Origin of the sequence: Lactiplantibacillus dongliensis, from assembly GCF_005405105.1 — a bacterium.
Classification (GTDB): Bacteria; Bacillota; Bacilli; order Lactobacillales; family Lactobacillaceae; genus Lactiplantibacillus; species Lactiplantibacillus dongliensis.
Genome location: NZ_BJDK01000028.1, coordinates 1 through 49629 on the forward strand (window position 1 = coordinate 1; position 49629 = coordinate 49629).

The 49629-nt window shown below is 44.7% G+C and carries 42 protein-coding genes and 1 tRNA gene; 9 read left to right on the forward strand and 34 right to left on the reverse strand.

What is annotated here, in order from left to right; genetic code table 11:
- Positions 1–70: 70 nt before the first annotated feature.
- On the reverse strand, positions 71–415 hold the full coding sequence (locus tag FFM80_RS14640; protein ID WP_171001084.1) for a glucosaminidase domain-containing protein: 345 nt from the start codon (positions 413–415) through the stop codon (positions 71–73).
- Between the two features lie 298 nt (positions 416–713).
- Here FFM80_RS14640 and FFM80_RS10485 point away from each other — a divergent pair, with 298 nt between their 5' ends.
- Positions 714–1733 carry an aldose epimerase family protein gene (locus FFM80_RS10485; protein WP_137640749.1) on the forward strand — a complete coding sequence of 340 codons (1020 nt, stop codon included), beginning with the start codon at positions 714–716 and terminating at the stop codon, positions 1731–1733.
- Positions 1734–1806: 73 nt separating this feature from the next.
- Here the strand turns inward: FFM80_RS10485 and FFM80_RS10490 are convergent, their stop codons facing one another.
- The 6 genes from FFM80_RS10490 to cdaA all read right to left on the reverse strand — a co-directional run bounded on the left by FFM80_RS10490 (position 1807) and on the right by cdaA (position 9114).
- The gene (locus FFM80_RS10490; RefSeq protein WP_137640750.1) at positions 1807–2172 is read right to left on the reverse strand and encodes a bacteriocin immunity family protein; all 366 of its coding nucleotides are present in this window, start codon (positions 2170–2172) and stop codon (positions 1807–1809) included.
- A gap of 26 nt (positions 2173–2198) precedes the next feature.
- Positions 2199–3011 (reverse strand): Cof-type HAD-IIB family hydrolase, encoded by an 813-nt coding sequence (locus tag FFM80_RS10495; RefSeq protein WP_137640751.1) that lies wholly within the window; start codon positions 3009–3011, stop codon positions 2199–2201.
- A gap of 363 nt (positions 3012–3374) precedes the next feature.
- On the reverse strand, positions 3375–5192 hold the full coding sequence (gene glmS / locus FFM80_RS10500) for a glutamine--fructose-6-phosphate transaminase (isomerizing) (RefSeq protein WP_137640752.1): 1818 nt from the start codon (positions 5190–5192) through the stop codon (positions 3375–3377).
- A gap of 723 nt (positions 5193–5915) precedes the next feature.
- Positions 5916–7274, reverse strand: coding sequence for a phosphoglucosamine mutase (gene glmM, locus FFM80_RS10505; protein WP_137640753.1), 1359 nt, complete (start codon positions 7272–7274; stop codon positions 5916–5918).
- A 26-nt stretch (positions 7275–7300) separates the two neighbouring features.
- Positions 7301–8275, reverse strand: coding sequence for a CdaR family protein (locus tag FFM80_RS10510; RefSeq protein WP_137640754.1), 975 nt, complete (start codon positions 8273–8275; stop codon positions 7301–7303).
- Positions 8272–9114: a diadenylate cyclase CdaA gene (gene cdaA, locus FFM80_RS10515; RefSeq protein ID WP_137634672.1), complete on the reverse strand. Its 843-nt coding sequence runs from the start codon at positions 9112–9114 to the stop codon at positions 8272–8274. Before cdaA ends, FFM80_RS10510 begins: the two co-directional genes overlap by 4 nt.
- A gap of 411 nt (positions 9115–9525) precedes the next feature.
- Between cdaA and FFM80_RS10520 the strand changes: the two genes are divergently transcribed.
- On the forward strand, positions 9526–10185 hold the full coding sequence (locus FFM80_RS10520; RefSeq protein WP_137640755.1) for a DUF1361 domain-containing protein: 660 nt from the start codon (positions 9526–9528) through the stop codon (positions 10183–10185).
- Between the two features lie 321 nt (positions 10186–10506).
- Here the strand turns inward: FFM80_RS10520 and FFM80_RS10525 are convergent, their stop codons facing one another.
- The 5 genes from FFM80_RS10525 to FFM80_RS10545 all read right to left on the reverse strand — a co-directional run bounded on the left by FFM80_RS10525 (position 10507) and on the right by FFM80_RS10545 (position 16646).
- Complete coding sequence (locus FFM80_RS10525; RefSeq protein WP_137640756.1) at positions 10507–11481, reverse strand: S-layer protein; 975 nt, start codon at positions 11479–11481, stop codon at positions 10507–10509.
- Between the two features lie 259 nt (positions 11482–11740).
- Positions 11741–12247, reverse strand: coding sequence for a MarR family winged helix-turn-helix transcriptional regulator (locus FFM80_RS10530; RefSeq protein WP_137640757.1), 507 nt, complete (start codon positions 12245–12247; stop codon positions 11741–11743).
- A gap of 141 nt (positions 12248–12388) precedes the next feature.
- Positions 12389–14521, reverse strand: a complete 2133-nt coding sequence (locus tag FFM80_RS10535) for a cation:proton antiporter (protein ID WP_137640758.1) — start codon at positions 14519–14521, stop codon at positions 12389–12391.
- A 33-nt stretch (positions 14522–14554) separates the two neighbouring features.
- Positions 14555–15454, reverse strand: coding sequence for a UDP-N-acetylmuramate dehydrogenase (gene murB / locus FFM80_RS10540; RefSeq protein WP_137640759.1), 900 nt, complete (start codon positions 15452–15454; stop codon positions 14555–14557).
- A gap of 289 nt (positions 15455–15743) precedes the next feature.
- Entirely contained in the window at positions 15744–16646 is a 903-nt protein-coding gene (locus tag FFM80_RS10545) for a Gfo/Idh/MocA family protein (RefSeq protein WP_137640760.1), read from the reverse strand.
- Positions 16647–17140: 494 nt separating this feature from the next.
- Between FFM80_RS10545 and FFM80_RS10550 the strand changes: the two genes are divergently transcribed.
- Together FFM80_RS10550 and FFM80_RS10555 are read left to right on the forward strand one after the other, a co-directional pair.
- Positions 17141–17896, forward strand: a complete 756-nt coding sequence (locus tag FFM80_RS10550) for an exodeoxyribonuclease III (protein WP_137640761.1) — start codon at positions 17141–17143, stop codon at positions 17894–17896.
- A gap of 85 nt (positions 17897–17981) precedes the next feature.
- The gene (locus FFM80_RS10555) at positions 17982–18518 is read left to right on the forward strand and encodes a 3'-5' exonuclease (RefSeq protein WP_137634680.1); all 537 of its coding nucleotides are present in this window, start codon (positions 17982–17984) and stop codon (positions 18516–18518) included.
- A 387-nt stretch (positions 18519–18905) separates the two neighbouring features.
- Here FFM80_RS10555 and FFM80_RS10560 read toward each other — a convergent pair whose 3' ends face one another.
- From FFM80_RS10560 to FFM80_RS10575, 4 genes are all read right to left on the reverse strand, one after another.
- Entirely contained in the window at positions 18906–19421 is a 516-nt protein-coding gene (locus tag FFM80_RS10560; RefSeq protein WP_137634681.1) for a GNAT family N-acetyltransferase, read from the reverse strand.
- 5 nt (positions 19422–19426) lie between these two features.
- Positions 19427–19888, reverse strand: a complete 462-nt coding sequence (gene tsaE, locus FFM80_RS10565; RefSeq protein WP_137640762.1) for a tRNA (adenosine(37)-N6)-threonylcarbamoyltransferase complex ATPase subunit type 1 TsaE — start codon at positions 19886–19888, stop codon at positions 19427–19429.
- Positions 19889–19992: 104 nt separating this feature from the next.
- Positions 19993–20973 carry a phosphate acetyltransferase gene (pta, locus tag FFM80_RS10570; RefSeq protein ID WP_137640763.1) on the reverse strand — a complete coding sequence of 327 codons (981 nt, stop codon included), beginning with the start codon at positions 20971–20973 and terminating at the stop codon, positions 19993–19995.
- A gap of 26 nt (positions 20974–20999) precedes the next feature.
- Positions 21000–21692: a uracil-DNA glycosylase gene (locus FFM80_RS10575; RefSeq protein WP_137640764.1), complete on the reverse strand. Its 693-nt coding sequence runs from the start codon at positions 21690–21692 to the stop codon at positions 21000–21002.
- A 115-nt stretch (positions 21693–21807) separates the two neighbouring features.
- Here FFM80_RS10575 and FFM80_RS10580 point away from each other — a divergent pair, with 115 nt between their 5' ends.
- On the forward strand, positions 21808–22677 hold the full coding sequence (locus FFM80_RS10580; RefSeq protein WP_137640765.1) for a Cof-type HAD-IIB family hydrolase: 870 nt from the start codon (positions 21808–21810) through the stop codon (positions 22675–22677).
- Between the two features lie 24 nt (positions 22678–22701).
- Positions 22702–23268, forward strand: coding sequence for an LURP-one-related/scramblase family protein (locus tag FFM80_RS10585; RefSeq protein ID WP_137640766.1), 567 nt, complete (start codon positions 22702–22704; stop codon positions 23266–23268).
- 111 nt (positions 23269–23379) lie between these two features.
- On the opposite strand, the gene FFM80_RS10590 is transcribed toward FFM80_RS10585, so the two are convergent.
- The 16 genes from FFM80_RS10590 to rpoN form a co-directional block, all read right to left on the reverse strand.
- Positions 23380–23934 (reverse strand): helix-turn-helix domain-containing protein, encoded by a 555-nt coding sequence (locus FFM80_RS10590; protein WP_137640767.1) that lies wholly within the window; start codon positions 23932–23934, stop codon positions 23380–23382.
- Between the two features lie 189 nt (positions 23935–24123).
- Complete coding sequence (locus FFM80_RS10595; protein ID WP_137640768.1) at positions 24124–24858, reverse strand: amino acid ABC transporter ATP-binding protein; 735 nt, start codon at positions 24856–24858, stop codon at positions 24124–24126.
- 2 nt (positions 24859–24860) lie between these two features.
- Positions 24861–26297 carry an amino acid ABC transporter substrate-binding protein/permease gene (locus FFM80_RS10600; protein ID WP_137640769.1) on the reverse strand — a complete coding sequence of 479 codons (1437 nt, stop codon included), beginning with the start codon at positions 26295–26297 and terminating at the stop codon, positions 24861–24863.
- 522 nt (positions 26298–26819) lie between these two features.
- On the reverse strand, positions 26820–27290 hold the full coding sequence (gene smpB, locus FFM80_RS10605) for an SsrA-binding protein SmpB (protein WP_137634690.1): 471 nt from the start codon (positions 27288–27290) through the stop codon (positions 26820–26822).
- Positions 27291–27319: 29 nt separating this feature from the next.
- Positions 27320–29764 carry a ribonuclease R gene (gene rnr, locus FFM80_RS10610; protein ID WP_137640770.1) on the reverse strand — a complete coding sequence of 815 codons (2445 nt, stop codon included), beginning with the start codon at positions 29762–29764 and terminating at the stop codon, positions 27320–27322.
- A gap of 22 nt (positions 29765–29786) precedes the next feature.
- Positions 29787–30542 (reverse strand): alpha/beta hydrolase, encoded by a 756-nt coding sequence (locus FFM80_RS10615; protein WP_137640771.1) that lies wholly within the window; start codon positions 30540–30542, stop codon positions 29787–29789.
- Positions 30543–30596: 54 nt separating this feature from the next.
- Positions 30597–30833, reverse strand: coding sequence for a preprotein translocase subunit SecG (secG, locus tag FFM80_RS10620; protein ID WP_137634693.1), 237 nt, complete (start codon positions 30831–30833; stop codon positions 30597–30599).
- A 79-nt stretch (positions 30834–30912) separates the two neighbouring features.
- On the reverse strand, positions 30913–32478 hold the full coding sequence (locus tag FFM80_RS10625) for a ClC family H(+)/Cl(-) exchange transporter (RefSeq protein ID WP_171001085.1): 1566 nt from the start codon (positions 32476–32478) through the stop codon (positions 30913–30915).
- 15 nt (positions 32479–32493) lie between these two features.
- The gene (locus FFM80_RS10630; protein ID WP_137640772.1) at positions 32494–33387 is read right to left on the reverse strand and encodes a hypothetical protein; all 894 of its coding nucleotides are present in this window, start codon (positions 33385–33387) and stop codon (positions 32494–32496) included.
- A gap of 233 nt (positions 33388–33620) precedes the next feature.
- Complete coding sequence (spxB, locus tag FFM80_RS10635) at positions 33621–35363, reverse strand: pyruvate oxidase (RefSeq protein WP_137640773.1); 1743 nt, start codon at positions 35361–35363, stop codon at positions 33621–33623.
- A 696-nt stretch (positions 35364–36059) separates the two neighbouring features.
- The gene (gene eno / locus FFM80_RS10640) at positions 36060–37388 is read right to left on the reverse strand and encodes a phosphopyruvate hydratase (protein ID WP_137634697.1); all 1329 of its coding nucleotides are present in this window, start codon (positions 37386–37388) and stop codon (positions 36060–36062) included.
- A gap of 77 nt (positions 37389–37465) precedes the next feature.
- Positions 37466–38224, reverse strand: coding sequence for a triose-phosphate isomerase (tpiA, locus tag FFM80_RS10645; protein WP_137640774.1), 759 nt, complete (start codon positions 38222–38224; stop codon positions 37466–37468).
- 26 nt (positions 38225–38250) lie between these two features.
- Entirely contained in the window at positions 38251–39453 is a 1203-nt protein-coding gene (locus tag FFM80_RS10650) for a phosphoglycerate kinase (protein ID WP_137640775.1), read from the reverse strand.
- Positions 39454–39566: 113 nt separating this feature from the next.
- A complete protein-coding gene (gap, locus tag FFM80_RS10655; protein WP_137634700.1) occupies positions 39567–40589 on the reverse strand; it encodes a type I glyceraldehyde-3-phosphate dehydrogenase in 1023 nt (340 codons plus the stop codon).
- A 67-nt stretch (positions 40590–40656) separates the two neighbouring features.
- Positions 40657–41685, reverse strand: coding sequence for a sugar-binding transcriptional regulator (locus tag FFM80_RS10660; RefSeq protein WP_137634701.1), 1029 nt, complete (start codon positions 41683–41685; stop codon positions 40657–40659).
- Between the two features lie 220 nt (positions 41686–41905).
- Positions 41906–43240 carry an RNA polymerase factor sigma-54 gene (rpoN, locus tag FFM80_RS10665; protein ID WP_137640776.1) on the reverse strand — a complete coding sequence of 445 codons (1335 nt, stop codon included), beginning with the start codon at positions 43238–43240 and terminating at the stop codon, positions 41906–41908.
- 81 nt (positions 43241–43321) lie between these two features.
- Here rpoN and FFM80_RS10670 point away from each other — a divergent pair.
- Positions 43322–43393, forward strand: a tRNA-Arg gene (locus tag FFM80_RS10670).
- A 323-nt stretch (positions 43394–43716) separates the two neighbouring features.
- Positions 43717–44307: an ATP-dependent Clp endopeptidase proteolytic subunit ClpP gene (gene clpP, locus FFM80_RS10675; RefSeq protein ID WP_137634703.1), complete on the forward strand. Its 591-nt coding sequence runs from the start codon at positions 43717–43719 to the stop codon at positions 44305–44307.
- Between the two features lie 587 nt (positions 44308–44894).
- Here clpP and FFM80_RS10680 read toward each other — a convergent pair.
- Both FFM80_RS10680 and yjeM read right to left on the reverse strand, forming a co-directional pair.
- Entirely contained in the window at positions 44895–46547 is a 1653-nt protein-coding gene (locus FFM80_RS10680) for a peptide ABC transporter substrate-binding protein (protein ID WP_137640777.1), read from the reverse strand.
- Positions 46548–46853: 306 nt separating this feature from the next.
- The gene (gene yjeM, locus FFM80_RS10685; RefSeq protein WP_137640778.1) at positions 46854–48332 is read right to left on the reverse strand and encodes a glutamate/gamma-aminobutyrate family transporter YjeM; all 1479 of its coding nucleotides are present in this window, start codon (positions 48330–48332) and stop codon (positions 46854–46856) included.
- Positions 48333–48976: 644 nt separating this feature from the next.
- On the opposite strand from yjeM, the gene FFM80_RS10690 reads away from it, so the two are divergent.
- On the forward strand, positions 48977–49612 hold the full coding sequence (locus FFM80_RS10690; protein ID WP_137640779.1) for a hypothetical protein: 636 nt from the start codon (positions 48977–48979) through the stop codon (positions 49610–49612).
- Positions 49613–49629: the final 17 nt, after the last annotated feature.

Genomic DNA, 49629 nt, shown 5'->3' on the forward strand with positions numbered 1-49629 from the left:
TCATGTCTATTTTTATACAGTAAAGTCCCGGCAAGCCGGGGCTTTACTGTACATTATTAACTTTCAACCTTTAGTTAGTGTAATATAACGTCCCATTCGACGAATATTCCGCCGTACGCATCGAAACAGACTTCCCTTTATAGCTCCCTTTGATGCCATAATAATTCTTAGCGGTCTTGGATAAGGTACTCTTACCCCAGCCACTTTCAACAATCGCTTGTGCGACCATCACGGACCCATATAGTTTGTACTTTTGCGAAACTTTCAACGCGTTGGGGCCTAACTTGTTAATAAAACTAGTCTGCGTCGAAGCAGCGACCCGCGGCGTTCCCATCCAGCCAACTAGGGTCACCAAAATGATTAATCCCAAAAGGAACTGTTTAACGATTTTATTTTTTGAGACTTGCTTAATCATAAATTGCCAACTCCAATATGTATTTTTGAACTCAATTCGTATTATGCCGGAACTGGCCGGGAGTTTCAAGTGTTTAAACCTTGGTAAATCAACGTTTGTAACCTGACACCCGTGTTAACTAGCGCCTGATACCCTAAGTTTGCAATTAGGTTACAGTTCTGTGACAATTGCCATTTAGCAGGTATGTTAAAAAATACACAATCTATCCATGTAATCGTTCGCATTCTGGTGAGATTTGAAATATACTGGAAGTGGACGGCTGACCGTTCAAGGCATATTTTTGGAGTGGTGAATTGTTATGAAAATTATCGAGCATCAAGCAAATGGGATTAATTATTATACCCTGGTCAATAATTATCATATGAGTGTGACGATTATGGATTGGGGCGCAACTGTCACCGCAATCCGCACCCATGATAAAGACGGCCAATACGCCAATGTGGTTTTAGGCTTTGATAAGGGTGAGGATTACATCAACTACCGGTCCTTTTTCGGCGCCAGCATCGTCCGGGTGGCGGGCATCATTAAAAATGCCAAATGGCGTAACTATGAATTAACACAAAATTTTGGTGAGCATCATTTGAATGGCGGCAATATGCCGCAGATTGCATTTGAGCCCTGGTTCCTAGAACGTAAGCTCCAGACCAAAGACCAAGTGGGCCTCGTCATGCAATATATTACGTTAGATGGTGAAAATGGCTACCCGGGAACGATGACCATCACCGCCGATTTTATTTTGGATAACCATGGTAAGTTCACCATTAGTTATACCGGTAAGAGTGATAAAACCACCCTCTTCAATCCGGCTAACCACAGTTACTTCAACCTGAGTGGTAATGCGGAACGCCTGATTGATCATCAAATTTTAAAAATTAACGCCGATGAATATTCAAGTCTGAATAAACACAATCTACCCACTGGCAAGCTGCCATGGGTCACTGACTCACCTTTTGATTTCCGTGACCGGACCGAGATTGGCCCACAAATCGCTAAGATCAAAGGCGGGCTGCGGCACGGCTTCGTGCTAAACCACACCCCTCACCCACAAGTTGAACTATTAGATCGTGTCAGCGGCCGAAAAATGACCATGCGGACAAACGCTAAAGCCATCGTGGTCTCTAGTGCCACTAATTATCGCGATGACCGCTACAAACTCAACGGTGGCCAGCCGATGCGCTCACAACTTGGTATCTCGCTACAAGCCCAAACGTTACCTGACGCCATTCATCACAAGGAATTTGGCAATATTATCATTAAACCGAATGTCCCCGTCACTTATCAAACAGCTTATCAATTCTCGAATATTTATGACGTTTAAGCGTACCAAACTCAAAAGTGACCCTATTGAACGTTCCAAGCTGGAATGTTCAGTAGAGTCACTTTTTAATTGCTTAACAGCCACCGCCGATGCCACCAATACCACCGAACATTACTGGTAAAAAGCTTAGTCCAACCGCGATATTGCGTTTGCGCATTTCATCAGCGTCAATCTTGCCGGCCTTCACATCGGCCTGCAATTCACGATAGATGGCCATCACCGGTTCCGGTACCCGATGATTATGAATGTAATACTTTGAAATATCATGTGTTAAATTAGTAATCACATCTAAATACGGTTTATCATTATTCAAATCCGTCGCATTAGTCAATAACAGCTTTTGCATCGCCGTGTCATTGTCAGCTAATGCCGCCGTGTAAGCAGCACTCAACTGATCAGTCAACGTCGCAACTAACGCGTCATTCGTTGCTTGATCCATTGCTGTATCCCCCAATCGTGTTACGACTACCTCAAAACTTGACTTTGGATTGTGTTTAAGACGCCGTCATGTTCATTATCCCACGCCGTCACATGCGCCGCAACTGCTCGGACACTAGCGTCAGCATTAGCCATCGCATAACTATGCGTGGCAAAGCGCAACAACGGTACATCATTATCACCGTCACCAAACGCCATCACTTCGGTTGGTGCCACTTGCCAACGCTGCATTAACCACTGCACGGCGGGAAGCTTACCAACACCGGTATTCACAATATCAACTACCCCATAGCCACTATCATGCGCTTTTAATCGGCCAGCCAATAACGTATTCAAATCAGTCACCAGTTGTGCTGCTTGGTCGGGTAGCGTTGAGACACTGATCTTTTTGATCTGGTCATCAACCTGGGCTAGATCTGGTACTTGTTGCAAGTTATCATAAAACTTTGCTGCCGCCTCAAGTAACGCTTGGGGGGCACCAACTTCTGTATACGATCCCTTAGCACCAACCAAGATCAAATAAGCCCCATCAAAGACCGGTTGATGGCGATCCACCGTTACAAATTGCTCAAGTTGAGCTGCCGACAAACTGCCATCGAACAATTGTTGATCCTGGCTAAAAATTGAAGCCCCATTTTCAGCAACCATCACCAAGTTATCGGCAGTAACGTCCGCAAATAGTTGCTTCAAATGCTCATACTGATTGCCTGATGACAAGACCAGCTTAATATCACGTGCGGCCAAAGCCGTCAGTGTTTGTTGTAATAAGTCGCGATTATAACGCTGGTCAGCGTGTAAAAGCGTGCCATTCAAGTCCGTTGCGATTAATTTAATTGCCATTTTGGGGAAACTCCTTTAATTTCTAATATGCTGTTTGTGCTTATTGGATGCGTCTTTCCAATCTGGTTGGTCTGGATCGACGCCGAAACGTGCTGTTTGTGTCTAGACTAAATATATGGTAACTCCTGATTTGAACACATTCATAACTAATCACTCAACCAGAATAGATGCGCAAAACAGGTTCTCTTCAACGTTAGCTCGTCTAACTAACGCTGGTCCAACCAGAGTGGCAACTTCAACCAACTTAAAAATAATGCCATAACTATTATTATGCACCAAAAAAGGAACCACCGCTATTAACGATGATTCCTTCTGACGACCTGACGCCGTGCCCACACTTGCGTAATCAGGTCTTATTTCAATTTATTCGACCGTCACACTCTTAGCTAAGTTCCGTGGTTTATCAACATCCAAGCCCTTATTCAAGCTGGTGTAATAAGCTAATAATTGACCAGGCACAACGCTCAAAAGTGCCGTCATCCGTTCATCAACCGTTGGCAAGACAATCGTATCGTCTGGCTTAGCGAGTGCATCCGTCACGATGGTAATCGTCTTAGCGCCCCGCGCTTCAACTTCTTGCAAGTTAGAACGGGTTAACCCAGCCGTATTTTGTTGGGTGATAATCCCAATAACTGGTGTATCTTTTTCAATTAAAGCAATCGTCCCATGCTTCAATTCCCCCGAAGCGAACCCTTCAGCCTGAACATATGAGATTTCCTTAAGCTTCAACGCTGTTTCCAATGAAACCGCGTAATCTAAGCCCCGGCCAATGTAGAAAGCATTTGGCGTCTTCAATAAGTCCGCTTTAGCCAACTTATCGAAAGTCGCTTTTTCATCGACTAATGCCTGCATCCCATTAGCAACCAATGCTAATTGTTGTTTAACATCAAAGCCCTTAGCGGCTGGTTGATCATCAGCTTCGCCTAACGCTTTCGCTAAAATGGCTTGCAATGCAATCTGAGCCGTATAAGCTTTCGTTGACGCCACCGCAATTTCGGGACCCGCATGTAATAACAACGTGTAAGTCGCTTCACGAGACAACGTTGAATTTGGAACGTTGGTAATCGTTAAGCTTGGGAATTTTTGTTCATTGACATTCAACAAAACTTCTCGACTATCAGCCGTTTCGCCGGATTGCGTTAAGAAGATGAAGAATGGCTTCTTAGATAACAACGGTTGGTTATAAGCAAATTCAGAAGAAACATGGACTTCAGTTGGCACATTAGCTAAGGATTCAAATAACCGGGCACCAACTAAACCAGCATGGTAACTCGTCCCCGCAGCCACGATGTATAACCGATCAGCTGCCTTCAATGCGTCTAATAATTCGGCATTAATCACCGGCTGACCGTCATCGTTCAAGTAAACTTGTGATAACTTCCGCATTACGTTGGGTTGTTCATCGATTTCCTTCAACATGTAGAAGGGATACGTCCCTTTGTCAGCTTGGGCAGCATCAATATCTACATGGAACGTGTCGCGTTCGACCGCATTACCTTGTTGATCAGTGATTTTGATTTCGTCAGGCTTAACGACTACGATTTCGCCATCATGCAATTCCAAGTAATCCTTGGTTTGATCAAGCATCGCTAAACTATCAGAACAAACGACATTAAAGCCATCGCCAACCCCAATTAATAACGGACTCTTGTTTTTAGCCACGTATAAAGTATCTGGCGCTTCTTTATCCATTAATAGGAACCCATATGAAGAATGGCCTAATAAGCTCAAAGTCTTCCGGAAAGCGGCTAAGGTATCTAACCCTTCCTTCGTCACAAACCGGTCAACGAGTTGCACAATCACTTCAGTATCAGTTTGTGACGTAAATTCAACATCACTTAAATAATCATTTTTTAAATCTTGGAAGTTTTCAATCACACCATTGTGGACCAAGTAGAAGCGGCCATCCGCTGAAACTTGGGGATGCGCATTAGCGACACTTGGTTCCCCATGAGTCGCCCAACGTGTATGACCAATTCCAGTTGAGCCTTGAACGTTAGCGCCAACTTCTTTACGTAAGTCATCGATCCGGCCTTTTTCTTTAACTAAATAGTCTTGGCCATTTTGATCATTAACATAAATACCGGCTGAATCGTAACCCCGGTATTCCAATTTTTCCAAACCATTCAATAAAATCGATACGGCACTATCTTTACCAGTTACTCCAACAATTCCACACATAAGTTATAATCTTCCTTTACTGTTTTGAATTGTTTCTAGCTGCGTGATGGCTATCTCTGTCACTAATCTTACGACTAGTTTTTGTAAGCCACCTGTAGAGTGCAGTCCCTGATGTCACCCGTCGATTGTCGATAAACATCATCCTCGTCAACTTTAGAATCTAAAGTCCTGGCGCTATTCCGCTTTAACCAATTATGAATTGGTCTAGATTAACCTCCGATTGGTATATTTCCTAGAAACAGTATTACTTTAACGTTGTAAGCGTAAAATGTCAACTGTATTCGTTATTGGTATGCGTCTAATTATTGATGTATACCAATTTAAAAAGCACGTCAATCCTATGATTGACGTGCTTTTTTAAGAATCATCGTTTTATTAAGGTTAAATCAGTTTGTTCGGCGAGTCGCCAATGGGCTAGGAACAAGCTACTAGTTGTTAAGGTTTGGTTAAATACGGTTGGTGTGTTGCCTGCCGAAACGTGTTCAGCCCAACTGCGCCCTCCGCTTGCTATGCCAGGTCAACGACTCGGAAAACCACCGAGTAATTGACCTGGCTAGGCAATGCTCAGGCGCAACCCGTTGGTCTTCACACTCTTACTGAAACGCGTTCATTTGGGCTGAGGATTCCGCTTGCTACGTCAGTCAACCATACGGAAAATCACCGTATCGTTGACTGACTAGGCAATGCTCACCCTCAAACCGCCCTCATTCACACTCTAACACTCTAGGCTGTAACCCCAACTTCATCCTTAACCACAGCCACGATCCGGTCAACATAAGCGCTAACCAATTCATCAGTCTTAGCTTCAGCCATAACCCGGAGTAAGTCCTGGGTCCCTGAAGGACGAACCAAGACCCGACCGTCACCAGCCATTTCCGTTTCAACTTCAGCAATAACGGCCTTAATCTTATCGTTGTTTAAAGCGGCTTTCTTATCTTGAACTTTAACGTTGACCAACTTTTGTGGATAAGTGGTTACTTCGCCCGCTAATTCAGACAACTTCTTGCCGGTTTCTTTCATCACATGTAACAACTGAATCCCCGTTAACATCCCGTCACCAGTCGTATTAAAGTCTAAGAAGACCACGTGACCAGATTGTTCGCCACCGAGATTAAAGCCGTCTTTCAACATTTCTTCAACGACATAGCGGTCACCAACTTGGGTTTGTTCACTGTGCAAGCCGGCTGTTTCTAAAGCTTTATATAAGCCTAAGTTACTCATAACCGTTGTGACAACCGTATCTTGCTTGAGCTTACCGCGTTCGCTTAAGAACTTCCCACAGATATACATGATCTTGTCACCGTCGATAATGTTTCCTAATTCATCAACCGCGATACACCGGTCGCCGTCGCCGTCAAAGGCCAACCCAACTTGGGCACCCTTTTCAACAACAAACTTTGATAAGGCTTCGGGATGCGTTGAGCCGACCCCTTTGTTGATGTTCAAACCATCGGGAGAAGTTGCCATGGTTTCAAAGTCCACGTTTAAATCAGCGAAGATCCGGGAAACCAAGTTACTGGTTGAGCCATTCGCCCCATCAACTGCCAAGTGAATCCCACTTAAGTCATCGGGAATCGTTTGTTCTAGGAATTGAGAATACTTTAAATTACCTTCTGGAAAGTCTGCAACGGTCCCTAACCCTTCAGCGGCTGGTCGTGGCAAATCATCAGTTGGTTGTTCGAGTAAAGTTTCGATTTCTTCTTCCTTGGCATCGGACAACTTGAAGCCGTCGCCACCAAAGAACTTAATCCCATTATCTTCAACGGGGTTATGTGATGCTGAGATCATGACCCCGGCATCGGCATCTTGAATCCGCACTAAATAAGCGACCCCAGGAGTGGTGATGACGCCTAAGCGTAGCACTTCAATTCCAGCTGAAAGTAAACCGGCAATTAAAGCTTCTTCTAACATTTGACCAGAAATCCGCGTATCACGTGCCACTAAGACCCGTGGTTGGGCCTCTTTATCTTCCGCATGTTCCGTTAAGACATAACCACCGGCCCGGCCTAACTTAAACGCTAATTCAGGCGTTAACCCAGAGTTAGCAATCCCACGGACACCATCAGTACCAAAATATTTCATCGTTTCTTTACCTCATTTCAAAATTTTCAATCATTTTTAACGGTTATTTTAACTTTAATCGAAGATGGACTAACTGAAGCGACCCCATCTTCATCGCTGGATGATAGATCCACCGTCTTGGTCGTTGACGTTGTCACATCCGTTACATCCACATCCACGGCCAATTTATCTAACTTCGCTAACGCCGCTTTCGTTCCCGTAACCGTCACTTGTTTCGTATCGGTCGCAAACGAATAACTCGTATCAGCTTCCGTCTTGCCACTCGCCTTTAAGTCGACGGCGACTTTTTTCGTATCAGTCGCTTGCTTAATGGGAATATACACGGAAGTCGTCGACGGTGTCAAGACCACGTTCAGGGTTTGACCATTGGCATCTAAGGCCTCAATCATGGCTTGCTGGTTCACCGACCTCGTTAAGTTTTTCTCCGTATTCACTACCGCAACCACTTTAGCCACTTTGCTGACTTCATTGACGGCCCCAGTGACTTTAACCGAAGACGTCCCTAAGCGTGGCGTACCAACTTCATAGCCTGATTCCACGTTACTCTTGTTGAAATCAGCACTAACTTTGTAGTTGGCCGTTCGCCGCGGTTGAATATTGACTTGGATATACTTTTGACTTAATGAGTAGCTCAATTCTTTGTTTAAGCCATCAACTTGAATCTTCACACTATGCCGCCCGACCGATAACCCGGACAGATTCGCGTAGACTTTAAAATTTTGGGTATTCGCGGTCGTCGTCACTAAGGCCGCGGGACCCGCAATCTTCACTTTGATTTTTTCCGGATAACCGGTCACAAAGTACTTGGTACTATTGACATTTAATTCCAGCGGCGCACTGATACTAACGCTCCGGTTGGAAGTCGCGGTCGTCGATGAACTGTTTGTTAACAAACTACTCGTATGATTTGCTTTACTGGAATTTACATAAGCAAATAACACCAGCGCACATAATAGTGCTAGCAGTCGCATCGACCAAGCACTATTCATAAACTTTTTCATTTACGCGGCCCCCCTCCAAAGATTCGAGCAAACCAACTTTGAATGGCGTTTTGTTGGGTCGCATCTTCAGGCGTTAAGAGCACTTGACGGAAATAACGCAAATAATTCTCGCGCGTCATGCCCCGCATCAACTCGTTATCCTTCGTAATCGACACTTCGCCGGTTTCTTCCGAGATCACAATCGTCAGGGCATCGGTTACTTCACTAATACCGACAGCCGCGCGATGCCGGGTCCCCAATTCTTTGGGAATCAGGTTGCTTTCAGACAATGGTAGATAAGCTGCGGCCACCTTGATTTGATTATCTTGGATAATGACCGCACCGTCATGTAACGGCGTATTCGGAATGAAAATGTTGATTAACAATTCACCCGTAATATCGGCATCCAGCGCGATCCCCGTCTCGATATAATCTTCTAGACCAGTATCCATCTTGATGGACATCAGCGCCCCAATCCGACGTTTTGCCATATACTGGATGGCTTTATCCAGCTCTTTAATCATCCGTTCTTCGTCTTCATTTTGCCGCTTACCACGCACAAACATCGACCCTCGGCCCAGATGCTCTAGGCCCCGCCGAATTTCGGGCTGGAAAATGATGACCATCGCAATGACCGCCCAGTTAATCACTTGGTCCATGATCCAAGAAACCGTATCTAGACCAATCACCACACTTAGAAACTTAACAATGGCAATCACAATGATGCCACGGAATAGCTGGACTGCTTTGGTCCCCCGTAGCAAGACGATCAGTTCGTAAATAACGAACCAGACGACCAGAATATCAAGGAGCCGCACCAAATTGGCAATGGTGAGCCAGTCGCTCCAATTGAAGTTCATACTCCCCCTCCTTACGAAAATGTTTTACTTTCACATTATAGCACGGGCAACCCCTAGCGTTGCGTCAATTCATGAGATGACTAAAAAAACTCGGGTAGGATAATGATTGGCGCTAATTGGACTAAAATTGCCACTCTAGTTAGACCAGCATTAGCTGGAACGTGGTGGCCGCGTTTTTGAGCCAATGCTGACCCGCCCGTCGTTAATAAACGCCATCAATCTGCTTAACCTAAGCATAATTGACAACTTGTTCTACATAAAACCATACCAATGATAATCACTTATTGGCAAATTTGACGCTTTTATTTCAATTCAGCTAAAAAATAACTTGAATAAATATTAAGGATACTGTTATTTAATATAGATTAGCTTATATTTCTGGTAAACTAATAGTGAAAGTGTGGTGATCAAATGACTCGTCTTCAGCGCTGGCTGATCCGGCTGATTTATTGGCTGTTTATCGGTTTCGCAGCGCTTTCAATCCATGGTGCGTTTTCATTTTTATTGTTAAATACGACGCTGGCTTACATTCCGATTGAACTCAGCTTTTGGCTGACTGATCGGCGTTCGGCCTTCATGTTTTGGTTACTGGCAATCATTTGGTTGCTCTTCTATCCGAACGCGCCGTATCTGATGACGGACCTCTTCCATTTGAGTTTATTGAATCCGTATGCGGTAAACGGCTTGTTGAAGTTCGACTTAGCCATGTGGCGCGATTTTGCGTACTTAGTTGGTCCAACGATGGTCTCGGTCATTGTTGGCACCTTTAGTGTCGATCAGCTTGCTGGTGAATTCCAACGGCGCCTGCACCTCACTAAGTTGCCAGGCGGTCGGCTACTAATCAGTACCTTACTCTTCCTATTTGCTGCGATTGGTGTCTATGTTGGGCGGTTCTTACGCCTACATTCAATCTACTTGCTGATTACACCGCAATACATTATTAAACAATTAATCGATATGTGGTCCTTAAAGATGCTCGCCTTTGTCCTGATTATCTGGGGCTTGCAACTACTGATTTACGTCGTTTGGCGCTTTACCCTAGCTGCCGCTAAAACCACTGTCTCTAAATAAAAAGGCTTTGACTAACCAAATTTTTGGCTGTCAAAGTCTTTATTTTGTTATTGTCTTAGCTCATGAGATTGAAATTACCGCCTACCGGTTAATTTCTAAAATGGCTGGTGAACAAATTAACGACCATTGATAACTACTCGGGCATTAGCGGCGGGCGGCCCAGAATTGGCTCAGTGGTGTCGTTTATCTTAGTCGTGGTTTTCGACTTAGATAAAGCCCGACTTTCGAGACCGCATTATGGCTCGAAAACGTGGCCACCACGTTCCAGCCAATTCTGGTCCAACCAGTGACACCTTAATCCAACTAGCACCAAGCGTATCCTTATTTAATGGCCTCAACGGTAACCTCAAATGGTTGCCCGTACTTGGCACCGGTTGTGTCAGCAAATTCAGTTGGTAATTGATAGCCGCTTGGCAAATGGTTGGCAATAAACATCCCGAGACTTTCATGCACGGTATCGGTCCCAGCAACTGGCTGACCAGCTTTAGGCTGCCAATCAGTCGTCGTAAAGGTTTGCGTCTGACCAACTGTTTGACCGTTGGCGCGATAAACGATGTCAACACTGTTATCCTTTGATGGAATACCTTCCGTTAAGTCAACTTTCAGCCCACCAAACGTTGATTCTGTCCCTTGATAGCCTTGGCCAGCATAGACCCAGCCTTCGACCGGCCCAGCTTCGGTTCCACCTGCCACGTGATAGTACAAACTGCCCTCGCGCGTTTTAATCTCCGCACCAAAGACTTCGAATAACGTATCTTCCGTGACTGCCTTGGTATCCACCTTGGTTGCCTTATATTGGGTATATTTTGGATCGACCCATAGCGTATTCTTATGCATATTCGCTAATTGATAATGCGTGATTTTACTTGGTAAAGCAACTTTCTTAGTTGTCTTGACCCGCTTAATCCCGCCAGCAAACACGTCAGCATCGCGGCCACCATAGATATAGCCACGATAACGACCATCCATACTGACTACTTTATAATAAACCGAGCCGCGATTCGTTTGGGCCACCCGATAAGCCCGAAAATAATCCGTTGATTTTTTAGACGCCGCTAACTGTTGCATCTGGTCTTTGCTCGCAATGAGCTTAGCGCCCTTTACCGTTCCCGGTTTACTATAGAGCGCATTCGTCCCAGTGACGGTCATATTTCGATTATACCCTGCAGTTTTTAGCGTCACATTACTAACAATCGTTGCCTGCCCCGCAGCTTTGACTGGCTGGCTTTCAGCAGCGACACCCAGACTGGTCACGGCAACACCTACAGCTAATGCCGTTTTAATTGATTCATTCATTTTGTTATTTCCTCCAGCAACACCTTTATTTAGACTAACTTCAGTATAACAGGTAACGTTTGGGTAGCGCTTTAAATTCAGGTTAAGAAACAAACCGGTAAGTGGCCATTCAACTAGCACTTATTTTGACCATAAAAAATGAGCTTGAGGATTTGAAAGCCTCAAACTCATTGGTTTTTATTTTTAATTAGTTGAAACGTGTTCAGCCCGACTACCAGTGCTGGCTACTAGGTAATGCTCACTGGCAACCCAGCGACCCTCACACTCTTGGATCACTGTACCCGGCATGGGCACTCCGCTTATCATGCAAGCCGCTAAACCCGCTAAAGCCCATCGTAGTGGCTTTCTTTTCCGCATCGGTAATATAACGCAGCGTATCATTCGCTCGCTTCTCACCGTACACTTGCAGCCATTGATGGAATCGCTTGTTAGAGGCATCGTTGATGGCTTGTTCTACTTTTAGACCAGTTGGGGTCAATGACAGATACTTAATCCGGCGATCCTTAGTGTTGGTCGTCTGATCAATATACTTCAAATCCAACAACACGTTAATTTGCCGCGCAATTGCACTTCTTGAGACCCGTTGTTCGTTGGCAATCTTAACCAGCGTTAACGGTTCCTCACTCGTCGCAATCATCTGCATCACAATGTAAGCTTCAAACGTAATCTTATACGGCCGTGTTGGCACGGATACAAAATCACCGATGTACTTCAAAATATGCATATAAGTTTCAACGAATTGATCATGGATTTCTGTTTCTGTCATTGTTTATCCCCCCGCATGGTTTAAAAACCAAAATAATCCCGTTCAAAGCTCCCAATTAATTGCCAGTTCTAATTGTTCACTATCAATACTATTCTAACCTAATTATAACCGAGAACTATTACATTGCAATAAGTAAATTAATTATTCCTCATCACTTTCGCCATCATTGATCATAATTAAATTTTCAGAGTAATTAATGAATTGACGTAACCGAGCGGCGGTTCGTAGGCTGATTTGCCCACTTTCAACTAAGTGCTGCACCCCCGCACGTTCAGCCCCTAAACTTTTGATTCGCAGCGCTTGTACCTGACGTTCATAATCATCTCGCGACAGACTGTGCCCTGGCTTGGCACTTTCAATTCGATTTCGATAATGCACGATCAAATGATACAATGCTTGCCGGTCAAACTGCTGCTCATTGACGTTAGCCTGTTTCAAATACTGTGACAACGCCTTAATAGCCGCTTTCGAGGCAACCCGTTGAATGGTCAACTGTTCAGCCCGTAATCGGTCACTGTCACCGGGTGCTAGCCACATGCGCAATCCTTGCATCCCTCGGCTAAACATCAATCGCAATGAACGTAACGTTGGCAGTCCTGGCTTATGCGCGGCTTGTGACAACCGTTGTTCGCGCCGATCAATCCGGCGCAAGTAAGCTTGAATACTCAACTTCGACACCTCATGCTCAGCTAACATCGCTTTAACCGCTTGACGTTCACCAGCTAAAGCCACTAATCGTAACTGCATCTCATCAGTCAGCATCGGTTGTAATTCATCTTCCGTTTGTGAAGCCACTTCTAACCGACGAATTTGAAATTGCTGATCTAAGATCAAATCATATGCCGCCCGTTGATTAGCTGGTCGCCGATGTTCTTCAATATTTTGCACCGCTAACCGCAAGACATAGATCCGTGCTTGCTTGTAAGTAATCTTTTGCGGGGTCTCGTCATCCGCCAACTCGTCGTCGATTGAATCCCCGACAATGACCGCATCGTCTTCATCTAGACTGGACCCCCGGGTAACAAATGGTAAAGATTTCGCCGCCATAAATGGTAAAATCCCCGCCGCCGCAATCAGACTAACCACAATCACGCCCGCCGCAATAAAGAGGACTAGCGCACGTTCTGGAAAAGCATCGCCAGTCGCAATCACCGTTGGAATCGTAAAGACCCCGGCCATCGTAATCGCACCACGAACCCCTGACAAACCAGAGAGTGTCGCAGTTCGCAGACTTGGTTTGGACTTTGTCCGATCTCGCAGCCGCATCATCAGCATATAACCATACGTCCAAGCCACGCGAATTAAGAGTAGGATTCCCCAAACAATCAAGACATCAAATAACGCGTGCAGCGTATTGGTATGACTCCCTTCAATCGTGGCTTTCGTGGCCAACGGGAGTTCAATACCAAGAATCAAGAAGATAATCCCATTCAATAAGTAAACAATAATATTCCAGACTTTTTCCGTAACTAGCCGTAATTCTGGCGCATCTTCAATTTCGTGAGAATTTTGAATATGGCCTAAAACCCCAGCAGCCACCACGGCGACCACGCCAGAAGCATGGAACCATTCTTCAGCGATAAAGTAAATCGCAAATGGCGTCATAATTTGTAGCACCACATTAAAGACCATGTCATTAATGCCTTCTCGCCGTAAGACATCACGAATAAGCTGAATAATCGTCATCAACGCCAGGCCAACTGCTAAGCCAACCAGACTAATATAAAAGAAATCGCCGACTGCGCGTCCCAAGACAAACGTCCCAGTAACCGCAGCCGCCAACGCATACTTGAACCCAATCAAGCCACTGGCATCATTAATCAGGCTTTCGCCACTGACCAGATGTAAAATTTCTTTTGGTAATTTGACCCCTTCTGAAATCGACTGCACCGCCACGGGGTCGGTTGGCGAGAGAATGGCGGCCAGTGCAATACTGACGGCCAATGGAATCGTTGGAATGAGGACGTGAATCAAAAAGCCCCCTAAAATGGTGGTGATAAACACGAGCACGATTGCATTCGCAAAGATCGCCCCGCGCAGTTCCCACAATTCTTGCTTGGGGAACTGTCTGCCATCGTTGTACAGCATCGGCGCAATGAAGGCTAGCATAAACCAGTCCGTTTGCAGTTCAACCCGTACATTTAATAATAAAGCCACCCCTAGGCCCAGCCCGACTTGAATCAAACTGACCGGGATTGCGACTAGATAGTGGCTTAACACATTCGACAGCAGCACCAGACATGCCAATAAAATAACTAATTCAATCAGTGGCATCTAAGTGTTGCATCTCCTTCTGGTTCTATTTAGTTAGGCATCTTCCCCGATGATCCGAACTTCGGTCTCGAGGTGAACGCCAAATTTTTCAAAAACAACGGCTTGGATATGGTGAATCATGTCCATATAATCAGTGGCCGTTGCATGGTCGACATTAATAATGAATCCGGCATGCTTCTTGGACACTTCCGCGCCACCCATGCGCGTGCCTTGCAGACCAGCATCATGGATTAGTTTACCAGTAAAGTAGCCTGTTGGTCGCTTAAAAACACTCCCGCAAGACGGCCATTCCAGCGGCTGTTTGGAGGCCCGCAAGAAGTTCAATTCATCCATGCGCGCTTGGATCTTTGTCTGATCACCCGGCGTTAAGTTAAACGTTGCTGAAACAACGGTATCATTGTAATCTTGAATTGTACTGTGCCGATAACCAAAGTCTAACGCTTCATTAGAGAGCGTCTTGAGCTGACCGTCGCGCGTTAAGACGGTCACTTCTTCTACAACTTCGCTGATTTCACCGCCATATGCACCGGCATTCATAAAGACGGCCCCGCCGACGCTACCAGGGATGCCAGCAGCAAATTCTAAACCGCTCAGACTCGCCTGGCAGGCAGCTTTGGTCGCCGCAATCATTGCAGCTCCGGCTTCGGCCACGACCCGCGTCTCACTAGCGTGGATTTGATTCATCTTCGTTAAAATAATCGTTAAACCGCGAATGCCGCCATCCTTAACAATCAAATTACTGGCGTTGCCAATTACCGTTAATGGCATGTCACGATCGTTCGCAAAGTCAATCAGACTTTTAGTTTCGCTAATCGATTTGGGAAAGGCGACGTAATCGGCCGGACCCCCGGTTTTCGTATTCGTATAATGACTAAGCGATTCGTCTTTTTTTATTTCAATGGCTGGAAACGTGGCCAACACATCTTGGGTCATAAGTGAGGTTCCTTTCGTCTTTCAAATTGGTCAATTTTGGGTGCCGCAATCAACCGTTCAAACTAGCTAATCTTTATTATAAAACTAGCTGCATGATTAATCACAAAGTAAGCGTTTTACTACTCAAAATTTTATCTATTTAGCATTCAAATCAAAAATAAACGGCTGATGTTCAACTTACTTTTAGTCACTAAATCAGTATACTACAAAACCATCCTTGTGAATAATCTTTCAATCCAACCAGGGACGCCCCCAACTAACCGCAACTATTGCTTAATCATAGCACGTTTCAATCGCTTAATAAATGACGGCACACCGCATGGCTCGTAATCGCACTGGTCGGGTCAACCGGATTAGGACCATGCGTCGCAACAGCGGTTAAGAACGCTCGAATCAGTGGTGCAAAGCCACGTTTCTCTAGTGTCGGCGTCCAATCTGGGAAGGCTGTCGTTTGCGTTTGCGCTGTTTTAAAACTCGTCAACGTGTTCAAATTGGTGACCATCGCCCGTTGAGTCGTCGCTTGGACCGTCGTCTGCTCCAAGTTGACGCCGCCATACATATTCGTCACGACTTGTAATTGTTCATGCGCCGTTTGCGCTGAGAAGTAGCCTTGTTCCAAACGGCCATCTTCGGTCGCCACGATGCGGCCATCCGTCTCCATCAGCGGTTCATCTAATAGAAATAACCCAGTATCGACCGTATGGATCATCAAATCAAAGACCGCATCTTCCACCAACTGGCCACCCGTTTCACGGACTTTTTCTGCAAAAATCAAGCGTTTATCCGGCAACGCTTTTAACTGCTGATTACAGGGTGCAAACCGCCGATTGAAGCCACAGGTTAGTAACAAATGCCGGGCAGCTGCTAAGTCGTACAAGCTTTGGACCGCCGATAAATCCGTTGCCACTGGCTTATCCACATAGACATTAATATCATGCAACAATAATTGCTTAATGATTGCGGCATGTGTCGCTGTCGGTGTGTGCACAAACACGGCAGCCGGCTTAGCAGCAATTAACTCATCCAAATTAGCATGCGTATGGGTAAACCCATATTCAGCCGCCAATTTAGCACGCTTTTCTGGATTACGGGTCGTCAAGTGAAACTCATATTGATCCTGCATCGCTGCCATCACTGGCAAGTACGCCTTTTGCGCAATATTGCCTAATCCTAAAACCCCAATTTTTAACATGATTTCCTCCATCTATTTAACCGCCGAATGCGGTACAATTAATTTATTAGCATGATCGTCAAACCTAGTTGGCTTGTCCACTGCCACTCTGGTTGGGCCAGAATCGGCTGGAACGTGGTGGCCGCGTTTGTAAGCCAAAGTTCGGTCTTACAAGCCGGGCTTTGACTAGGACCGGGAAGAACACCCGCTCCAAGTCAAACGACACCACTGAGCCAATTCTGGCCCGCCCGACGTTAGCTAGTCGGTAATTATCAATTGATATTTCAAGTCATAACTTTAGCCGAGAGGTTGGGTCCTAAAATACTCAGCCGTGTCGTTGGCCTTAGTGCAGGCGATTTTCCTGGACTTAGGCCAAGGCCAGTTTTAAAGACCGATTTTTGGCTTTAAAATGGCCCATGGCGTTCCAGTATTTTAGGACCCAACCGGCAGGCGGCAATTCCAACTAACAGTTAACATTTTAAAATTACCCTATATTCGAAAGGATGGTCCACTATATGAAATTTATTTCTTGGAACGTCAATGGCTTGCGAGCCGCTGTGAAGCATGGCTTCTTAGATCGCTTTAACCAATTTGATACTGATTTTATTGGGATTCAAGAAACCAAGCTGCAAGCCGGTCAAATCGACCTTGACCTCCCCGGCTACTATCAATATTGGAATTACGCCGAACGTAAAGGCTATTCCGGCACCGCCATTTTCACCAAGCATCAGCCCAATGCCGTCACTTATGGCATTGGCGTCCCTGAATTGGATACCGAAGGCCGGGTCATTACACTGGAGTATGACCATTTTTACTTTGTCACCTGCTACACCCCCAACTCTGGTGGTGAGCTAAAACGACTCGATTACCGTCAAACTTGGGAAGATGCCTTTTTAGCCTACATCAACCGTTTAGATGCCAATAAACCGGTCATCTTCTGTGGTGACCTCAATGTGGCCCATGAAAATATTGATTTAAAAAATTGGCGTAGCAATCATCACAGTGCTGGTTTCACCGATGAAGAACGGGCTAAGTTCAATACCCTACTTAGCAACGGTTATACCGACACGTTCCGGCACTTCTACCCCGATCAGACTGAAATCTATTCTTGGTGGAGCTATCGTGCCCAAGCTCGGGCTAATAATTCTGGTTGGCGGATTGATTACTTCATCACGTCCAATCGATTAGTCGACCGGTTGATCAATGCCCGCATTTTAACTACAGTTATGGGCTCTGATCACTGTCCAGTGGAACTCGATATTCGTCTTTAAGGCCAACCAAATTACTTTACAATGGGGCCAATTGCCCTTAGAATGACAATTAATTAAAATGACTCTATGAAATCAGGTGAACCTTTTGAACTTTGTTGCCATGGACTTCGAAACCGCTAGTGGTAAACGCGATAGCGCCTGCTCACTAGCCTTAACCATTGTCCGCAATAGCCAAGTTGTTGATGAATTTTACACCCTCATCAAACCGGAAACGGAATTTTTCTGGCGCAATATCCAAATTCATGGGATTCATGAAGCCGATGTCGCCGATGCCCCTAAGTTCCCGGAAGTTTGGCAGCATATTGAACCCTTTTTCCAGCGTGACCGGTTAGTCATCGCCCACAATGCCCCATTTGATACCGGTGTTTTACGGCAGACACTCGCACATTATGGCATTAGTGCCCCTGAATATCTGTCGATGGACACCGTCAAGACGAGTAAAAAATTCTACCCTGAATTGCCGAACCACAAACTAGATACAATGTGCCGCGCCCTCAACATTGACCTAGAACATCATCACAATGCGCTCGACGATAGTCTGGCTTGTGCTAACATCTTATTAGCCGAAGCCGCTAATTTTGGCCCAGAACGCTTGAAACCATTTGTGCGGGTTCAAGGCTAAAGGGACAATAATTCACCCATAAGCGAATCAGCTTAGCAAACTGGTAATGAATACAATCGCGTGAGGTCACCTACACAAGTTGACCTCACGTTTTTTCATCCATTTGATGTTAGCCCGCTTATGCTGGCCCACTTTAAAGTTCACAAGCTACCCTGACCTAAAACCGAGAACAATATTCACATCATCGTCAACAGCTAAACTAACTGATCAGTCATTAACGCCGGGCGGCCCAGAATTGGCTCAATGGTGTCGTTTATCTTAGCCGGTGATTTTCCGACTTAGATAAAGCCCGGCTTGCGAGACCGTACTTCGGCTCGCAAACGTGGCCACCACGTTCCAGCCAATTCTGGGCCAACCAAAGTGGCAAGCTAGCCCCAACTAACTGTCTTAAACCGGCAATACCATATCAATCGCACAGACTTTTTCACCAGTGGGATCAACCACTTGATATGCAGTCGGCGTCACTGATTTAAAGCCAAGTTGTTGATACAACTTAACGGCTCGCGTATTACGCGTTTGCACCGTTAAGAAAAGTTCCGCCAACGTACTGAAGTCACGTGCCCAAGTAATCAATTCTTCAACCAAAGCGGTACCCAAGCCATTGCCCCAGTATTGCTTTAGAACGGCCACACCAATCTCACCACGCGGCTTTAATAAATCTTCCGTGGCTTGCACGGTACCGACCCCAATCAATTGCTGATCTAAGACGGCTACAAAGATCGTATTAGTTGTCGTCCGCGTAATCTGTTCGATCTGTGCCCGTTCATCGGCTTCACTCAATTCCCCGAGACCGTCATCGACCGTAAACGTGTTTGATTCCGTTGCTAACTGCAGTAACAACGCTAATAATTGCGCCGCATCGGAAGCTTCCGCTGGGCGTACATCGACAACTTCAGCTGTCATGTTGCTCACCCCTCTAACGAATCCGCTAACTGTTGATAGTGTTCGCCATGGGCTTGAAGTGTGATCGTCCGGTCATCATCTTGATCACCAGAACGTTTGAGGGCAATCCGTAAATACGTCGTCGGTAACAATTCACTAATGAATTGTGACCATTCGACAACACTGACGCCATCACCATCAAAATACTCATCTAAGCCTAGATCTTCAGCGCCACCATCTTCCAGCCGATACACATCCATATGATACAGTGGCAGACGCCCTTGATGATATTCACGCACCAACGTAAAGGTTGGACTTTTAACATTACGGTCGATTCCTAAACTTTGGGCTAACCCTTTGGTAAACGTGGTCTTCCCCGCACCAAGGTCGCCGTCTAATAAGATTAAATCGCCTGGCTGGACCAATTTTCCAAGTTTGGCACCTAGTTGCATGGTTTCCGCCGGCGATGTGACTGTGATTGCATCCATAATTTATCCAAAATCCTCCATTCAAACTAACTCTTCTTATTATAGAAAAAACGGGCTAAACTTCAAAGTTCAAGCTCCGAAGTTTTTCCCGCTTAACAAACAAATTAGGCTTCTAACCCTTGAGCTGCGGTAATAATCGCAACTTTATAGACATCTTCTTCACTAGCGCCCCGTGATAAATCAGACACTGGCTTGTTCAAGCCTTGTAAGATTGGCCCAACCGCTTCAAAGCCACCGAAACGTTGTGCAATCTTGTAGCCGATGTTCCCGGATTGTAATTCTGGGAAGACAAAGACATTCGCGTGACCGGCCACTTTTGAACCCGGTGCTTTTTGCAAACCAACCTTTTCAACAAAGGCTGCATCGAATTGCATTTCACCATCAATCGCGACATCAGGCGCGGCTGCTTGCGCTTTAGCGGTGGCTTCTTGGACTTTAGTCACCATGTCACCCTTAGCTGACCCTTTTGTTGAGAAGCTCAACATGGCTACTTTAGGGTCAATATCAAAGACTTTGGCCGTAGCGGCACTTTGAGTCGCAATTTCAGCTAAAGTATCGGCATCTGGATCAATGTTGATGGCACAGTCCGCGAAGACGTAGCGTTCGTCACCTTTTTGCATGATGAACGCCCCACTAATACGATGTGAACCAGGCTTAGTCTTAATAATCTGTAAAGCGGGCCGAACCGTATCCCCAGTAGGGTGAACGGCGCCAGAAACCATCCCGTCTGCTTGCCCCATATACACGAGCATCGTCCCAAAATAGTTTTCATCTTCGAGCATCTTGGCAGCTTGTTCTGGGGTATTCTTCCCTTTGCGCCGCGCAACTAACGCATCCAGCATCGCTTGCTTGTCAGCAGCCGGATACGTGGCGGGATCTAATACTTGCACACCGGTTAAATCGGCCTTCAATTCTTTCGCAACCGCTTCAATTTTAGCGTTTGGCCCTAAAACGATTGGTTTTACTAAGCCATCGGCCGCTAGTCGAGCCGCCGCACCGACGATCCGCGGTTCAGTCCCTTCAGGGAAGACGATTGTTTGATTTTTACCAGTAATTTTCTGTGCTAATGCTGTAAATAAATCCATGTTGATGACCCTCCAATAAAGTTAAATTAATTTTTGAGACTAACGTGTTCTGGAAGCTGCCAATTAATCGGTTGTTCGCCAAAAGATTCTAAGGCAATGTTGGTCTTGGAAAATGGTTTGGAGCCAAAGAAACCGCGATAAGCTGATAACGGACTAGGATGTGGGGCTTGTAAAACCACATTCGTCTTGGTATCAATCAGCTTGATCTTAGAACGGGCAGCTTTGCCCCACAAGATAAAGACCACTGGCGTTGGCCGCGCTGATAACCGTTGGATGGCAACATCGGTCAACCGTTCCCAACCTTTGCCAGCATGTGAAAAGGCCACCCCATTTTGAACGGTCAAAACGGAGTTGAGCAACAAGACCCCTTGCTTAGCCCAAGCTTCCAGATAACCATGGTTAACGGGCGTACAGCCGACATCATCCTGTAATTCCTTATAAATGTTGACGAGTGACGGCGGGACTTGGACCCCGGGCATCACCGAAAAACTGAGACCATGCGCCTGATTGGGCCCATGATACGGATCTTGACCTAAAATCACAACCTTCGTATCAGCAAACGGCGTCCATTCAAAGGCCTGAAAAATGTGATACATATCGGGATGGATATTTTTAGTCCGATATTCAGATTTTAAAAAAGCATGTAATTGCTGGTAATAGGGCTGTTCGAATTCGGGTTCCAGCACGTCCCACCAATCAGTATGAATAAACGCTTTCATCCTTAACACCTCTTGATTTATTGTAGCATACTCAAAACCAGTAATGATAATAATTCTGAATTAGCTGACAAACATGTTAAAATGGTTTTATTAAGACAACTAAGGATGTGACATCATGATTTCGATTATTGCTTCTGACATGGATGGGACCTTGTTGAATAATGAAATGACGGTTTCTGACTTCAACGCCCAGGCCATTTTAAAAGCCCAGCAACAAGGCGTGCATTTCATCGTTTCAACTGGCCGCCGTTATTCCGAAGCCCAACCGTTGATTGCCGCGCAAGGAATCACGGCGCCCCTAATTACCTTGAACGGTGCCGAGGTGTATGACGCCTCCGGTAAGATGTTGGATATGGTTCCAATTACGAAGACCGTCTCACGGGCAATCTTCCACACCCTAACGTCGCAAGGCTACTACTTCGAAGTCGTGGGTACCGATGGGGTTTACTCTAACAACAAAGTTAAACGCATTGAAGAAATTGCCTACTTATTAACCAATCTTAATCCCGATACATCCTTTAAAATTGCGATTTCGTTAGCGTCCGCGCGCTTGGAATTGATGGATATTAACTACGTCGACGATTACAGTGACCTGCTGAACGATCCTAAAAAGCACATTATGAAGATTATCGCTTTTAGCCAAGCTGGACCCAAAAAACTACAGCCGCTTTCAGATGAACTGCTGGCTAAGCATTCGTCCATCAAGATTACATCTTCATCACGGTCAAACATTGAAATCAACAATATCAATGCGCAAAAAGGCATTGCCGTCGAACGCTATGCCAACATGTTGCATACGCCGATGAGTGACGTGATGGCGATTGGTGATAACAACAACGACGTCTCCATGCTCAAATTAGCTGGGACCAGCTACGCCATGGGTAATGCTTCCGTTGAAGTTAAACAATTGGCTAATCATTTAGCGGATACAAACGTTAACGATGGCGTTGGTAAGGCCATTTTGGAAGTACTCGCGCAACAATAGCTTACCGGGAAATGAGGGTTTGAAATGCGTAAATTATATTTCAGCCGCAACAGCTTCGCTAAAGGCGCTCGCATCGTCCGCGATGGTCATAACCAATCACACTACCTGCTCGTTGGCCGCTGGGGGCGCCGCCAAGACGCTTTAAGCCTCTACGCCATTCATGGCGAACTGCTTGCCGAAATTAAACAAACCTCACTCGGCCTTTTGCCGAAGTTTGATTTGTATTACAATCGCCAAAACGTCGGCTCGATTAGCAAGACGCTTGGCTTTTGGCATGAAATGATTTTCGTGCGCAAGCTCCGCTGGATTATTATGGGCAGCCTTAATTCTGAAAGCTACCGAATCTACCACGGCACGGAACTCGTCATGACGATGCGGCCAGTCGTCACCTCAAATGGCGAAGCCTTTGAATTAGCAATTACTGATGAAAATACGGAGCCACTCTGTATTTGTATCGCCGCCATCTTAGATCATTGGCAAAAGCCGACTAATCGCGAACAGTCGCGACTACCGAAAAGCGGCTACAACGTTACTTTTGGTGAAAGTAACTATACGTTACATCCGCATGCAAAATTACCATTACCGAAGTAATCAAAAAGTCACTCACAATGGTGGGTGACTTTTTTTGATGACTGGTCGTTGACGTGACAAGCCGTTGCGGTTGGTTTAAGCGCTGGTTTAACTTCATTGACTCAGATACCTTTACATGTAATGCACGTTGTTTAACGCCAGCAACGCTTTAAGCCGCCGTTCATTGTCCTCGTCCAACATGATTTCATTTTGCTGCAGGCACTTTGACACGCCAATCCCGATCCGTGTAATGACGTACAAATTCGATCCAGATCGCTGATCAATTAATTCTGTATAATAAGACGCCAATAACTGCCGTAATGGCTGATCGTGTTGGTCATCGAGATTGGCAACTAAATCGGCAATTAACCCCAAGGCGACCTCGGCGCGGTCATGACCGCTGGCATACCATTTCATTGCATTCATCTGCTGCTGACTCCCCTTATGGAACAGTACACTAAAGAATGACCGTTTCGGCTGAGGCGACGTTAATCCTAATAACTGGTCTGTCGTAACGCCAAATAACTGACTTAGCTGAACTAAGCTTTCTAGGTCTGGATAGCTGCGACCTAACTCCCACTTCGAAATTGTTTGTCGTGTCATTAAAAGATGCGTCGCCAAGTCTTGTTGTGACCATCCCCGTTGTGTGCGCTGTGCCTTGATATTTTTTCCAACTGACAGTTTCACTGTACCAGTCCCCCGTTTCATTCGAAACCCCAATGCCCGCCCGAATTCATTGCACCGACTAAAAGTAGGGCGCAATGTTTCGTTGCACCCTTATCCGGCAAGCATTTGATGACTAATCTAACACCTATTATACCCCACAAAAAAATGAGCTAAGTCATCGAACTTAACTCATTTTTGGATTACCTGCATTTACACATTAATCACTTTATTCAAGAAATCTTGTAACCGCGGACTCTTTGGATGGTCAAAGACATCATCCGGCTTGCCACTTTCTTGAATCAGCCCATCGGCCATAAAGACGACCCGATCAGCCACTTCTTTAGCAAACCCCATTTCATGGGTAACCACGATCATGGTCATCCCATCGGCCGCTAAGCGCTTCATGACATCCAAGACATCGCCGACCATCTCAGGATCAAGCGCTGATGTTGGTTCATCAAACAACATGATCTTGGGATTCATCGCTAAAGCCCGAGCAATCGCGACCCGTTGCTTTTGCCCACCAGATAAGGATTTCGGCATCGCATCGACCTTATCCGCTAACCCCACAACATCCAACAAATGACGCGCCGTCTTTTCAGCTTCGGCTTTAGATGCCTTCTTGAGCTGAATCGGTGCTAACGTGATATTTTGTAGGACGGATAAATGCGGGAATAGATTGAAATGTTGGAAGACCATGCCAATATTTTCACGCACTAAGTTGATATTCGTGCCCTTATCCGATAAATCATAACCACTAATAATAACTTGGCCTTGTGTTGGTAATTCCAAGTCGTTCAAGCACCGTAAAAAGGTACTCTTCCCGGAACCGGATGGCCCAATCATGCAAACGACTTCGTTATCTTCAACTTCAAGATTCAAGCCTTTTAGAACTTCATTGTCGCCATAACTTTTGTGTAAATCTTTAACCACAACTTTTGCCATGTTTAGTTCATCCTCCTTTGAACCCAATTAGATAACCAAGTCAATAAGGTAATCAAAATCAAGTAAATAATCGCAATCATTAACCAAATCTTGAACCCTTCAAAGTTCCGCGCAATGATCAATGTCCCAGTTTGTGTTAATTCAACGATCCCGATAACTGACAAGATTGACGTATCCTTCAAGGTAATGATGAACTGGTTGATAAATGAAGGAATCATGATCCGAATTCCTTGTGGCATGATGACTTTACGCATTGCCGTCCAGTATGGTAACCCTAATGAACGTGCAGCTTCCATCTGACCATCATCGACGGCTTTAAAGCCCCCTTTAACAAAGGCCCCGGTATACGCCCCTTCGTTCAGCATTAAGGTAATCATCCCGGCAATAAACGCCGGAATCTTGAAGCCATGCCCGATTAAATCAGGGAACCCGATGTAGATGAAGAACGCCAAAACCATTAACGGCATCCCCCGGAAAATATAAATAATCGTGCTAGAAATAGCGGGACCGATTTTACCAGGCATCACACCTAAGACCCCTAGAATCACACCCATAACGGTCGCTAAAATAATGGAAATAACCGTTAATTCCAGCGTCATCCATAACCCATTACCGATTGTCCCTAAGTTTTGCGTAAAGAGGCCGATAAAAGTTCGGCTGCTGGCCGTTTCACCAGTTAAGGATGCTTCACTAGAATGTAAATATTTATCAATAATTTTCTTATAAGTACCATCCGCTTTGATTGCGGCTAACCCGGCGTTAAATTTCTTTAACAACGCAGCATTTTTGCCCTTTTTAACGGCAAAACCATAGTCACCGGCTTCATATTGTTTTGATACAATCTTTAACGCAATCCCGTTTTTAATCCCATAAGACATAACCGGATAATCTTCAAAACAAGCGGCGGAATTACCAACTTTAACATCGTTGTACATGTTATTCGAGTCGTTGAAATACTTAATCTTGAATCCATACTTGCTTTCAATCGACTTCGCATAAGTTGCCCCGGCTGTCCCGGTCTTCAAAGCCACGGTCTTCCCTTTCAAATCTTTGAACGTTTTGACCTTACTATCCTTAGCAACGGCCATGACGACCCCGGATGTATAGTAAGCTTTAGAAAAATCAAACGTCTTTTGCCGTTCTGGTGTCACATTCATGCCGGCAATGACCCCATCAACTTGATTAGCACTCAATTGCTGGACGGCGGCCCCAAAACTGATTGCTTTTAATTTATAATTGATGTTTTCTTTTTTAGCAATCGCATTTAAAATATCAATATCAATACCTTTATATTTACCACCCTTAGCCTGGAATTCAAACGGGGCAAACGTGGTGTCCGTCGCGATGGTATATGTCTGCGCATGCGCAGTGGCTCCAAGTGAGAACCAACTGCCCAGTGCCGCCAATACCATGACAACAGCAACTTGCCATTTCTTCATGATGAGACCTCCTAATTCATTCTACCTCAACGGTATGTCATAAAATATAACATAGATTATGAAATCACACCAACCTAAATTATAATTATTTTCTAATTTCGTTTTAATGATGGCGGTATCATTTTGAGTTTACTTAACTTTCTTAAGTAGATCTAGTCAGTGAACGAAGAAAACGAGGAAAAGCTGCTTAATTTACGTCTTTTAAGTTTTGGGATTTACGGTTACCAGGTGACCGCTTGACACCGTGATTAACTTAAATCTGCTGCCGACATTTTAAGCAAGTTAATTATTTATTGGCCTACGCTTGGTGTTAGTTAAAATTGCTGCCTGCCGGTTGGACCCTAAAATGTGAGACCGCCCTTCGGCTCGCAAACGTGGCCACCACGTTTCAGCCGATTCTGGACCAACCAGAGTGGCAAATTCAGTTCAACTAACACTAGAAATAGCTTAATGCGTTACTTAACCACAAAATAAAAAAGCATCCAAGACTAACAAGTCTTGAATGCTTCAGTCAAACGATCATTAATAATGTTTCATCACGCGATCAATTTGACGTTGTTGTTCGCGCTTTTTAATATCTTGCCGTTTGTCGTATTCACGTTTCCCATGAGCGACCCCGATTAAGACTTTTGCAAAACCATGCTTTAGATACATCTTCAAAGGAATAATCGTGACCCCTTTGGTTGTCGTTGCATCGCCGATCTTGCGAATTTCTTTTTTGTGAAGTAATAACTTCCGGTTTCGTAATGGGTCAACGTTGAATCGGTTACCTTCCATAAAGGGACTGATATGCACATTCATCATAAAAGCTTCGCCATTACGAATCTGAACATACCCATCCTTCAAGTTAACACGACGATCACGGACAGACTTAATCTCAGTCCCCGTCAAAGCAATCCCCGCTTCATAGGTATCCTCAACGGCATAGTCATGCCGCGCCTTCCGGTTTTGCGCGAGGGCGGTATCTGGATGTTTACCGTGTTGTTTGGCCATTGCCGCACATCCCCTAACGTTTACTTAAATTAACGCCGGTTATCGTTGCTGGACCGACGATTTTGACTACTGTGGTTATTGTTACTATTGTGGTTCCGATTATTAGAATTAGTTGTACTGCGATGGTTATTGTTACCACGATAACCGCCATTACTATTGCGATTACCGCCACCGTTACCATTGCGGTTGTTGCCACTATTACCATTCCGATTATTGTTGCCACCGTTACGATGATAGTTGCCATTGCCGCCACGCCGGTTATTGCCACGATAATTATCGTGATGTTCCCGCTTTGGTAATAAGTCGGTCTTCGGCGCTTCTTCAGGATTTAACAACTTAAAGTCCACTTCACGCTGATCTTTATCGACCCGCATTAATTGGACTTTAACCGGTTGCCCAATTCTAAAGGTCCGATGGGTCTTCCGACCAACTAAAGCGAGTTGTTTTTCAACATATTCGTAATAGTCATCGTCCATCACACTGATATGCACGAGGCCTTCGACCGTATTTTCCAATTCAACGAATAACCCAAACTTCATGACCGAATCAATCACCGCGTCAAACTTCTCGCCAACATGATCCGCCATGTATTCGGCTTTCTTCATTGAATCAACGTCCCGTTCGGTGGCAATCCCCCGCCGTTCATTGTCAGAAGTCGTTTCCGCAATGTTTGGCAAGTTATCCCGATACTTCGCCCGGGCTGCTTCGCCCGTACCGTTTTCGGCATAATGACGAATCAAACGATGAACCATCATATCCGGGTAGCGCCGAATTGGTGACGTAAAGTGGGTGTAGTATTGTGCCGCCAACCCAAAGTGACCTAAGGATTCATCAGCGTACCGCGCTTGCTTCATACTCCGCAGCATCATCACTGAAACCATAGCTTCTTCTGGTTTACCGGCAACCTTCTTCAAAACATCCTGTAACATCTTTGGCTTAACATCTTTGGAAGAACCCGTGACATTAACGCCAAAAGTCGTGACAAATTCGAAGAAGCTCAACATCCGATCAGCATCCGGGGTTTCATGCACCCGATAGATGAATGGCACTTTGAGTAGACTATAATGCTTGGCGACCGTTTCGTTAGCCGCTAACATAAAGCTTTCAATCATCCGTTCAGCTAACCCACGTACCCGTAATTGGATATCGATGGGATGACCAGTTTCATCAACGATAATCTTAGCTTCATTATCATCAAAATCAATGGCCCCACGATGACGACGGTTCTTATAAAGAATCCGATGTAAGTCGCCCATCGCATCAAACATATCAACTAAATCGGCATATTTTTCACGGGTCTTAGGATCGTGAGCTTCCAAGATTTGGTTAACGGCATCGTAAGTCATCCGCGCATGTGACTTAATCACACTTTGGAAGATCTTATGATTGACGATATGGCCTTCTTGGTCAATTTCCATTTCACAACTCATGGCCAACCGTTCAACATCAGGATTCAAAGAACAAATGCCGTTCGATAAACGCCGTGGCAACATTGGAATGACCCGGTCAGTTAAATAAACGGACGTCCCACGTTTGAATGCTTCGCGGTCTAATTCCGAGTTTTCAGTGACGTAATGGCTCACATCAGCGATATGCACCCCTAAATGGAAGTTACCATTCGGTAAGCGCCAAGCCACAACGGCATCATCCAAGTCTTTCGATTCAGCGCCATCAATGGTGACCAATGGTTGATCGGTAATATCCACGCGACCCTTTTTATCTTCTTCCGTGACATAATCCGGAATGCGATTAGCTTCATCGGTGACTTCTTCTGGGAAGACTGAGGGCACTTCATGTTGGTAAACCACTTGTAAGACGTCCATCCCAGGATCATCAACACTCCCGATAACTTGCTTAGCAATCCCAACAATTCGCGTTGGATTTTGAGCATCTGGATATGCCGATACTTCGGCAATGATAACTTCCCCTTCAGTGGGGTGAATGCCTTGGTCAGTAATTAATAATTCATATTTAGAAAGTTTCTTTTCTTTGATCTCAACTTTACCAATGAAACCAGGATTCTCATGGCTAGGCACAAACGCGCCGACGATTTGAGAATAGTTCCGTTGCGTAATGCTGACGATTTTACCTTCAGGACCGCGGTCGGAACCGGGCCGAGCTGGGCGAATGATTTCAACTTGCACGTCATCACCAGTAAACGCGAACATCGTATTATCCGGGTTAATGTAGATATCTGGCAAATCGGGATCATAGCGCACGAAACCAAAGCCCTTGTCATTGCCATGGAAAGAGCCATCGACTAATTTCGTTTCTTGCACAATTTTGAATTGGTCATGATCATCAGTAGTGACTAATTTTTTCCGTTCCATATTAGCCAATTCTTTGACTAAAAAGGTGAACGCGGTTGATCCTGTAAAATGCAATTCATCGCTTAACCGTTCCACACTGTAACTACGGTCGGGATGACTTTGCAAGAAAGTAAGAATTTGTTCTTGTAAGTTAGATTCTGACATTATTTACCTCATTTTTAATAGTTTATTTATAAATCGTTTTTAAATAGGTTAAGACCGCCTGCTCTAATTGATGGTGGGCCGCATTAACCGTTAAGACATGGCCAGCCGTCGGATACCAATGATAATCAACCGGTAGCCCTTGCGTCTGCAACTGGTCCCGTAAACGCGCGGCTCCCGTAGCATCGATCAACTCATCTTGACCACCCTGCGCAATAAAGTACGGGCGCGTCAAGTGTGCTAATTGGGGTTGAATCACCGTCCTGGTAAATTGGCCAACCGCCGTTAACTGTGCAGCCACCGCGGGCTTTAAGGCTGCAATGATTGGGGCTTGGGCCGCTGCATCTAAGTGTTGACGAGTCAGCAACTGCCGGCTACGTTGGATAAACATCGCCGCAACTGCCGTGGTTGCCGTTGGTAAAACTGGCGAACTAAAGATGCCACCACCCAATAGTTCAGGATCATCAGCCAAGGCCAACGTGGCAAATAAGCCACCCAAAGACAAGCCGAAAATACTAACTTTAGTATAGCCTTTTTGGCGTACAAATGATATTGCCCGTTGCGTATCTTCCCACCACTTAGCTGGTGACCCTTGCGTGACAATATCACGCGGGTCCCCCGTGGCATGCCCCGTAAATTGTGGGGCATAGACACTATAATTAGCCCGTTCTAAAACTCGAGCTAACATGCGGACGTCGTTAGCGCTCCCCGAATACGCGTGTAACAAGATGACTACTTGATCACCATGTTCAAAGAAAAAAGGTTCTGGCTGTTTGAGCATTCTTAAACACCTGCCTTAAAAAAAAGCCTCCTGAAATCACAGGAGGACGGTCGGTTACTTCGATGAATACCAAGCTAAAGCGAGCGCGACGACAAAGAAAATAATTCCGAGTACGACGGTCACTTTTTGCATGAAGGCTTCAAAACCACGAGGCTTTTGCTTGGCGAACAAGTCGTCAGCCCCACCGGTCAATGAAGACATGGCATCATTTGTCTTAGATGGTTGCATCATTACCGCCACGATAATGATGATGGAAACGATTAAAATTATCGTCATTAATGTATTATACAAAAAAATGTCCTCCTAAAGAGTCCGCTATGTCTATAACAATTTAACATATTTGGGCTTACTTTTCCAGTCCAGTGCTGAATTACTTCTTTTCTAAAGCCGGTGCTGGTGTGGTAGCGGTTAACTGGTCAATTTGCCGACGTACCCAAGCCCGATTATTACGATCCGTTAAGATAATTAAGGTATCCCCGGCCCGCATTAACGTATCTCCATGCGGAATCACTTGCCGTTCTCCCCGACGAATCGCAATCAACAATGATTCTTTCGGCCATTGAAAATCACGCACTTGATGGCCTTCAATCACGGCGCCTTCAAAGATCGGCACTTCCAATCGATCCTGAACACCACAATATTCACGACGTTGCGGTTGAGTCAGCTTTTCTAACAAGGCTTCATAGATCGGGGCCCCACCTAAAAGATCAACGACCAGATAAGCAGTCAAAGACACCACTGCTAATGGCATCAAATGCTGCAAGGTCCCAACCATTTCGGTAATGAGTAAAATTGCTGTAAACGGGGCTTTCCCAATCCCCGCAAAGTAACCAGCCATCGCAATAATGATAAAGTTCGTCACATACTGCGCTGGCATCCACCCTAAGGCAACGGCCGCTTGGGCATAAATGGCGCCCAAGATTGCACCCAGTGACAGAATCGGTAAGAAAATGCCCCCTGGCAACCCTGACCCATACGACACCGTTGAAAAGACAAACCGTAACACGAAAATACCAATCAAAGCCGTTAAAATCGGCGGTAACTTGGCCAAGTTCAAGATAACGGCATTCCCGCCACCGAGAAATTGTGGCCACCATAATCCAATCGGAATCACTAACATAAACGGTACCACGCCATTAAACCAGCTCGGCAACCGTAACTTAGCGTACCAATTCGGCATCGTCAACGTCACATTTTGATATAGGTATCCCAGAATGCCTAAGAACACTCCTAACCCAATCAGATTACCATATTGGGTTAACGGCAACGTCTGCGCATATGGAATGTGCAGCACTGGGACTAAACCAAAGAAATTCAAAGAAATAAAATTGCTAGCGATCGCACTGGCCAACGCCGTGGTCCAAATAATCGGTGAAAAATTATGATAAACTTCCTCTAACACAAATAACGTACTGGCGATTGGCGCATTAAACGCCGCTGACAACCCGGCGGCCGCGCCACCAGCAATCAACGAGCGTCGATCCGCCCCGGTCTGATGCGTGGTTTCGGCAAAGCCTTGACCAATTGTGGCGCCTAACTGAATCGACGGCCCTTCCCGACCAAGAAATAGTCCGGAACCAATGCCTAAAATGCCGCCAACAAACTTCTTCCATAAAACCGGCCACCATCGATAATCGAGTTCACCCGCTAATTGACCTTCAACTTGCGGAATTCCTGAGCCTTTAATATCTGGCGTCTGCTTAACCAGGAGACCGACTAAAAAGGCGACTAGTAAGCTTAGACCAATCCACGGGAGGACCAGCCAAGGGGTCCCGTTAATCTGGCTGTAGACCCATTGTACCAAGGTCAGCCCACGTTCAATACAATACCGAAAAATACTAACCACGACACCGGCCATGAGTCCAACCAGCAAGCCCCGCCCGATTTCATTAAATCGGGTCAGATCTAGATGTCGCTTAATGGGTTGATGTTTCACTTTCAACCTAGACCCTCACTTTCCATTGAGTTGCGCTGTCAAAACCGACTGCAGTGCGGCTAACGTTGCCGGCGTGGTGCCCAACAACTGCTTAATCCACTTCGGTCCATCCGCCCGCCATAGTAACCCTAACATCAAGTCAGCGACTAGATCAGCACGCCCTAAAGCGGCCTGCAACCCGGCCACAAAGTCAGGATCACATGCAAACGCTGATAAAACCAATGGCACTAGTTCAACGGCCTTCGGTGCTTGAATCGCTGTTTGAAAATGCCGGAACCCAACTTGGCCAGTCGTCACAATAATATTATCACCTGTCAAATGACCGTGTACCAATTGATTAGGGACGACTGGATGCGCCGCTAAGTACGCCGTTCGTTCTGCGACAAAATCCGGTCCAAGTTGGCCCCAATCAGCGTGGTTGCTGACCGCTGCTTGATCGACCTGATTAAAACTGGTCACATCAAGATTGAGCTGCAACAACGCCTGACCAATTTGACGACCTAACGTTTGTTTCGCCAATGGCTTAGCCGTTGTCTTAAAGTTAGTCAGTGGCACCCCCAATAGTGGCTGATAGATGACGTAATAAAACTGATAGGCGTCAAAGATAAAGCCCGCGTGTTTTAAAGTCGGTGCCGCCACTGACAACCGTTGTAATCGGGTTAAACTAAACCGTTCCGTTTGATAGCGATCCCGCGTATTGGGCGCCACATTAGCTGGCGGAAAGATGGCCACATCTAATCCACCGGCTTGAAAGACGGCTGCAAAGTCACTCTTAACTGGTTCCAAGGCCTTAAATGGCTCATTTTCACTGGCATAGATTTGCCGAATCAATGGTTCGAAACTCGTCGTTGACGTCTGGACAGCTTGCCAGTCCGCCCATTGATTAAGTTGATGTTGGAAATAATCCATTCTAAATTTCCCCTTTAAATGCTCGTATGCTTATTTTACCACGACATTCAAACTCTGACGGCAGTTGTCCTCAAATTAATACTAGTTGGGATTTTGGTTAACTTAATCATAATTGTCCCCGTTCAGTGTCAATCCAACCCAACCGCAACGACCATTTTCACTAAACTCAACTAACAAAAAAACAACGCCACTCAAGTTGCGAGTAGCGTTGCTAATTAATTTACATCCACAATTTATTTAGTGACTTGGTCCAAGAAGTAGCTGTATGGGTGCAAGCCCTTAGTTTGATACTTCTTAGTAAAGGCATCAACATCGGCTTGAGTCGTCCACTTGTTGGTTTCCAAAGCCATGTGTTCCGTCGTAAATGGCATCTCGTGAGTCAACTTAACATCGATCAAGACTGGCTTGTCAGTTGCTTGTGCTTTAGCCAAGGCATCCTTTAAGTCATCTAAGGTACGAACAGTGAAGCCAACTGCGCCCATACCTTCACCAACTTTAGCCCAGTCGGTATCGATCAAATCAACCCCTGACAATGGTTGCTTGCTGTCATCAGTCTGTTCAGCTTCAATGAAGCCTAACGTTTCGTTACTGAAGACGAAGTTAATGATGTGCAAGTTGTATTTCACTTCAGTTAAGAGTTCTTCGCAAAGCATCGCGAAACCACCGTCACCACTCAAACTATAAACATCGCGGTCTGGGTAATAAGTCTTAGCGGCAATCGCAGCGGACATCCCATAACCCATCGTTGCATATTGGCCAGAAGTGGTCCACTTTTGATCACCATGTAAGTTGATCAAGCGCATAAAGTTAATGTTAACATTCCCAACATCAACCCCGAAGACGGCCCGATCACTAGCTAACTTGTTAATTTGATCAAAGACTGGTTCTGGACGAAGTGGTTGACTGTCATCATTAGCAAAGCTATCTTGCCAATCGCGCCAATTCTTACGGTTCAACAATGACGCTTTGTAGAAATCAGATTCAGGTAATTCAGTCCCCTTGTCAGCTAACGCTTTTAAGGCTTTCTTAGCATCCGCTAAGATGGCCACATCAACATGATGACGCTTGCCGAGCTTTTCACTGTCAATATCAATTTGAATGACTTTGGCCCGTGGGTTGATCAAGAAGATACTGAATGGCACATCATTGCCGACCCAGAGAATCAAGTCATTGGCAAAGCCAGCTTCAACCCCAGGCTTAGGGGCAACCCGACCAGTTGAACCTAAGTAATTTTCATATTCATCTTCCACAATGCCCTTCGCTAAAACCGAAGAAATCATTGGCATATGGAACTTTTCCGATACCGCTTTCAATTCTTTGCTAGCATGCTTAGCACCAATCCCGAAGTAGATTAATGGGGCTTTGGCGTTCTTGATTAAGTCCCAAGCTTCGTCAATCCGCTTTGGATCTGGTTCTGGCATGATTGGTTGTTGATATAAGTTAGCCGTTGGTTGGAACTTATCTTCAATCTCAGTCCAACCTAAGTCTTTTGGCACCGTGACAACAGCAACCCCGTTATGCTTGTATGCTTGGCGAATCGCTTCATCATACATTTGTGGGATTGATTCCGCAGTCATCGCAGTCCGATTCCAAACTGAAACATCGTCAAAGATTGGTTCCTCATCGATAGCTTGGAAGAAGTCCACGTTCATCCGTTTAGTTGGGACTTGGGCGATGATCGCAACCACTGGGGTGTGATCATGCTTGGCATCGTATAACCCATTTAACAAATGAACCGCACCAGGGCCAGCTGACCCAAAGGTAACTCCGACTTTACCAGTTAACTTAGCTTCAGCGGAAGCGGCAATCGCGCCCGCTTCTTCATGGCGAACTTGGACATAATGTAAGGTATCTCTGCGTTCGTAAATGGCTTGCATCCCGGAATCAAATGACCCACCAGGTAAACCATAAATGTTTTTAACACCCCATGCTTCTAAAACTTTTAAACCGGCTGTAGCTGCTTTAATTTTACTCATGACAACGTCGCACTCCTTAGATTTAGGTTGTCAAATCGGATACCTCAATTAGTAAGCGCTTGCAATTAATCGTATTAATTAAGTCCATTATGCCAATGGACCTCTCTCAGCGCCGACCAGACTTCTCTGACTCAACTTATGTCATATAAATTTACAATATTTTTGACATCTGTCAGTTGGGCGAAAGGTTATCTCCCTCGTTGACAAACACATCATACAACTTAGCTAAACCATAAGTCAAACGATATTCACGAGCTAAGGCAAACCGCGTTACAAGTGCATTAATGAGCAAAAGTTGTCAGCCCCGTCAATTAGGCATTCCTTATTCACTAAATCGGTTAAAAATTTTTTATATATTTTTTTGATATTTTTTAATGCTAAAAAGCAATAGTTATTCTAAATAAGTTCATCAAAAAATTCAATCAATCACGCTAAAACCGCGTCCCGCTTGCGAGCTCAGCGCTTGTGTAACCGCTCACTAATTGTAAGCGTTGACATTACCGTCAAAACGGCCTAGACTAGAGGTGGTTCTATTAGACAGCCCCTAGACCCCAACGTGTTTAGGCAGTGCATGCCAAGCATCAAGTTATCAGTTAGCTGGTAACTTTTTTCTTTTGAGTTTCAGTTCAGAAAGCTGAACTCACTGCACATAAAAAGAGCCACTCCTAAGAGTGACTCTTTTCGGCAATCGTCTGATTACTTGCTAGCAATCGTGTTACGAGCGTCTTCACTTAAGTTATAGAAACCGTTAAGACCCTTGTATTCTGAAGTGCTTTCAAGTTGGTCTTCGATCCGCATTAATTGATTGTATTTAGCAATCCGTTCAGTACGGCTCATTGAACCAGTCTTGATTTGGCCAGCGTTCATTGCGACAACTAAGTCAGCAATGGTCGTGTCTTCAGTTTCACCAGAACGATGTGAAACGATAGCAGTGTAGCCAGCTTGTTTAGCCATTTCGATAGCTTCAACAGTTTCAGTCAAAGTACCAATTTGGTTAACCTTGATTAAGATAGCGTTGGCAACGCCCATCTTGATCCCTTTAGCAAGGTAGTCAGTGTTAGTAACGAACAAGTCATCACCAACGATTTGAACCTTTTTACCAAGCTTTTCAGTAGCCATTTGCCAATCTTCCCAGTTGTTTTCATCCAAAGGATCTTCGATGGAAATGATTGGGTACTTGTCAACGATGCTGTCAAGTAAGTCAACGAATTCTTCGGCAGTAAATGATTTCCCATTTTCGCCTTCACCCTTTAAGTCGTACTTGCCAGTTTCTTCGTTGTAGAATTCAGAAGCAGCACAGTCGAAGGCAATTGAGATATCTTTGCCTGGCTTGTAGCCGGCACGTTCGATAGCTTCAATTAAGATTTCGAATGGTTCTTCGTTGTTCTTCAAGTCAGGAGCGAAACCACCTTCATCACCAACGGCAGTTGAGTAACCGCGTTCGTTCAAGATAGCTTTCAAGTTATGGAAAGTTTCTGAACCCATGCGGACAGCTTCTTTAACTGAAGAAGCGCCAACAGGCATGATCATGAATTCTTGGAAGTCAACGTCGTTGTTGGCATGTGCGCCACCATTGATAACGTTCATCATTGGTGCTGGTAAGACGTGCGCATTGAAACCACCAAGGTAGTTGTATAATGGCATTTCAAGTTCGTCAGCCGCAGCACGTGCAGCGGCGATAGAAACACCCAAGATAGCGTTAGCACCTAACTTAGCTTTGTTAGGAGTACCGTCCAACTTGATCATTGCTTGATCAATAGCACGTTGGTCAGTAACATCATAGCCGACGATTTCTTTAGCAATCAACTTGTTTACGTTGTCAACGGCTTTAGTAACACCTTTGCCCATGAAACGGCTCTTATCGCCATCACGTAATTCAACGGCTTCATGTTCACCAGTTGAGGCACCTGAAGGAACGATACCGCGGCCAAATGCGCCAGTTTCCGTATATAATTCAACTTCAACAGTTGGGTTGCCACGTGAGTCCAAGACTTCGCGAGCATAAATATCTGTAATAATAGACATTAATTTCTCTCCTTAATTTTGCTTGTAATAGGTTCACAACCTATTATAGAAAGTTGTGACTGAACTTGCAATGAAAATTAGTTATTTTGGTAGTTAACTAATTCTAAGAATGAATCTGGTTGCATTGAAGCACCACCGACTAAGCCACCATCGATGTCAGCTTTGCTCATCAAATCAACAACGTTAGCAGGCTTTACACTACCACCGTATTGAATACGAACTTTGTCAGCAACCGTTTGTGAATAAAGATCAGCAACCGTCTTACGAACAACGGCACAGATTTCTTCAGCTTGGTCACTAGTCGCTGTTTTACCAGTACCGATGGCCCAGATTGGTTCGTAAGCAAGTACTAATGAGCTAACTTGGTCAGCTGATAAGCCCTTCAAAGCAGCTTTGATTTGGCCTGAAACCCATGATTCGGCTTCGCCGGCTTCACGTTGTTCAAGACTTTCACCACAGCAGATGATTGGCAACATGTTGTTCTTGAAAATAGCATGTGCCTTCTTGTTGATGTCTTCATCAGTTTCGTGGAAGTAGCCACGACGTTCTGAATGGCCGATGATGACATAGTCAACGCCTAAATCAGCTAAAGCAGCTGGTGAAGTTTCACCAGTAAAAGCCCCAGCATCTTCAAAATAAGCATTTTCAGCAGCAATCTTTAAATCAGTACCCTTAGCAGCTTCGACCATTTCTTGTAAGAAAAGGGCTGGAGCAGCAACGACTGATTCAACTTTAGCAGGATCAGGTAATTGATCCTTAACCGCGTTAACGAAAGCTAAAGCTTCACTAGCGGTTTTGTTCATTTTCCAGTTACCGGCAATAATAGGTGTACGCACGATAGACCTTCCTTTCGGAGAACAGATTATTTTTCAGAAATAGCAACAATACCAGGTAAAGTCTTACCTTCAAGGTATTCAAGTGAAGCGCCACCACCAGTTGAGATGTGGGTTAACTTGTCGCCAACGCCAAGTTGCTTAACAGCGGCAGTTGAGTCCCCACCACCAACGATGGTCGTTGCGTCAGATAAAGTCCCTAAGAACTTACCAACTTCAAGGGTCCCTTTAGCATAGTTGCTCATTTCGAAGACACCCATTGGTCCGTTCCAAACAACCGTCTTAGCATCGCGTAAAACAGCTTCGAATTCTTCGATAGACTTAGGACCGATATCTAAGGCCATGTAGCCATCAGGAATTGAACCGTCAACGATCTTGCTAGGAACATCGTTGTCAAACTTTTCAGCAACAACTGAGTCACTAGGTAAGACCAACTTGTCGCCAGCTTTTTCGATGATTGACTTAGCTAAATCAATTTTATCTTTTTCAACTAATGAGTTACCAATACCCATGCCTTTAGCAGCATAGAACGTATAGGTCATCCCACCACCGATGATAATCTTGTCAGCTTTGTCGATTAAATGATCGATAACACCGATCTTATCAGAAACCTTGGCACCACCTAAGATAGCAACGAATGGGTGCTTTGGATTGTCAACAGCGTTACCTAAGAACTTGATTTCCTTTTCCATTAAGAAACCAGCGGCAACCTTGTCCATGTTTGAGGCAATCCCAACGTTTGAAGCATGTTCACGGTGAGCGGTACCAAAGGCATCGTTAACGTAAACATCACCAAGTGAAGCCCAGTACTTGCCCAATTCAGGGTCGTTACCAGATTCGCGCTTAACTTGTTCGCCATTAACAACATCTTCGAAACGAGTGTTTTCAACAACTAAGACGTCACCGTCATTCATGTTGTTGATGGCTGTTTCAAGTTGTTCGCCTTCAGTAACTGGTACGAAGGTAACTGGCTTGTTTAATAAGTTTGAGAGACGTTCAGCAACTGGACGTAAGCTCAAGCCCTTCTTATCGTCTTCACTCTTAATCCGACCTAAATGTGAGAACAAGATAGCTTTCCCATCATGTTCGCTAACGTATTTGATCGTTGGTAAAGCAGCGACGATCCGGTTGTCGTCACCAATCTTGCCATCTTTAATAGGAACATTAAAGTCGACACGAATTAAAACTTTTTTATCTTTAACATCTAAATCTGAAACGATTAATTTAGCCAATGTTAAAATCCTCCTAGAATTTACGAGTCGTATAAAAAAACGGCAAGGAGAGTTTGCCTCCCCCCGCCGTTTAAACCGTATGCGGTTTTAAAGTTCTAACAAACTAATTTATATTAGAGAGTAGCGAACTTCAATAAAGTACGTACCATTTGGCAAGTGAAGCCGTATTCGTTATCGTACCAAGCAACAGTCTTAACTAATTGGTTTTCACCATCAGAAGTAACTTCTGTTTGAGTAGGATCGAAGATTGAACCGAAAGTAGTACCGATAACATCAGATGAAACAATTTCGTCTGCGTTGTAACCGAATGATTCGTTACCTTCAGTATGCTTCTTGATAGCAGCGTTAACTTCGTCAGCAGTAACTTTCTTGTCTAAGATAGCAACTAATTCAGTTAATGAACCGTCAACAACACCAACACGTTGTGCATGGCCTTGTAACTTACCTTGTAATTCTGGGATAACTAAGCCAAGAGCTTTAGCAGCACCAGTTGAATGAGGAATAGTGTTTACACCGGCAGCACGTGCGCCACGGAAGTTACCGCCACGTACAGGGCCGTCTAACAACATTTGAGTTGAAGTGTAAGCATGGATAGTGGTCATAGTACCAACCTTGAGGCCGAATTCTTTGTTTTCAAAGAATGCAAGGGGTGCAAGGCAGTTAGTAGTACATGAACCAGCTGAAACAATACGGTCATCAGCAGTCAAGATGTCATCGTTAACATTGTAAACGATGGTCTTCAAGTCTGAACCAGCTGGTGCAGAAATCAATACACGCTTTGCGCCGGCGTCCAAATGGGCTTGTGACTTTTCTTTTGATGTGTAGAAACCAGTACATTCGAGAACGAAGTCAACACCATCGTTCTTAACCCAAGGAATGTTTTGAGCTTTAGGTTCAGCATATACACGGTACTTCTTACCGTTAACAACGATTGAATCGTCAGTAGCTGAAACTTCAGCGTCCAAAGTACCATGAGTTGAGTCATACTTCAAAAGATGAGCCAACAATGCAGGTGAAGTTAAATCGTTAATAGCAACAACTTCGATATCACTTGACTTTGCACCAAGTTCTAAGATACGACGGAATGCTAAACGACCGATACGTCCGAAACCATTAATACCAATTTTTACAGACATACTAGAATTTCCTCCTTGTGGAAATAAAAATATTTTTTATTTTAAAAAGTGACTTCACAGCTGAAGACTACTTTTTTAAAATCAAGTTAGCAGCACCTTCGTCCGTGATTAAACACGTCCGCTTGGGTGCGATCTTCATATACGCCTCAATCGCGGTGGCTTTGGAAGCCCCACCCGCAACTGCGAGTATAATCTCCATATTGGCCAGTTCTCCGATCTGCAAACCAATGCGCGGAATCCGATAGACAACGTTGCCGTCACTATCAAAGAAATAACCAAAAGCTTCGCCAACCGCATGTCGCTGTTGTAAAACTTTGATCTGATCCTCAGACATATTCCGACGATGTGCCATCGAAACGGCATCGCCTACGCTGTGGATCACCACGTTAGCTTGACGAATAATCCCCAACACCTCTTGGATACTTGGTTCCTTAAGGAGTGGTTCATACGTTCGTTCACTGACCTGTTCGGGCACGAACAACGACCGGAATTTACCACCGGTGTGCTGTGCCATTTGCGACGCAATCGTGTTGGCTTGAATCGCAACCGATTCACCAACGCCGCCGCGTGCTGGAACAAATAACAACTGACGTTTACTAGCAAGTTTGTTAGTTAAGTTATTTGCCACATGTTCCATAGTGTGGCCCCCCATTACCGCAATAATACTATCACCTTCTGGCAATAATTGCTGTAAGAGTTGGTTGACTTCTTCGCCCATTGACCCAATCACCTTTAACTGGCGATCAGAATCACCGGAAACGATGATACAACGTTTAATGTTAAATCGTTGGGCCAACTGGCGTTCCTTTTGACGGATACCCATCAACTCATCCATGAATTGACTCAGTCCTAGCAAAACATCTTTGCCTTGCTGTGTCAACTGCATGCCCGCCTTATTAGTCACAATCAAATCTAACTTCCGTAACGTATCCGTTTCGGTTCGCAAGGTCCGCTCGCTCACATCTAAGGTTTGAGCTAATAACCGTCGTCCAACTGGGGCCATCCAATTAATGGTGCGCAATACCAAGTAACGATGACTTAGTAACTCAACCATGTCTGGGGCAATTGCCTCAATCCATTGAATATCCGAATGCATGGCATCCAACCTGCTCTCTAGTGGGACGGATTCAGTCCAGCTATGTCGAATAACGACCCAAAGACTTCAAAAAACAAAGCACACAACGACAATTTACTACGAAATCTCTGTTGCATACCTCTCTTAACCACAACATGAATTATAGCAGGTTCATGGAGTGGTTGCAAATCATAACACGTAACAGCTTATAACCGACTGGTATAAACTATTAGTTTTATTATTATTCGGTTTTTAAATACTGTTTTCGTTTAGAAGATGACGGAATGTTAAGATTCTCTCGATATTTAGCAACCGTCCGACGTGATAGTTCGACTTTTTCCGACTTAAGAATCTGAACAATTTTTTGGTCTGAAAGCGGTTTTTCTTTATTTTCGCGATTAATCAAGTCAATAATTCGATGCTGAACGTTGTCAGCGGAGACTAATTTTCCATCTGCGGGACGTTTGCTGACCGCCTTGGTAAAGAAACGTTTAAGTTCAAACATCCCAAAGTCGGTTTGAATATACTTTCCATTAATACTGCGGCTAATCGTCGATTCATGAACTTGGAGTTGCTGTGCAACATCTCTTAATAGTAGCGGACTTAATTCGGTCGTCGTTTGTAAGAAAAATGCCGCTTGTCGTTCAATAATTACAGAGCCAACCCGAAAGATGGTCGCTTCGCGCTGTTGCAAGCTGCTGGCAATCCAATCATATTCAGATTTTTTCTCTTTTAAGTACTCAGTAAGTTCCTGATCCGTATGCCGACTCATCTGTTGATAATAATGTGCTTGAAACTTAACGACTGGTTGCGCCATAGATGCCGTCTTCAACGCCAACTGTCCATGTTGATTGGTCACGACTAAGTCTGGAAAGATATAGCCGGTCGTTTCTTGCCCAATCGCCGCCCCAGGAGTTGGGCTCAGCGTGCGGACATAATCATAAACACTCGAAATATCCGCTAAGGTCACTTGATACTGCTTAGCCAACCGTTCCCACTGTCGATTAACCAAGTTATCAAAGTTCTCTTCTAAAATAATGTAGGCTAAATTAGGCGCGGTATCATCACTCTCCGTCTGCAGCATTAACGTTTCCTGCAGACTACGCGCCCCGACGCCTGGTGGATCAAGTTGTTGTAACAAGGTAATGGCATCTAATAACTCAATGGGGGTCGCCCCCATCTCCGTCATCACTTGCTGCTCATCAACTTTTAAATAACCATTAACATCAACGTATTCAATCAGATGTAACACGATTTTTCGCAGCTTCGTATCGCGCATGGTTAAATGAATCTGATCTAATAAATATTCAAATAATGAATGTTGATTCGTCGTTGAGACACGTTCGATAAAGTCTGCATGTGCACTGACATTTTTCGCCGCACTCAGACTTGTATGGTTTGAATTCCAATTTGTGTCCACATCAATCAATGGGTTTTCTAAGGCCTTTTGGGTCAAGAAGTCGCGTAATTCCTCAACATTGAACTGCAACATTTGAATTGACTGTTGCAGGCGTTGCGTCATTGCGAGCTTTTGGGTCTGCCGTTGTTGCTGGCGAAAACCGGGTCCGATTGCCATAAATAATCCCTCCCAAATAATATTTACAAATACCCCTTGTGTTTTTATCCATAATCCGCTAAACTATAATATGTTGTTTAGGCGCCCGTAGTGTAATGGATCGCACGTAAGATTCCGGTTCTTGAAATGGGGGTTCGATTCCCTCCGGGCGCATCAGTTAGCTGAGATAATTATCTCAGCTTTTTTTGTATGCTCATTTAAACGTCCCATCAAACTCATACCGCTTTCATTCTAGCATACGCCGTCAAACCGCTAAAGTTCAGTTATATCCGTGGTAAATGAAGACAAGAAAAAGAGATTGGGATCACCCAATCTCAAGCCGTATATGATAGAAACCTAAGTATACCACGTTAACTTTGAAAACGGAATTTTGTTTTTGAGGTTTTTCTTTTGACCTTTACTGACCTTAGCGGTAAACTACATTTATATTAGCAAGTAGCTAATCATCTTTTGAAACTTTAGGAGGCTAACAAGTTATGTATCCAGTTCCGACAGTTATCGAACAGTCATCACGTGGCGAACGTGCTTATGACATTTATTCACGACTTTTAAAGGACCGCATCATCATGTTATCAGGTCCCATTGAAGACAATATGGCCAACGCCATCATTGCCCAGTTACTTTTCTTGGATGCCCAAGATTCTGACAAGGACATCTATCTCTATATCAACTCACCAGGTGGGGTCGTTACCGCCGGCTTAGCTATCTATGACACGATGAACTTCATCAAATCTGATGTTCAAACGATTGTCATGGGGATGGCAGCTTCTATGGCCAGTGTCTTGGCATCATCCGGGACTAAGGGCAAGCGGTTTGCTTTACCTAACTCTGAAATCTTGATTCACCAACCATCTGGTGGTGCTCAAGGTCAACAAACTGAAATCGAAATTGTGGCTGAAGAAATCTTGAAGACTCGTAAGAAGATCAATGAAATCTTAGCTAACAATGCTGGTCAATCAGTTGAAAAGTTAAACCACGATACGGAACGTGATAACTACTTAACGGCGCAAGAAGCCAAGGATTACGGTTTGATCGATGATATCATGGAAAACAATAGCTTAAAATAAGCGCTGTTTGGAACTGAGTTAGCTGCGGCTAGCTCAGTTTTTTTGTTTGCCCATTTGTTATGAATCCCAAAAGACATCCAAGTCAAACGCAGCATATTGCGTTTGACTTGGATGTCTTTTTCACTGCTTGGTGTTAGTTGTCATAAATTGCCACTCTGGTTGGTCCAGAATTGGCTGGAACGTGGTGGCCGCGTTTGGAAGCCAAAGCACGGTCTTCCAAGCCGGGCTTTATCTAAGTCGGAAAAATCACCGACCAAGATAAACGACACCACTGAGCCAATTCTGGCCCGCCCGGCGTTAACTAACAGGTATTAGGTCATTAACGACTAATTGTTTTCAGTCTAGTCATTTAGCCGAGAGGTTGGTTCCTAAAATGCTCAGCCGTGTCGTTGGCCTTAGTGCGAGTGGTCTACTCGGACTTAGGCCAAGGTCAGTTTTGAAGACCGCGTTTTTGGCTTCAAAATGGCCCATGGCGTTCCAGCATTTTAGGAACCAACCGGTAGGCGGCAATACCAACTAGCCCAAGCGAACTTCATTAAGTTACTAAGCCATCAGCATGTTTCAAATAATTAACCAAGTTAGTCCCCTTACTTGGCCATATACGCATACTTGTAATTCCATTGAGTTCCAGCAGTATTATGGATAATCCCTTTGGCCTTGGGATTTTGCAAGAACGAGTATACCGTTTGATATAGCGGCGTAATGCCTTGGTCTTGCATAATCACCCGTTCCGCTTGCAGCATATCTTGCCAACGTGCCTGAGGATTATTGGCATCTTGATTTTGCGCTTTTTTCACCAATGTATTGTATTGACTACTATTATACTTACCATAATTATACCCACTGCCAGCAGTCATGATTGCCAAATGCGAAATTGGATCGTTAAAGTCGGCGCCCCAACCGCTCAAGTAAAGATCAAAATTCCCTTGTTGAGCCCGCGTTGACGCAACTTTGGCGGGAATATTGGCTATGTCAATCGTCAAGCCGCTCAGATTCTTTTCCAATTGTCCTTTAAAGTATTGCGAAATTGGCTTATTAGGCTCGTCATTAGATGTCAATAACCGCACTGTTAACTTTTTAAGGCCGACTTCTTTGAGTCCTTCACGCCACAACCGCTTAGCTAAGGCCGGCTTATATGACGTTGAATTCTTCACCGTTGATTCGGCAGCAAAATCTTTACCATTCTTTGGATCAGTGGCTAAATCTTGTGGAACAAAAGTTTTCGCCGTGGTTGAAGCATCACCGATGACATTTTTAACTAATGATTGGCGATTGATTGATAACGAGATTGCTTGGCGAATCTTCTGATTATTCAACGCCTGACGAACCGTCTTGTGGCTGTCCTTAAAGTTATAGACTAAGAACGCGGTAATCGAATATGGATACGTCGTATAATCTTTATTCGATTTCATATTTTTAACTTGTTCACTAGCCAACTGCGTTAAATCAAGCTTTCCCTCTTGGAATAAGTTCAACGTGGTCGTGGTGCTGGCATTCACGCTATAGTTAATCTTGCTCAAATGGACCGCTTTTTTATCCCAATATTGATTATTCTTAACAAATGACCAACTGTTGTTCGTCCCGGTCCAACCGGTTAATTTGAATGGCCCGCTATATAACATATATTGCGCTTTAGTCGCATACTTGTTGCCCCACTTCTTAACGGCCGTTTCACTGATTGGTCCGAATAAGGGATACGTCATTAACTTTTTAAAATACGTAATGGGTTTTGATAAAGTCACAACAAAAGTGTGCTTGCCCTGAGCTTTAACACCCAACGTACTAGGTGCTTGCTTACCAGCAACAATGGCATCGGCATTTTTAACGCCGGAGAATAAATACGCATATTGTGATTTGGTTGCTGGCGTCACCGTGCGTTTCCAAGAATAAACAAAATCTTGCGCCGTAATTGCGGAACCATCACTCCACTTGGCATTGCGAATCGTAAACGTATACGTCTTGCCATCTTTGGAAACTGTCGTTTTACTAGCTAAGCCCGGGGTGACACTCCCGTTCTTACCTAAACGATACAAACTTTCAAAGACATTCCCAGTACTACCATAACCGGACATATTAGAAATATCGATTGAATCTAACGTCGTGGGGTACGACAAGTTCAAGACTTGGTTGTTCGCATACTTACCGCTACTATGCTTAGCCCCGCTCTGCTGACCACAAGCGGCCAACACCGTTACTAATACTAAACTAAAAATAACTGCTAACACTGATCTTTTCTTCAAAACTCTCGCCCCTTTTACCTTTATTTTTTAAGTTAATCCCTAGAAATCTGGAAACAAAAAACGCCTGCCTAGAATCTCGTCAGATTCCAAGCAGGCGTTTCCAATAATAATGGTTTTGAGCTCAATACCGTTAAATTGGATGCACTAGTGACGCTTGTAATTCAACGCAAATAGCCATGTTGTTAGATTCACAACATGGGCAGCACATCATCATTTGCGTAGAATTATTAGTCATGATTACGTCACTCCGATTTCATAAGATAGGTTCAGTATAGATAGTGGCACTTACTTTTGTCAAGCAGTTTTTTAAACGTGTTTGGCCCGAACCTGATACCAGATGGCCCCAGCAGTACCAAATAAAATTGGCCCCGCTAACATCCAGATGGTATTTTGCACTTTTCCATCAACCAAGATTGGTTGCAGTAACGTGAAAATATTCGCGCCTAAGACAACCACGAAGACGACCCAACTAATAATCGTCGTCCACTGTGGTGACTTATAAACTTCAAACGGTTTGATAATATCGTGATTATGCTTGAACTTTGGAAACGCATAGAGCAAGAACAAATATGGCAATGTCATTGAAACATTCGACATTAAAGTCAACACATTGTAAAACGCTGACGCGTCACCCGTAGCAAAGGATGCCATGAGGATGATCACAATGACGATCGCACATTGCACAATCATCGCATAACTTGGCATTTGTTGCTTGTTTAACCGGGTGAATTTCTGTGGCCACAGTGATTTGGGCGTCCCTAAAATCAACGTTTTTAATGGTGAATAAGTCAAGGTGAAAAACGCCCCACTGTAAGCTAAGAACATACCAAGACCCGTATACCGAGCAAACCACAGCCCTATCAGATTACTAGTTGCCCTACTTAACCCCAATGCATTCCCGAGGACATACCCTAAGTTCCGCATCATGACATAACTAATGTTCCCCATGTTGGTTGACGGATTAGCCAGTACGGCTTGCCAGTTCGTACTCATGCCCCAGCAAAAGATGCCAAGCGCATAGCCTAATGTAATGATCACGGCCGCAATAATAATCCCGCGGGGAAAAGTCTTCTCAGGATTCTTCGTCTTATCGACCATCCCACCAAGGACTTCCAAACCACCATAAGCAAAGATGGCGAATACTGCAAAGCTCATCAGACCAACTGGATGTTGATAACTTGGGTTCGGTGAATCCAATAGGTCAGTTAACGGTTGTGCAAAATGACCATGATTCAAAGCCAAGATGACCCCCGAAACAACTAACAAAATCGCATTTAAACTCGTGACCGCGATCCCGCCTAAGTTAGTAATCCGGACAATGCCTTTGACCCCTTTGATTGACACAAACGTGACTAAAATCATCCAAAAACAGGATAATAAGCCAATCGTCTGCGTGGCGTTCAACCCTAAGAAACTGAAGTTCTGTGTCTGGTCACTCCCAAAAAATGTCGTCGTAAACGGGATCCAGACTTTCGCCGAAGTTGATACCATCCAAATGATATACGATGCAAACCACATGAAAGTCCCAATAAAAGCAAACCGGGCATTCACGCTCACTTCCAACCACTTGTACATCCCACTGCTGTCCGACTTAATCGCCGCCCCATATTCCGCCAACATTAAGGCGAATGGAATAAAGAACAAAACCGCCGCTGCTAGGTAAAACCAAATTGAGGCATACCCCATTAGGAAAAAGGCCACCGTCCCGTTTGCAAACCCAAACACGGTGGTAAAAATCATCATTACTAAAGCCGTTAAGGTGATTTTATTACTTTTCTCAGCCATACTATTTCCCCACTACTCTTTTCAAAATTTTGTAAATCCGTTTTCAAGTAACAATTTTATAGGAAGAACAAAATAATTGCGTTCAATTTTACTAATAAACTCATGAATTCCCACTGTGATAATCAATTGCTTTCTGTTAATGATTTTTATTAATCAAGTTTAAGTCAATCAACTCAGCCACCAAATTGCATTCACTGGCGGACTTAATTACACTAAGAGATGTTTAGTGCTAGTTGGATTAAAGTGCCACTCTGGTTGGGCCAGCATCGGCTGGAACGTGGTGGCCACGTTTATGAGCCGAAGTGCGGTCTCATAAGCCGGGCTTTGACTAAGCTGAGTAGAGCACTCAACTAAGTCAAACGACACCACTGAGCCAATGCTGGCCCGTCCGGCGTTAATTAAGCGATTTTATAAACAGTTTAAACTATAACTTGGGCTGAGAGATTAGTTTCTAAGATACTCAGCCAAGTCGTTGGCCTTAGTGCGAGTGTGTTTTGGCTCAGGCCTAAAAGCCAAGATCAGCCCTGAAGACCGATTTTGGTTTCAAAATGCCCCACAGTGTTCCAGTATTTTAGAACCCCACCGGCAAAACAGCAATTTTAATTAGTGCCAAACGTACTAAGCTTACTTTGGAGGACGACAATATGGATTCCATCAGTCAACAACTTTTTAAGCAGCAACGCGGCAATGCCGAAAAGCTACAAGCCATTGGATTTCAACACCAGGCTGATCATTATATCCGGCAACAGCCCTTATTAGCAGGGGCTTTTCAGTTAACAATTACTGTAACATTGCCTAATCAAGTCACCACTACCCTAATCGATACCGAAACCCAGTTACCATATACGTTACATCTACAACCACAAAATAGCGGCGAATTTGTCGCCCGTGTCCGTGAAGCCTATACCGTCGCCCTAAAAGCCGTTATCCAGCAAGCCTTTAGTGCTGATCCGTTTCAATCTGCACAAGCCCGCCACTTAATTCAAGCCGTGGCTGTCCAATATCACAATGACCTAGAATTTCTCTGGCAGAAGTTTCCTAACAATGCTGTTTGGCGCCGAACTGATACCCACAAATGGTATGCGGCACTGTTACAAGTGTCCAAACGAAAACTAGGCCTAGCCAGTGATGACTTGGTCACGGTGATTGACCTGCGTATGGAACCAGCACAGCTAGCAGCTTTAGTTGATAATCATCGTTACTTTCCTGGCTACCATATGAGTCAATTGCCCCTGAATAAATTCAGAGGCTTGTCGCTCACGTGTCTGACGGCACAGTAGTCCAACATGCCCGTTAG

Bases quoted from the DNA above. Each gene is read 5' to 3' on its own strand.
- FFM80_RS14640 (WP_171001084.1), bottom strand. From the start codon at position 415: ATGATTAAGCAAGTCTCAAAAAATAAAATCGTTAAACAGTTCCTTTTG.
- FFM80_RS10485 (WP_137640749.1), top strand. From the start codon at position 714: ATGAAAATTATCGAGCATCAAGCAAATGGGATTAATTATTATACCCTG.
- FFM80_RS10490 (WP_137640750.1), bottom strand. From the start codon at position 2,172: ATGGATCAAGCAACGAATGACGCGTTAGTTGCGACGTTGACTGATCAG.
- FFM80_RS10495 (WP_137640751.1), bottom strand. From the start codon at position 3,011: ATGGCAATTAAATTAATCGCAACGGACTTGAATGGCACGCTTTTACAC.
- glmS (WP_137640752.1), bottom strand. From the start codon at position 5,192: ATGTGTGGAATTGTTGGAGTAACTGGTAAAGATAGTGCCGTATCGATT.
- glmM (WP_137640753.1), bottom strand. From the start codon at position 7,274: ATGAAATATTTTGGTACTGATGGTGTCCGTGGGATTGCTAACTCTGGG.
- FFM80_RS10510 (WP_137640754.1), bottom strand. From the start codon at position 8,275: ATGAAAAAGTTTATGAATAGTGCTTGGTCGATGCGACTGCTAGCACTA.
- cdaA (WP_137634672.1), bottom strand. From the start codon at position 9,114: ATGAACTTCAATTGGAGCGACTGGCTCACCATTGCCAATTTGGTGCGG.
- FFM80_RS10520 (WP_137640755.1), top strand. From the start codon at position 9,526: ATGACTCGTCTTCAGCGCTGGCTGATCCGGCTGATTTATTGGCTGTTT.
- FFM80_RS10525 (WP_137640756.1), bottom strand. From the start codon at position 11,481: ATGAATGAATCAATTAAAACGGCATTAGCTGTAGGTGTTGCCGTGACC.
- FFM80_RS10530 (WP_137640757.1), bottom strand. From the start codon at position 12,247: ATGACAGAAACAGAAATCCATGATCAATTCGTTGAAACTTATATGCAT.
- FFM80_RS10535 (WP_137640758.1), bottom strand. From the start codon at position 14,521: ATGCCACTGATTGAATTAGTTATTTTATTGGCATGTCTGGTGCTGCTG.
- murB (WP_137640759.1), bottom strand. From the start codon at position 15,454: ATGACCCAAGATGTGTTGGCCACGTTTCCAGCCATTGAAATAAAAAAA.
- FFM80_RS10545 (WP_137640760.1), bottom strand. From the start codon at position 16,646: ATGTTAAAAATTGGGGTTTTAGGATTAGGCAATATTGCGCAAAAGGCG.
- FFM80_RS10550 (WP_137640761.1), top strand. From the start codon at position 17,141: ATGAAATTTATTTCTTGGAACGTCAATGGCTTGCGAGCCGCTGTGAAG.
- FFM80_RS10560 (WP_137634681.1), bottom strand. From the start codon at position 19,421: ATGACAGCTGAAGTTGTCGATGTACGCCCAGCGGAAGCTTCCGATGCG.
- tsaE (WP_137640762.1), bottom strand. From the start codon at position 19,888: ATGGATGCAATCACAGTCACATCGCCGGCGGAAACCATGCAACTAGGT.
- pta (WP_137640763.1), bottom strand. From the start codon at position 20,973: ATGGATTTATTTACAGCATTAGCACAGAAAATTACTGGTAAAAATCAA.
- FFM80_RS10575 (WP_137640764.1), bottom strand. From the start codon at position 21,692: ATGAAAGCGTTTATTCATACTGATTGGTGGGACGTGCTGGAACCCGAA.
- FFM80_RS10580 (WP_137640765.1), top strand. From the start codon at position 21,808: ATGATTTCGATTATTGCTTCTGACATGGATGGGACCTTGTTGAATAAT.
- FFM80_RS10585 (WP_137640766.1), top strand. From the start codon at position 22,702: ATGCGTAAATTATATTTCAGCCGCAACAGCTTCGCTAAAGGCGCTCGC.
- FFM80_RS10595 (WP_137640768.1), bottom strand. From the start codon at position 24,858: ATGGCAAAAGTTGTGGTTAAAGATTTACACAAAAGTTATGGCGACAAT.
- FFM80_RS10600 (WP_137640769.1), bottom strand. From the start codon at position 26,297: ATGAAGAAATGGCAAGTTGCTGTTGTCATGGTATTGGCGGCACTGGGC.
- smpB (WP_137634690.1), bottom strand. From the start codon at position 27,290: ATGGCCAAACAACACGGTAAACATCCAGATACCGCCCTCGCGCAAAAC.
- rnr (WP_137640770.1), bottom strand. From the start codon at position 29,764: ATGTCAGAATCTAACTTACAAGAACAAATTCTTACTTTCTTGCAAAGT.
- FFM80_RS10615 (WP_137640771.1), bottom strand. From the start codon at position 30,542: ATGCTCAAACAGCCAGAACCTTTTTTCTTTGAACATGGTGATCAAGTA.
- FFM80_RS10630 (WP_137640772.1), bottom strand. From the start codon at position 33,387: ATGGATTATTTCCAACATCAACTTAATCAATGGGCGGACTGGCAAGCT.
- spxB (WP_137640773.1), bottom strand. From the start codon at position 35,363: ATGAGTAAAATTAAAGCAGCTACAGCCGGTTTAAAAGTTTTAGAAGCA.
- eno (WP_137634697.1), bottom strand. From the start codon at position 37,388: ATGTCTATTATTACAGATATTTATGCTCGCGAAGTCTTGGACTCACGT.
- gap (WP_137634700.1), bottom strand. From the start codon at position 40,589: ATGTCTGTAAAAATTGGTATTAATGGTTTCGGACGTATCGGTCGTTTA.
- FFM80_RS10660 (WP_137634701.1), bottom strand. From the start codon at position 41,685: ATGCATTCGGATATTCAATGGATTGAGGCAATTGCCCCAGACATGGTT.
- rpoN (WP_137640776.1), bottom strand. From the start codon at position 43,240: ATGGCAATCGGACCCGGTTTTCGCCAGCAACAACGGCAGACCCAAAAG.
- clpP (WP_137634703.1), top strand. From the start codon at position 43,717: ATGTATCCAGTTCCGACAGTTATCGAACAGTCATCACGTGGCGAACGT.
- yjeM (WP_137640778.1), bottom strand. From the start codon at position 48,332: ATGGCTGAGAAAAGTAATAAAATCACCTTAACGGCTTTAGTAATGATG.
- FFM80_RS10690 (WP_137640779.1), top strand. From the start codon at position 48,977: ATGGATTCCATCAGTCAACAACTTTTTAAGCAGCAACGCGGCAATGCC.